At 57.8% G+C, this 55977-nt stretch carries 55 protein-coding genes and 2 pseudogenes (1 of these 57 only partly in view); 34 read left to right on the forward strand and 23 right to left on the reverse strand.

The annotated features are described in order from the left end of the window. Window positions 1–153: 153 nt before the first annotated feature. The 3 genes from C8029_RS11650 to C8029_RS11660 form a co-directional block, all read right to left on the reverse strand. Window positions 154–810 carry an amino acid ABC transporter permease gene (locus tag C8029_RS11650; protein ID WP_152002940.1) on the reverse strand — a complete coding sequence of 219 codons (657 nt, stop codon included), beginning with the start codon at window positions 808–810 and terminating at the stop codon, window positions 154–156. A gap of 42 nt (window positions 811–852) precedes the next feature. Further along, window positions 853–1500 (reverse strand): amino acid ABC transporter permease, encoded by a 648-nt coding sequence (locus C8029_RS11655; RefSeq protein ID WP_009572298.1) that lies wholly within the window; start codon window positions 1498–1500, stop codon window positions 853–855. A gap of 99 nt (window positions 1501–1599) precedes the next feature. Then, window positions 1600–2385 carry a transporter substrate-binding domain-containing protein gene (locus tag C8029_RS11660; RefSeq protein ID WP_152002941.1) on the reverse strand — a complete coding sequence of 262 codons (786 nt, stop codon included), beginning with the start codon at window positions 2383–2385 and terminating at the stop codon, window positions 1600–1602. A gap of 153 nt (window positions 2386–2538) precedes the next feature. On the opposite strand from C8029_RS11660, the gene C8029_RS11665 reads away from it, so the two are divergent. Beyond that, window positions 2539–3495, forward strand: coding sequence for a LysR family transcriptional regulator (locus tag C8029_RS11665; RefSeq protein WP_152002942.1), 957 nt, complete (start codon window positions 2539–2541; stop codon window positions 3493–3495). A 129-nt stretch (window positions 3496–3624) separates the two neighbouring features. Here the strand turns inward: C8029_RS11665 and hemP are convergent, their stop codons facing one another. Beyond that, the gene (gene hemP, locus C8029_RS11670) at window positions 3625–3786 is read right to left on the reverse strand and encodes a hemin uptake protein HemP (protein ID WP_009572301.1); all 162 of its coding nucleotides are present in this window, start codon (window positions 3784–3786) and stop codon (window positions 3625–3627) included. A gap of 386 nt (window positions 3787–4172) precedes the next feature. Here hemP and C8029_RS11675 point away from each other — a divergent pair, with 386 nt between their 5' ends. Genes C8029_RS11675 through C8029_RS11690 form a run of 4 tightly spaced genes read left to right on the forward strand, consistent with a single transcriptional unit; the run spans window position 4173 to window position 10037 of the window. Continuing rightward, window positions 4173–5228 carry an efflux RND transporter periplasmic adaptor subunit gene (locus tag C8029_RS11675; RefSeq protein ID WP_009572302.1) on the forward strand — a complete coding sequence of 352 codons (1056 nt, stop codon included), beginning with the start codon at window positions 4173–4175 and terminating at the stop codon, window positions 5226–5228. Further along, window positions 5225–6298, forward strand: coding sequence for an efflux RND transporter periplasmic adaptor subunit (locus C8029_RS11680; protein WP_009572303.1), 1074 nt, complete (start codon window positions 5225–5227; stop codon window positions 6296–6298). Before C8029_RS11675 ends, C8029_RS11680 begins: the two co-directional genes overlap by 4 nt. Further along, complete coding sequence (locus C8029_RS11685; RefSeq protein WP_152002943.1) at window positions 6295–9342, forward strand: efflux RND transporter permease subunit; 3048 nt, start codon at window positions 6295–6297, stop codon at window positions 9340–9342. The genes C8029_RS11680 and C8029_RS11685 overlap by 4 nt, the downstream gene beginning before the upstream one ends. After that, the gene (locus C8029_RS11690; RefSeq protein WP_009572305.1) at window positions 9339–10037 is read left to right on the forward strand and encodes a TetR/AcrR family transcriptional regulator; all 699 of its coding nucleotides are present in this window, start codon (window positions 9339–9341) and stop codon (window positions 10035–10037) included. Before C8029_RS11685 ends, C8029_RS11690 begins: the two co-directional genes overlap by 4 nt. Here C8029_RS11690 and C8029_RS11695 read toward each other — a convergent pair. From C8029_RS11695 to C8029_RS11715, 5 genes are all read right to left on the reverse strand, one after another. Continuing rightward, window positions 10029–10685 (reverse strand): aspartate/glutamate racemase family protein, encoded by a 657-nt coding sequence (locus C8029_RS11695; protein ID WP_009572306.1) that lies wholly within the window; start codon window positions 10683–10685, stop codon window positions 10029–10031. The genes C8029_RS11690 and C8029_RS11695 overlap by 9 nt on opposite strands. 1 nt (window position 10686) lies before the next feature. Next, complete coding sequence (locus C8029_RS11700) at window positions 10687–11523, reverse strand: ABC transporter permease (protein WP_009572307.1); 837 nt, start codon at window positions 11521–11523, stop codon at window positions 10687–10689. Window positions 11524–11525: 2 nt separating this feature from the next. Then, on the reverse strand, window positions 11526–12380 hold the full coding sequence (locus C8029_RS11705; protein ID WP_009572308.1) for an ABC transporter permease: 855 nt from the start codon (window positions 12378–12380) through the stop codon (window positions 11526–11528). Between the two features lie 115 nt (window positions 12381–12495). After that, window positions 12496–13761: an ABC transporter substrate-binding protein gene (locus tag C8029_RS11710; protein WP_009572309.1), complete on the reverse strand. Its 1266-nt coding sequence runs from the start codon at window positions 13759–13761 to the stop codon at window positions 12496–12498. Between the two features lie 38 nt (window positions 13762–13799). Beyond that, window positions 13800–14774 (reverse strand): ABC transporter ATP-binding protein, encoded by a 975-nt coding sequence (locus tag C8029_RS11715; RefSeq protein ID WP_152002944.1) that lies wholly within the window; start codon window positions 14772–14774, stop codon window positions 13800–13802. A gap of 252 nt (window positions 14775–15026) precedes the next feature. Between C8029_RS11715 and C8029_RS11720 the strand changes: the two genes are divergently transcribed. The 10 genes from C8029_RS11720 to C8029_RS11765 all read left to right on the forward strand — a co-directional run bounded on the left by C8029_RS11720 (window position 15027) and on the right by C8029_RS11765 (window position 24765). Next, the gene (locus tag C8029_RS11720; RefSeq protein WP_009572311.1) at window positions 15027–15713 is read left to right on the forward strand and encodes a GntR family transcriptional regulator; all 687 of its coding nucleotides are present in this window, start codon (window positions 15027–15029) and stop codon (window positions 15711–15713) included. Next, entirely contained in the window at window positions 15710–16543 is an 834-nt protein-coding gene (locus C8029_RS11725) for a GNAT family N-acetyltransferase (protein ID WP_152002945.1), read from the forward strand. Before C8029_RS11720 ends, C8029_RS11725 begins: the two co-directional genes overlap by 4 nt. A gap of 77 nt (window positions 16544–16620) precedes the next feature. Next, on the forward strand, window positions 16621–17307 hold the full coding sequence (locus tag C8029_RS11730; RefSeq protein ID WP_009572313.1) for an HAD family hydrolase: 687 nt from the start codon (window positions 16621–16623) through the stop codon (window positions 17305–17307). Next, the gene (locus C8029_RS11735) at window positions 17294–18265 is read left to right on the forward strand and encodes a sugar-binding transcriptional regulator (protein WP_009572314.1); all 972 of its coding nucleotides are present in this window, start codon (window positions 17294–17296) and stop codon (window positions 18263–18265) included. Before C8029_RS11730 ends, C8029_RS11735 begins: the two co-directional genes overlap by 14 nt. A gap of 110 nt (window positions 18266–18375) precedes the next feature. Beyond that, a complete protein-coding gene (locus C8029_RS11740; RefSeq protein WP_009572315.1) occupies window positions 18376–19686 on the forward strand; it encodes an ABC transporter substrate-binding protein in 1311 nt (436 codons plus the stop codon). An 89-nt stretch (window positions 19687–19775) separates the two neighbouring features. After that, window positions 19776–20648: a carbohydrate ABC transporter permease gene (locus C8029_RS11745; protein WP_009572316.1), complete on the forward strand. Its 873-nt coding sequence runs from the start codon at window positions 19776–19778 to the stop codon at window positions 20646–20648. A gap of 10 nt (window positions 20649–20658) precedes the next feature. Further along, window positions 20659–21489: a carbohydrate ABC transporter permease gene (locus C8029_RS11750; protein WP_009572317.1), complete on the forward strand. Its 831-nt coding sequence runs from the start codon at window positions 20659–20661 to the stop codon at window positions 21487–21489. Window positions 21490–21513: 24 nt separating this feature from the next. Further along, window positions 21514–22518, forward strand: coding sequence for an ABC transporter ATP-binding protein (locus C8029_RS11755; protein WP_009572318.1), 1005 nt, complete (start codon window positions 21514–21516; stop codon window positions 22516–22518). Next, a complete protein-coding gene (locus C8029_RS11760) occupies window positions 22515–23288 on the forward strand; it encodes an L-iditol 2-dehydrogenase (protein WP_009572319.1) in 774 nt (257 codons plus the stop codon). The genes C8029_RS11755 and C8029_RS11760 overlap by 4 nt, the downstream gene beginning before the upstream one ends. A gap of 7 nt (window positions 23289–23295) precedes the next feature. Further along, on the forward strand, window positions 23296–24765 hold the full coding sequence (locus tag C8029_RS11765) for a mannitol dehydrogenase family protein (protein ID WP_009572320.1): 1470 nt from the start codon (window positions 23296–23298) through the stop codon (window positions 24763–24765). Here C8029_RS11765 and C8029_RS11770 read toward each other — a convergent pair. The 3 genes from C8029_RS11770 to C8029_RS11780 are packed head-to-tail and all read right to left on the reverse strand — an operon-like array spanning window position 24750 to window position 26808. After that, window positions 24750–25556, reverse strand: coding sequence for a metal ABC transporter permease (locus C8029_RS11770; protein ID WP_009572321.1), 807 nt, complete (start codon window positions 25554–25556; stop codon window positions 24750–24752). The two genes, C8029_RS11765 and C8029_RS11770, sit on opposite strands and share 16 nt — an antisense overlap. Beyond that, on the reverse strand, window positions 25553–26323 hold the full coding sequence (locus tag C8029_RS11775) for an ATP-binding cassette domain-containing protein (RefSeq protein ID WP_009572322.1): 771 nt from the start codon (window positions 26321–26323) through the stop codon (window positions 25553–25555). The genes C8029_RS11770 and C8029_RS11775 overlap by 4 nt, the downstream gene beginning before the upstream one ends. Beyond that, on the reverse strand, window positions 26320–26808 hold the full coding sequence (locus C8029_RS11780; RefSeq protein WP_009572323.1) for a Fur family transcriptional regulator: 489 nt from the start codon (window positions 26806–26808) through the stop codon (window positions 26320–26322). The genes C8029_RS11775 and C8029_RS11780 overlap by 4 nt, the downstream gene beginning before the upstream one ends. Before the next feature lie 100 nt (window positions 26809–26908). Here C8029_RS11780 and C8029_RS11785 point away from each other — a divergent pair, with 100 nt between their 5' ends. The 8 genes and pseudogenes from C8029_RS11785 to C8029_RS11820 all read left to right on the forward strand — a co-directional run bounded on the left by C8029_RS11785 (window position 26909) and on the right by C8029_RS11820 (window position 34269). Further along, complete coding sequence (locus C8029_RS11785; protein WP_009572324.1) at window positions 26909–27970, forward strand: zinc ABC transporter substrate-binding protein; 1062 nt, start codon at window positions 26909–26911, stop codon at window positions 27968–27970. A gap of 69 nt (window positions 27971–28039) precedes the next feature. Continuing rightward, window positions 28040–28834 (forward strand): S49 family peptidase, encoded by a 795-nt coding sequence (locus tag C8029_RS11790; protein ID WP_009572325.1) that lies wholly within the window; start codon window positions 28040–28042, stop codon window positions 28832–28834. Between the two features lie 168 nt (window positions 28835–29002). Then, window positions 29003–29962: a calcium/sodium antiporter gene (locus C8029_RS11795; RefSeq protein WP_009572327.1), complete on the forward strand. Its 960-nt coding sequence runs from the start codon at window positions 29003–29005 to the stop codon at window positions 29960–29962. Window positions 29963–30014: 52 nt separating this feature from the next. Then, window positions 30015–30803, forward strand: coding sequence for an SDR family oxidoreductase (locus C8029_RS11800; protein WP_286189899.1), 789 nt, complete (start codon window positions 30015–30017; stop codon window positions 30801–30803). A gap of 300 nt (window positions 30804–31103) precedes the next feature. Further along, a pseudogene (uvrC, locus tag C8029_RS11805) lies at window positions 31104–32991 on the forward strand (excinuclease ABC subunit UvrC). Window positions 32992–33009: 18 nt separating this feature from the next. Beyond that, complete coding sequence (pgsA, locus tag C8029_RS11810; RefSeq protein WP_009572330.1) at window positions 33010–33576, forward strand: CDP-diacylglycerol--glycerol-3-phosphate 3-phosphatidyltransferase; 567 nt, start codon at window positions 33010–33012, stop codon at window positions 33574–33576. Further along, a complete protein-coding gene (gene moaD / locus C8029_RS11815) occupies window positions 33566–33817 on the forward strand; it encodes a molybdopterin converting factor subunit 1 (RefSeq protein ID WP_009572331.1) in 252 nt (83 codons plus the stop codon). The genes pgsA and moaD overlap by 11 nt, the downstream gene beginning before the upstream one ends. 14 nt (window positions 33818–33831) lie before the next feature. Next, on the forward strand, window positions 33832–34269 hold the full coding sequence (locus C8029_RS11820) for a molybdenum cofactor biosynthesis protein MoaE (protein WP_040402418.1): 438 nt from the start codon (window positions 33832–33834) through the stop codon (window positions 34267–34269). A gap of 18 nt (window positions 34270–34287) precedes the next feature. On the opposite strand, the gene C8029_RS11825 is transcribed toward C8029_RS11820, so the two are convergent. From C8029_RS11825 to ubiA, 3 genes and pseudogenes are all read right to left on the reverse strand, one after another. After that, window positions 34288–34614: a hypothetical protein gene (locus tag C8029_RS11825; RefSeq protein ID WP_009572333.1), complete on the reverse strand. Its 327-nt coding sequence runs from the start codon at window positions 34612–34614 to the stop codon at window positions 34288–34290. After that, window positions 34611–36557, reverse strand: a complete 1947-nt coding sequence (locus C8029_RS11830; RefSeq protein ID WP_152002947.1) for an OmpA family protein — start codon at window positions 36555–36557, stop codon at window positions 34611–34613. The genes C8029_RS11825 and C8029_RS11830 overlap by 4 nt, the downstream gene beginning before the upstream one ends. Window positions 36558–36621: 64 nt before the next feature. Further along, window positions 36622–37586: pseudogene (gene ubiA / locus C8029_RS11835) on the reverse strand (4-hydroxybenzoate octaprenyltransferase). 11 nt (window positions 37587–37597) lie between these two features. Here ubiA and C8029_RS11840 point away from each other — a divergent pair. The 3 genes from C8029_RS11840 (at window position 37598) to C8029_RS11850 (ending at window position 40304) form a co-directional block, all read left to right on the forward strand. Beyond that, complete coding sequence (locus C8029_RS11840) at window positions 37598–38335, forward strand: 16S rRNA (uracil(1498)-N(3))-methyltransferase (RefSeq protein WP_152002948.1); 738 nt, start codon at window positions 37598–37600, stop codon at window positions 38333–38335. Then, complete coding sequence (locus C8029_RS11845; RefSeq protein ID WP_009572337.1) at window positions 38335–38841, forward strand: hypothetical protein; 507 nt, start codon at window positions 38335–38337, stop codon at window positions 38839–38841. The genes C8029_RS11840 and C8029_RS11845 overlap by 1 nt, the downstream gene beginning before the upstream one ends. Window positions 38842–38933: 92 nt before the next feature. After that, window positions 38934–40304, forward strand: coding sequence for a glutamate--cysteine ligase (locus C8029_RS11850; RefSeq protein WP_152002949.1), 1371 nt, complete (start codon window positions 38934–38936; stop codon window positions 40302–40304). 75 nt (window positions 40305–40379) lie between these two features. Here C8029_RS11850 and C8029_RS11855 read toward each other — a convergent pair whose 3' ends face one another. From C8029_RS11855 to C8029_RS11885, 7 genes are all read right to left on the reverse strand, one after another. Further along, window positions 40380–40805 carry a DUF805 domain-containing protein gene (locus C8029_RS11855; protein WP_152002950.1) on the reverse strand — a complete coding sequence of 142 codons (426 nt, stop codon included), beginning with the start codon at window positions 40803–40805 and terminating at the stop codon, window positions 40380–40382. Window positions 40806–40879: 74 nt separating this feature from the next. Then, a complete protein-coding gene (locus C8029_RS11860; protein ID WP_152002951.1) occupies window positions 40880–41383 on the reverse strand; it encodes a DUF805 domain-containing protein in 504 nt (167 codons plus the stop codon). Between the two features lie 88 nt (window positions 41384–41471). After that, a complete protein-coding gene (gene plsY, locus C8029_RS11865) occupies window positions 41472–42065 on the reverse strand; it encodes a glycerol-3-phosphate 1-O-acyltransferase PlsY (protein ID WP_152002952.1) in 594 nt (197 codons plus the stop codon). A 41-nt stretch (window positions 42066–42106) separates the two neighbouring features. Then, entirely contained in the window at window positions 42107–43372 is a 1266-nt protein-coding gene (pyrC, locus tag C8029_RS11870) for a dihydroorotase (protein WP_152002953.1), read from the reverse strand. After that, the gene (locus tag C8029_RS11875) at window positions 43369–43884 is read right to left on the reverse strand and encodes an aspartate carbamoyltransferase catalytic subunit (RefSeq protein WP_152002954.1); all 516 of its coding nucleotides are present in this window, start codon (window positions 43882–43884) and stop codon (window positions 43369–43371) included. Before C8029_RS11875 ends, pyrC begins: the two co-directional genes overlap by 4 nt. Next, window positions 43881–44402: a hypothetical protein gene (locus tag C8029_RS11880; RefSeq protein ID WP_009572344.1), complete on the reverse strand. Its 522-nt coding sequence runs from the start codon at window positions 44400–44402 to the stop codon at window positions 43881–43883. The genes C8029_RS11875 and C8029_RS11880 overlap by 4 nt, the downstream gene beginning before the upstream one ends. Continuing rightward, complete coding sequence (locus C8029_RS11885; protein ID WP_152002955.1) at window positions 44399–45361, reverse strand: aspartate carbamoyltransferase catalytic subunit; 963 nt, start codon at window positions 45359–45361, stop codon at window positions 44399–44401. The genes C8029_RS11880 and C8029_RS11885 overlap by 4 nt, the downstream gene beginning before the upstream one ends. Window positions 45362–45484: 123 nt before the next feature. Between C8029_RS11885 and C8029_RS11890 the strand changes: the two genes are divergently transcribed. The 5 genes from C8029_RS11890 (at window position 45485) to C8029_RS11910 (ending at window position 52464) form a co-directional block, all read left to right on the forward strand. Continuing rightward, window positions 45485–46285, forward strand: coding sequence for a uracil-DNA glycosylase (locus C8029_RS11890; protein ID WP_152002956.1), 801 nt, complete (start codon window positions 45485–45487; stop codon window positions 46283–46285). Next, window positions 46282–46911 (forward strand): LysE family translocator, encoded by a 630-nt coding sequence (locus C8029_RS11895; protein ID WP_152002957.1) that lies wholly within the window; start codon window positions 46282–46284, stop codon window positions 46909–46911. The genes C8029_RS11890 and C8029_RS11895 overlap by 4 nt, the downstream gene beginning before the upstream one ends. Window positions 46912–46933: 22 nt before the next feature. Beyond that, window positions 46934–47476 (forward strand): molybdenum cofactor biosynthesis protein B, encoded by a 543-nt coding sequence (gene moaB, locus C8029_RS11900; RefSeq protein WP_009572348.1) that lies wholly within the window; start codon window positions 46934–46936, stop codon window positions 47474–47476. Between the two features lie 141 nt (window positions 47477–47617). After that, window positions 47618–49087, forward strand: coding sequence for an efflux RND transporter periplasmic adaptor subunit (locus C8029_RS11905; RefSeq protein WP_152002958.1), 1470 nt, complete (start codon window positions 47618–47620; stop codon window positions 49085–49087). 2 nt (window positions 49088–49089) lie between these two features. Beyond that, on the forward strand, window positions 49090–52464 hold the full coding sequence (locus C8029_RS11910) for an efflux RND transporter permease subunit (RefSeq protein WP_152002959.1): 3375 nt from the start codon (window positions 49090–49092) through the stop codon (window positions 52462–52464). A gap of 4 nt (window positions 52465–52468) precedes the next feature. Here the strand turns inward: C8029_RS11910 and C8029_RS11915 are convergent, their stop codons facing one another. Next, entirely contained in the window at window positions 52469–53335 is an 867-nt protein-coding gene (locus C8029_RS11915; RefSeq protein WP_009572351.1) for a protein-disulfide reductase DsbD domain-containing protein, read from the reverse strand. 123 nt (window positions 53336–53458) lie between these two features. On the opposite strand from C8029_RS11915, the gene C8029_RS11920 reads away from it, so the two are divergent. The 3 genes from C8029_RS11920 to C8029_RS11930 all read left to right on the forward strand — a co-directional run. After that, entirely contained in the window at window positions 53459–54040 is a 582-nt protein-coding gene (locus C8029_RS11920; RefSeq protein ID WP_040402396.1) for a YqgE/AlgH family protein, read from the forward strand. 129 nt (window positions 54041–54169) lie between these two features. Beyond that, complete coding sequence (locus tag C8029_RS11925) at window positions 54170–55879, forward strand: acyl-CoA dehydrogenase family protein (RefSeq protein WP_152002960.1); 1710 nt, start codon at window positions 54170–54172, stop codon at window positions 55877–55879. Then, window positions 55879–55977, forward strand: the start of a protein-coding gene (locus tag C8029_RS11930) for an MBL fold metallo-hydrolase (protein ID WP_009572354.1). It continues 936 nt past the right edge of the window; only the first 99 of its 1035 coding nucleotides appear in the window; the start codon lies at window positions 55879–55881; its stop codon lies off the right edge, out of view. The genes C8029_RS11925 and C8029_RS11930 overlap by 1 nt, the downstream gene beginning before the upstream one ends.

Consider the following 55977-nt stretch of genomic DNA (forward strand, 5'->3'; position numbering starts at 1 on the left):
TTGCCCGACCCGGACGGGCCGATGATGGCAACGATTTCGCCACGATCCACGGTGAGAGAAATATCCTTGAGCACCTCAAGATCGCCATAGGATTTCTGGGCGTGACGGATGTCGACGAATTTATGAGCTTCGGTCATGTCAGGTCCTTAACGCTTAGCGGGAGAGGGAGGTTTTACGTTCGATGCGGCGCATCACCGCTTCCATGCCGAGATTGACGATGTAGTAGAACACGGCGGCGACGGCGTAGAATTCAAACGGACGATAGGTGCGACCAATGGCAAGTTGCGACGACAGCGTCAGCTCGGACACGCCGATCACGGAGACCAGTGCGGAGTCTTTGAGCAGTGCGATCATGTTGTTGCCAATCGGCGGGATCACATCGCGCACCGCTTGGGGGATCACCACCTTGCGCAGGGCTTGTGACCGCGAACAGCCAAGGGTGCGTGCGGCCTCCATTTGACCTTTGTCCACGGCCAAGATCGCGGTTTGAATCAGCTCCGAATTATAGACCGCAAAGTGCAGGCCGAGCCCGATCACCCCGGCGACAAAAGCAGGCAAATCAATGCCCAATTGCACAAGGCCGAAATAGATCAAGAACAACTGCAACAACAACGGCGTGCCCATAAAGAGCCATGCGAAAAACCGGACTGGAAGCCGGAGGAACCATGGCGCGTACAGCGCGATCACGGCAAAGAGGATACCGCCGAAAAAGCTCAGGAGGGCGGCGCAAACGGTGATGGCGATGGTCCACAACACACCGATCAAAATCGTGTCGAGGTAGGCGGGGACAACGGTGAAATCAAGACCCATGGCGCGCGCCTTTCATGCTGGATTTCAGGACAGGACAATGGCTCATGGCAGGCGCACCTTTCGGTCGAGGTAAGAGATGCCTTTGCCGGTCACGGTGATGATGAGGATGTAGAGCACGCCCGCCAAAAAGAACATTTCGAACGGCTTATAGGTTGAGCCGATATAGCGCTGGGCGGTGTAAGTCAGTTCGACCACAGAGATCGCGGCAACAAGGGCGGTGCCTTTGATCTGGGCGTTGATGTTGACCCCCAAGGGCCGGATCATCAGGCGCATGGCTTGTGGCAATGTCACCTTTCGAAACGCCTGAGTGCGCGACAGACCCAATGTGCGCGCCGCCTCGGTTTGACCTCCGTCCACGGACACAATCGCCCCGCGCATGGTTTCGGCCATATAGGCCCCGATATTGAGGCCAAGCCCAATCACCCCCGCCTCGAACGCGTCGAGTTGGATGCCGATTTGCGGACCGCCGAAGTACAACAGGAACAGTTGGATCAGTGCAGGCGTGCCGCGAAAGACGCTGACGTAGACCGCGCCGATGATGCGCAACAGGCGAAAGCGCGACATCCGCGCCGCCGCTGCCAGCGCGCCACAGATCAGACCAAGCAGGACCGTGAGCACGGACAGCTCAATGGTCACCACCGCAGCTTCGAGAAAATAGGGATAAACCTTGAGGATAAGCTCTATGTCCATAGCGACAGAGGTCTCTTTGGGTCAGGGAAAGAAGGGGCACAAACGAGAGGTCAAAGGGGACGCGCAGATCACGCGCCCCCTATCGAGACCCTGTGCGGCTTAGCGGATGTCTTCGCCGATCCACTCTTCGGCAATGGCAACGTAGGTGCCATCGGCCATCATCTCGTCAAGGGCGGCTTGCATTGCGGCCTTCAATTCGGGGTTGCCTTTGCGAATGGCGATGCCGGCACCAAAGGGTTCGGTGTCCGGGTCGTCAAAGCTCGTGTAGGCGTAGCCGTTTTCTTTGAGCGCCAAAATCGCGGCGATGGAGTCGTTGACGATCGCATCAACGCGGCCGTTTTCAAGCTCCATGATCAGCTCCGGCAGACCTTTGTAGGTGCGCACAGTGTAGCCTTTTTCCTTGGCCCATTCCTCGTGGGTCTCGCCCAAAGTCACGCCAACTTTTTTGCCGTCCAGATCGGCGAGGGTTTCGATGCCGCTGCCGGGTTTGGAGAAAATAGCGCGGCCCGTGGTGTAATAGGGGCCAACAAAATCAACCACTTCGGCGCGCTCATCGGTGATGGTCATTGAGCCGACGATGGCGTCATATTTATTGGCCAAAAGCCCACCGATGATGCCGTCCCATGCCGTGGTGACGATTTCGGTCTCAAGACCCATGCGTTTGGCGATCTCGGTCCCGATGGCCGGATCAAAGCCCACAACTTCATTTTTGTCATTCACAAAGTTGAACGGAGGATAAGCGCCGGACATGGCGATCCGCATCACGCCTTTTTCTTTGAGGGTCTCAAGCTCGTCTGCGGCCACAGGGGCGGCAAGGGTCAGCCCGGTCAGTGCGAAAGCCGAAACGGCGACAGCGGTTTTCAAGAAAGTTCTACGTTTGGTCATCGTCTTCTCCAGTTGGATCCGAACCGCCTTTGAGGGTGGACCTCTCGGCGGGGATGGTTTGAATGGTGGTTCTGGCCACCTTGGTGAAAAGGCTTGCATGTGTGAATACATTGCGCAAATAAATAATAAGAATGCTCAACATAGATGTAATTTATGGCTAAACCTTACGAACAGCGCTTTCCTTGGCATCTCGACTGGAACCTGTTGCGCACTTTCATGGTGGTGGTCGAACAACGCGGCATTTCGCGCGCGGCTGATTTTTTGGGCCTGAAGCAACCGACAATCTCCTCCGCTCTCAAGCGTCTCGAAGACACGGCCGGGCATCAGTTGATCGTTAGAAAATCGAATGAATTCAAAGTGACGCGAGCCGGGCAGTTGCTTTATGCCGAATGTTCGTCGATCTTTGGTGCGGTGTCGCAATTGCCGTCTTTGTTGGAAACGGGCACCGAAGACTTGCGTGGCCATATTTCCATTGTCACCACATCCCATGTGATTTCGGATCACTTTGATGAGGTGTTGCACCGCTTTGTCACGCGTCATCCAAAGGTCAGCTTTTCTTTCACAGTCGCGGAAAGCGACGAAATTGTCAGCCGTGTCAGTCAAAATCGCGCCAGCCTTGGGATTTGTTTGCTGCATAAAATTCCGGCAGGTTTGAAAGCGGACGTGTTGTACCGTGAATATTTTGGTCTGTTTTGCGGCCCCAAACATCGGCTGTTTGGGCGTGATATGATTCCCCTGTCCGAACTCGAAGGCGAGAGGTCGGTGTCATTTCAAACGGAAACCGATGGCGGGCCTTTGGAACCCGTGGCAAAGCTGCGGATGCGGGCCAAAATCGCGACGGGGTGGAGCGGGGTGTCTTCGAACTTGCATGAACTCAGGCGCATGATCGTTGCCAATATCGGCATTGGTGCGCTGCCATTACATGTGGCCAAGCGCGATGTCGATCTGGGGCGGTTGCGTCAATTGCCGCCCTATGACACCTTGCCTTTGGTCAGCATCTATCTTTTGACTAACCCGCGCCGCAAGTTGTCCGAAGCCGAGGCCGGGTTTTTGACTATGTGCGACGAGATGCTTTCATCCGTTGATTTGGAATTGCGCACCTATCGATAAAGTGCATCGGGATAAACGTGCTCAAGGCGTTTGTCCCGAAACGCCCACACCCTAAATCAAGTTTCGCGTGTTTCGGATTTAAGTCGTATCTCAACTTAAATCCGAAACACCTTAAAGGCTAAACGACCTTCATTTTGTTAGGATCAATTTTTGCGCGCGCGTGATCCGCAGGGTGTAGATTTGGCCATCAAGGATGATTTGCCGGGTTGAGCCGTCTGAAATCAAACTGCGGGCATCAATTGGGGGAAGCTGGGTCTCCGCAGCTTCCATCTTCGTTACATGTAGGGTCATTGGCTTGCCTTTTGTCATGTCCGTATTCCAGGCCAAGGGCCTGTCGCCCCTCTGTGGGAAGCGGATGGTGTGTCAGTAATTGAAACACCAAGACTGGCTGGGCTTTGCGCCATGGCGTGCCATTGGATGTCGCGGTTCAAGGCGCCGGACGGCGCGATCTCTAGGAAGATAAATTAACCTTAGTCTTTTTGTCAACTTATGGATGCAAAATTTTAGACTCCAACATATGTGCAGAAAAGACACGCGACATACCTTTGGTCTTCAGGGAGACTACACCAATATGGCCGAAAATCAGGGAATCTGTACGAACCGGGAAAGTTAGATTTGACAAAACTGTCAATTCGGCTAAATGAGAGGCTTAGCTTTTCGATATGTCAGGGATATTCATGAAAGTTCCAACGCTCTTGGGTCTGATCTGGCTCATCCTAACCCCGACGCACATTTTGGCCGAAGTGCCTTTGGCGGTCGAAATTATTTCCGCCAAAAGCGCAACAGTCGTTCACGAGATCAAGGTTGTTGGCTCTGTCGAGGCGAAAGACAGCTTTCCGGCCGCCTTTCGCAGAGGCGGTCAGATCGACTATCTGGATGCCGAGGTCGGGCGCCAATTGAGAGCCGGCGAGGTGATTGCACGCATTGATGCGACCAATATTTCCGCTGCACTTGATGCGGCCCGGGCCAATTTGAATGCTGCCGAAGCCGCATGGGTTCAGGCCGAACAAGCCCGCGCCCGAATGGATACGCTTTTGGCGCGCGGCGTGGGCACGCAGGCGCAATATGATGAGGCGCAGCAGGCCTTTCTGGCGGCGCAGGCCAGTCGAGATCAGGCCCGCGCCATGTTGGAAACCGCCGAACAAGCGCTTGACGATACAGAGATTCGTGCCGAAGAGGACGTGACCGTGATCGAAAAATATGTCGATCTGGGCGAGATCGTTTCCGCCGGGGCTCCTGTTGCCACCCTCGCGTTGAAGGGCAAAAAACAAGCGGTGTTTTTGGCCCCGGATGCGGCAGGGCTGTCGAAAATTCTCAACCATGAGGTCGAGCTTGATCCCAGTGGTGCGGATGCGCCGTTCACATCGACGATCACCGAAGTCTTGCCGGTTTTGACCTCCACCGGAACAGTTGAAATTCATGCGGATATTCCCGAAGAGATGTCGACGCAGATCCCGATCGGCACGTCGATCTCAGGCCGCTCCACGATCGAAATCGACCAACGCATTGTTCTGCCATGGAGCGCGTTGACGTCGGATTCCAAAGGCCCGGCCGTCTGGGTGGTCGATCCTGCGACCTCCACCGTGTCACTCAAATCTGTGCGCGTGGGCTCTTATAACGATAAGACCGTTGAACTCACGGAAGGCCTTGTCGAGGGTGATCTTGTGGTCGGGGCCGGATCACAAATGCTGTTCGACGGCCGCCCGGTGGTCGCAGGGGAGACGATGCAATGATCAAACCGATGCGGCTCTTGGCTGTGATGCTTGTTTTTTCGGGTCTGGGACAAATGGGGCTGGCTCAGTCCGATATGGGTGAAACTCCGGCGCTGCGCCCGGTGATTTCCGAATTCGTGTCAACCGACCCGGTGGTCAAACGTCAATACTCCGGGGTGATCCGGGGCCAGGATGTGACCGCTTTGGCGTTCCAAACCAGCGGCCGTTTGGCGACGCTCAATGTGGCCGCCGGGGATCGCGTGACCAAAGGGCAGGTGCTTGCAACCCTTGATCAAATCACATTGGCGCAAGATGTCGCCGTGGCCGAAGCCGCTGTGTCGGGGGTCCAAGCGCAGGCCGAATTTGCGCAGACCCAATATGAACGTGTTTCGGCGCTGGTGGCGCGCAATGTGGCCACCACCGCCCAACTCGAAGCGGCGCGCGCCAATCGCGATGCCACGGCGGCCAAACTCGAAAGCGTGCGTGCCGATCTGGCCCAAACCACGGAGGCGGCCCGCTATGGTAGCCTTGTCGCGCCACGGGATGGGATTGTCCTGTCCACCTCAGTCGATCCCGGCACGCTTGTTAGCCCCGGCGTGAGTGTGATGGAGATTGCCGATCCTTTGGGGCGCGAGGCGATCATTGATGTGCCCGCCTCTGTCGCCGCGATCATGCCGGAAGGCGCGGGATTCGTGGTGCGTCACCGTTCGGGTGGTGTTGCCCCGGTGATGGCGCGGCTGAGTGTGATTGAACCCGTTGCCGACACAAGTCTGGAGACCCGTAGATTGCGGCTTATGCTGATTGCGCCGCCTGAGGATTACCGTATCGGCACCTTGATCACGGCGGCCTATAATCGTGGTGCGGCCCCTGCGATGACCCTGCCCATCAGCGCCATTGCGGGCACGCAAGACAGCCCTGGCGTTTGGCGCGTCACGCCGGATCGTATGGTGACATTTGTGCCGGTGACGCTGGGCGCCATTGTGGGAGACCGGGTGGTGATTTCCGCAGGGCTTTCTGAGAATGATGAAATCGTCGTGCGCGGAGTACACGCACTTGAAGACGGACAAAAAGTTGGGGAGCGGCTCGAATGAAGGGGTTCAACCTATCGGATTGGGCACTGGGGCACCGCTCCTTTATCTGGTTCATGATGATCATTGCTGTGGTCGCCGGATCGCTCAGCTACATGAGGCTTGGGCGCGAAGAGGACCCGTCGTTCACCATCCGCACCATGGTGGTGACTGCGAGTTTGCCGGGGGCCACCGCCGAGGAAACCGTGACGCAGGTGACCGATCGCATTGAACGCAAACTGCAAGAACTCGCGACCCTCGATGGTACGCGCTCGGTGACCTATCCGGGGATCGCATTGGTCTATGTTGATTTGCGCGACAATGTTCCCGCCTCCGAAGTGCGCCCGTCCTGGACGCGTGTACGGCAAATGATGTCGGATATCCGAAGCCAGTTCCCTCAGGAGTTTCAAGGCTTTGCCTATGATGATGACTTTGGGGATGTGTTTGGGACGGTCTATGCCTTTACCTCGGATGGCTATGCGCCCGAGGAGGTCAAAGATTATGTCGAAGACGTCCGCGATGTGGTTCAAAGTCTTGATGATGCTGGCAAAGTCGAAGTGTTTGGCACTCGTGATCAGGTCATCCATATCGAATTTTCTGCCCGTCGTTTGGCCGCTTTCGGCCTCGATGGGCAAACCGTTTTGGGCTCTCTTGCGGCGCAAAACCAGATCGTTCCATCGGGGATGATCAGCACCGACGATGAAAACATTTTGCTGCGGGTTACCGGGCAATTCGACAGTGTAGACGCCCTCGCCAATGCGCCGCTGCGCTCGGGCGATATTTTTTTCACGCTGGCCGATGTGGCCAATGTGACCTCGGGCTACGATGATCCGCCGTCCGAATTGTTTCGTTACAATGGCGCGCCCGCAATCGGTCTGAAAATCGGGATGCGCGAAGGCGGCAATGTGCTCGATTTTGGTGCGGCTTTGGATGAGACCATGGCAGAACTCACCACGACATTGCCAGTGGGTATCAATGTCCACCATGTCGCCGACCAGCCGAAAGTGGTTGAGGAGTCGGTGGGCCATTTCGTGAAGGCGCTGATCGAGGCGGTGGTGATCGTGCTTGCCGTGAGCTTCGTGTCTCTCGGTGTGCGCGCGGGGTTTGTCGTCAGCCTGACGATCCCCTTGGTGTTGGCCCTGACCTTTGTGTTCATGGAGGTTTTGGGCATCACGCTTCAGCGGATTTCGCTGGGCGCTTTGATCATCGCGCTGGGCCTTTTGGTGGATGACGCCATGATCGCGATTGAAACGATGATCTCGCGTCTCGAACTGGGTGAAAGCCGTCACAAGGCGGCTGCCTATGCCTGGACATCGATCGCTTGGCCGATGTTGACGGGCACGTTAATCACCACCGCTGGTTTTATCCCCATCGGTCTCAACAGCAGTAATGCCGGTGAATACACCATCACCTTGTTCTATGTGATTGCCATTTCGTTGGTACTGAGCTGGATTGTCGCCGTGTTGTTTGCGCCAGTGTTGGGGGCAACTTTTTTGCCGAAACAGTGGAAACATGTACACGGCGAACCGGGATGGTTGCGGCGTCGGTTCCATCATTTGCTGCGGCTTGCGATGCGGTTCCGCCTTTTGACGGTGGTCATTACATTTGCGGCTTTCGCACTGGCTGTGGTCGGTATGAGCAAGGTCGAACAACAGTTTTTCCCAAGTTCGGATCGCCCGGAGGTTTTGGTCGATGTGACGCTGCGCCAAAACGCCAGTATTTATGCAACCGATACGGAGATTGCGCAGTTTGAAACATGGCTGAGCGCTCAGGACGAGGTTACATTTTGGACGACCTATATCGGCAACGGTGCGCCTAGGGTTGTGTTGACCTTGGAGGCGCTGACGCCGGGGCCGAACATTGGTCAGCTCTTGATCCTGACGACCGACCTTGAGGCGCGTGATCGCCTTTTGGCGAAAGTACGGGCCTATTCCGAGGCCCGGCTTGGCGTCGAATTCTATCCCAAAACCTTTGAGCTTGGGCCGCCAGTTGGCAAGCCCGTGCAATACCGGATTTCCGGTCCTGATTACGCTGAATTGCGTGACCACGCGCGTGAACTGGCTGCGGTTTTGTCGAAAGAGGAGCGGTTGAGCGCGATTTCACTCGATTGGAATGAGCCCTCTCGGGTGGTCCGTGTCGATCTGGATCAGGCGCGGTTGCGGCAGCTTGGGTTGACCCAATCGGATGTGGCGGGGGTGATGTCGAGCCTGTTTGAAGGCTCCACCGTGACCCAAATCCGCGATGCGCGCACATTGATTGATGTCGAAATTCGCGGCGCCGAGGAAGATCGCAAAACCTTGACTGCTCTGGAAAATCTGCAATTTGCCAATGCGCAAGGCGTGTCCATTCCACTGTCCTCGATTGCGACATTGGATTGGGTGACCGAACAGCCGCTGATCCGACAAGAGGACCGCGCGCCCGTGATCACCGTGAAGGCGGCGATTGCCTCTGATGATTTGCCCGCAACCTTGGTCAATGCGCTCAAACCGGCGATTGCCAGCTTTGAACAAACCCTGCCACGCGGCTATACGGTCGAGGTTGGCGGTACGGTTGAAAGCAGCGCCGAAAGTCAGGGTCCAATTGCCGCCGTCATGCCGATTATGGTGTTAATCATGCTGACGCTGACGATGATTCAGGTCCAAAGTTTCCGACTGATGTTCGTCGTTATCGCGGTCGCGCCATTGGGGCTGATCGGTGTTGTTGCGGCACTTTTGAGCGCCAGTGCGCCAATGGGATTTGTCGCCCTGCTCGGGGTGCTTGCTCTCGTTGGCATTTTGATCCGAAATTCCATCATCCTGATCCAGGCCATCGAAGATTTGCGCCGCGAAGGCAAATCGCGTTGGCACGCCGTGTTTGAGGCCTCTGACAGCCGGGCGCGTCCGATCCTGTTGACCGCAGCGGCGGCCTCTTTGGCCTTGATCCCGATTTCGCGTCAGGTGTTTTGGGGCCCGATGGCTTTCGCGATGATGGGCGGCATTATCGCCGGGACATTGATCACATTGCTCTTCGCGCCGGCGCTCTATTGTCTTGTGTTCCGGGTCAAACCGGAGGCGAAGGAGGCGACGTGACCGAAGAGATCCGTCAAACAGAACCCGTCGATTACCGTACCCGGATCGGACAGGAGCGCCGTCAGCGCACCTATGATCGTCTGGTCGAAGCGGGCACCATGGTCTTTGCCGACCGTGGGGTGAATGGCACGGTGATTGATCATGTCGTGCGCCGCGCGGGTGTGTCGCGCGGCACGTTTTACAACTATTTCGACACGATTGATGATGTCTTGGTTGCGGCCAAACGGGCCCTCGCGCGCGAAATCGTCTCGCTGATCTTCGAGGCGATTGATGAGGATTTGCCCCCGGCGGAACGGCTGGCCTATGGCGTCAAAGCCTTTGTCGAACTGGCCCGCGCGCATCCGCTTTTCCTCGAATTTACCGCGCGGATTGGTCGGCATGCCTATGGGTTTGGTCAGGTCTTGGATGAGGTCGCGCCCTGTTTCGTGCGCGACTCAATCATGGCGGGTGACTTTTGCCCGATGCCGGAAGAGATGGTGACCGACCTCTTGGAGGTCGGCACGCTCGCGCTTTTGCGCCGGATCGTGGCGGGTGAAGACGTCGATGTTCCGGCCTTTGTCGCCGCGATTTTGCGCATGTTGGGGGTCGCGCAGGAAGAGGCCACGCGCATTGCGGCGCTTCCGGTGGTTTGTCCCGTGGTGCCGAGTGAGGCGCTTTTGGCGCAAAGCAACGCCGCGTGGATCAAATCACACTGAGCTTTGATCCACCACCAATGCCTGCGCCAAAAGCGTGGCCGCCCGGACTCCGTCGATCAGAACCACGCCTGAGCGTTTCGTCAATGTGCCGTGATGCGCGGACATGCCCGCGCATCCCAAAATCACCGTCTGCGCCCCGCGCGCGCCCATGGCTTTGATCTCGGTTGTAAGGTGATCCAAGACGGCAGGGCGGCCCTCTTCGACGTCTAAAACCGCAATGCCACTGGCCGAAACCGCGAGGCAGGCGGCCTCAAACCCATGACGGCGGATATTGCCCTCAATCACCGGGACAGAGACGCCAAGGGTCGTCACCACGCCGTAGCTTTGGCCTTTGAGCAGGGCAAAATGATAGGCCGCTTCGCCGATCCCGATCACCGGACAATGCGCCGCCGCGCGCAGGGCCTCCAATCCCGTGTCATCGAAACAGGCGATGACGATGGCTTCAACACCCTCGTCGCGCGCTTTCGGCAACACTGCCATTAGGCCAGGGATCGCCGCCGCACCATCTTCAGGACCTTGAATGGCGGGCGGGCCGTCGGCATTGGTCCAGCCTAAAATCTCCGCCTCAGGCAAAAGCGCGCGCGCGGTCGCCACAACACTCTGCGTCATATGGGCGGAGGAGTTTGGATTGAGAAACAGGATTTTCACCTCAGACCCCTTTGCCCGCATCGGACCCAAGCCGCGCGCGGCGTTTGCCCAAAACCCACACGGTCAAAAGAAACGCGCCGATGATCAAAAGCGAAAACAGCGTGGTCATGGTGCCAAGCGCGTAGATCACCGGCGTGGTCACATTGGTGGTCATGCCGAAGATTTCCAGCGGCAGCGTGTTGTACGATCCTGCCGTCAACAAGGTGCGGGCGAATTCGTCATAGGACAGGGTAAACCCAAACAGGCCTACGCCAATGAGCGAGGGCGCAATGATCGGCAAAACCACATAGCGCACCGTTTGCCACGGCGAGGCGCCTTGGTCGCGCGCCGCCTCCTCAAAGGATTTGTCAAAGCGGTTGAACACGGCAAACATGATCAGCAAACCAAAGGGCAGCGTCCATGTCAGCTGTGAGCCGAAACCCGAGGTGGCCCAATGGATTTTAAACCCAAGCTGGCTAAAGATCAGACCGACGCCAAGCGAGATCAGGATCGACGGGATCACCAGCGAGGCGATGATCAGGTAAAACAAGATGCCCGAACCATAGAACCGTTTGCGAAAGGCAAAGCCGCCCATGACCGACACCACGACGGTCGTCACCATGACCATCAGCCCAAGCGCGAGAGAGCGTCGGAAAGCGCCCCAAATATCGCCCACCGCCTGTTGTTCAAACAGGTCGCGGAACCAATGCAGTGACACGCCGCGCATTGGAAAGGTCAATCCCCCGGTCGGCCCCTGAAACGACAGGATGCCAATGGTCAGGGTCGGACCGTAGAGGAACAGGATGAACAGGGCAAAGACCGCGCTGAGGACGTAGAAGGAACCGGGACGTTTTTCCATGATCAAAGCTCCTTGCGAATATCGACAAAGCGCAACAGGATGCCGATCACGATCAACACGGTGATCAACAGGATCACGGCGGTGGCGGCGGCGGAGGGGTATTGCAACAGGGCGATGTCATTGGAAATCAGCCGTCCGACATTGGCCTTTTGCGACCCTGACATGAAGCGCACGGTGATGAAATCGCCCATCACGAGCGTGAGCACAAAGATCGTGCCAATCATGATTCCCGGCTTGGTCAGCGGTACAATCACATGCCGCAGCGTTTGAAATCCGCTCGCACCATTGTCCCGCGCCGCCTCGATCAAGCTGTGGTCAATCCGTGTCATCGTGTTGAAAATCGGCACGACCATGAACAGGGTGTAGAGATGGACAAAGGCCAGGATCACCGAGAAATCCGAATATAAAAGCCACTCCAGCGGCTGATCAATCACACCCCAGGATTGCAGTGCAGAATTGGCAATGCCGTTGCGGCCAAGGAACGGAATCCAAGAGATCATGCGGATGATATTCGAGGTCCAGAACGGGATCGTGCAGAGCAAAAACAGCGCGATCTGCATGGTCTGGCTGCGGATGTGAAAGGCCAGATAATAGGCGACGGTAAAGCCGATCAAAAGTGTGAGCGCCCATGTGATCGCCGCATATTTCAATGTGGCGTAAAACACTTTGTAGGTGACCGATGAGCCAAACAGGAATTCGTAATTTTCTAAAGAGAAGTCGGGGATGATCGAAAACTCGGTGGCGCGCCAAAAGCTGACCACCACGATGGTGAGGATCGGCAAGATCAGGAATCCAATAAGGACAAGCGTCAGGGGAGAGGCCTGTAGCCATCCTTGGATGTGACGGTTTTTCAACATCTGTCCTCACTTAACACCGGGCCCGGCCCGCGCGTTTCTTTTGTCTGAAAATATCCCGGGGGAGGAAGGTGCGGCCCCGTGGGGCAGCACCGGAGGGGGCAGCGCCCCCCTCATGTTAGGAGGCGATGAATTCGTTCCATTTGCGGACCATGTACTGGTTCTCATCCATGACCGCGTTCCAACAGGCCACTGAGCCCATCCGATCGTAGAAAGATCCGCCATCGCGCGTCTCGCCCGCTTTCGCCAACACGTCGCCAAACGGCGAGGTGATGTCGCCCGTGGCCGGTTTGCCTTCAAACCAATAGCCCCATTCATTTTCGGACATATAGTCTTTCGAGGTTTCCGGCACGGCGGAGTAATAGCCTTGACGCATCAGGAACCCGCCGACCCAGCCATCAAGATACCAGTTGATGTATTCGTACGCCGCATCCAATTCCATGCCCGTCAGGGATTTCGAAAGCCCGATGCCGCCGCCCCAGGAGCGATAGCCCTCTTTCAGCGGCTGGTAGACACAGTCGATGCCGCGCGATTTCACTGCGGTGATCGCCGGCGACCACATGGATTGGATCACAACTTCGCCCGACGCCATCAGGTTCACCGACTCGTCAAAGGTCTTCCAAAATGCGCGGAACTGACCGGCTTTTTTGGCTTCGGTGAAGATCGCAAAGGTCTTGTCGATCTCGTCCTTGGTCATGTTGCCTTTGTCGGCATATTTGATTTCACCCATCGCTTCACAGACCATTGCCATGTCCATGATGCCGATCGAGGAGATGTCGAGAATCGAGGCTTTGCCTTTGAATTCCGGGTTCAAAAGCTCGGCCCATGTGTCGATCGGACGACCGATCAGGTCGGGGCGGATGCCCAGTGTATCGGCATTATAGATTGTTGGAATGAGGGTCATCCAGCCGGTTTCTTCGGTGGCGAAAGCGGTTGCACCGGGACCTTCGACAAAGCCCACGGTGGAGGGCGCGGTGCCTTGGGCGATCACGCTTTCGGGGGTCAGTTTGCCGGATTTGAAAATGCCGACGATCTTGTCGTAATTCTTGATTTTGGAGGTGTCCATGGCCTGAAGATTGCCCGTCGGCCAGACCTTTTTACAAATCCAATATTCAATATCAGCGATGTCAAAGCTGTCCGGTTGGGTCGCGGCGCGTTGGGTCACGGAATCGGAATCCAATGCGGTCATCTCAAGCGTGAAGCCCAGGTCCTCTTTCACTTTTTGCCCAACTTCATTGAGGTTGGACACGCCGGTGCCGAATTGGCGCAGGGTGATATCTTTGATTTCCTGTGCCCAGACCATGGGCGCGGGGAGGGCTGAGGCGGCGGCCGCGGCAGCCCCACTCTTAAGCACCGCGCGGCGCGAATAACGCATTTTAGACATGACAATCTTCCCTTGTTGCAGAGGTTTTGGAGGAGAGGTTAGGCTTGGAGGCGGTGGACCCGCCCCTCGTCCCAGGCAAGCCGCACGGCATCGCCCGGATTTTTCGGCGTTTGAAAAAATTGCTCTTCGGGCACGAGGGCCAGGACCTCTTCGCCCGCGTCGGTCATCGAGGTCATCGCCACATGCGCGCCCTGATATTCGACCGAGGTCACAGTGGCGAGCAGTCCGGCCTCGCCCAATGTCACCTCATCGGCGCGCAGGGCCACCTTGGCGCCATTCAGCGAAATCACATTATGCCCGCCCATGAACCGTGCCACGAATTCTGTGCGCGGCGTGTTCCACACGCTGCGCGCGGGGCCGGCCTGTTCGATCACCGCATTGTTCATCACCACGATCTCATCGGCCAGCGCCAGCGCTTCGTCCTGCCCATGGGTGACGTGCAAAAAGGTGATGCCCAATTCGCGCTGAATGCGTTTCAATTCGGCTCGCACTTTGATGCGCAAAAACGGATCAAGGGCGGAGAGCGGTTCGTCGAGCAACAACACCCGCGGCTTGGTCACCAAAGCCCGCGCCAACGCGACACGTTGCTGTTGTCCGCCCGAAAGCTGCGCCGGAAGGCGATCGGCAAAGGCGGTCATGTGCACCAGATCCAACATTTCATTGGCGGCCTTATGGCGCTCTGGCTTGTCGATGCCCTTCATCCGCAAAGAGAAGGCCACGTTGTCACGGACGTTCAAATGCGGGAACAGCGCGTAGTTTTGAAACATCATTGCGGTGCCGCGTTTGGCCGGGGGGAGATGAGAAATATCGAACCCGTCCAACAGGATAGACCCGTCAGAGACGCTTTCATGCCCCGCGATCATTCGCAGCGTCGTGGATTTACCGCACCCAGATGGCCCCAAAAGACAGACATAGCTGCCATTCTCAAAGACATAATTGATGCGATCAACGGCGACAGTGGTGCCATAGCGCTTTGTCAGAGTGACGAGTTCAAGATCTTTGCCAGAGCGCATGTGCTATCCATCCTTTGAGGTCCGAATGGTGTTTACGCTTGTCCGGTTTTTTGCAGGGCAGAAGATTTTTTCGCAGTTACAGTGGGGGCGCACATCAAATGCCTATGGATTGGGCGCTCTGTACATAAAGGTGCATTAATTATGCGCCAAATTCGTATACAATTTTGTGGACGATATAATTCAATCAACGGGCTTGAGAATCAGGGCGCACGGCGAAAAGCTCCAAACACAAAGACACGAAGGATATTGGTGATGCAGGTTATGGTGGAGCACAGCGGCGGCGGTAGCGGCAAAGTTGCGGACAGTCTGGCGACAGCCATTCATGAACACCGTCTGTCGCCGGGGATGAAGCTGAACGAAGACGAGGTGGGCGAGATTTATGGCGTGAGCCGCACCGTGGTGCGGGCCGCCTTGCAACAGCTTGCCCATGAGCGCCTTGTCGAACTCAAGCGCAATCGCGGTGCCTTTGTCGCTCAGCCTTCAGTGCGCGAGGCGCGCGAGGTGTTTGAGGCCCGCGCGCTTTTGGAACCGCGCACCGCACGTTCCGCCGCAGAACGGGCCAAAGCGACCGATATAAAGGTCCTGCAAAAGCATATAGACGCCGAACATGCCGCATTGCATGCGGGCGACACCGGACGCGCGTTGCATCTTTCGGGGATGTTTCACATCGAAATGGCCCGGATCGCAGATCAAACCACCATTGCGGACTTCATCGCCCAGCTTGTGTCGCGCTCCTCGCTGATCATCGCGCTGTATTGGCAACGCCGCACGGCGCTTTGCGAAAGCCACGCCCATGATGCGTTGATCAAGGCGCTCGGACGCAATGATCCTGACGCGGCCGAGGAATTGATGAAACACCATCTGGTCGATCTGTTGACCTCACTCGATCTGCGCGATCAGCCCTCTGTCGCGAAATCGTTGAAAGATGCGTTGAAATGAACCTGCGACCCGCGACCCCAAGAGATCTGGTACAGGTTTTGCAATGGGCCGCCGCAGAAGGGTGGAACCCCGGACTGGACGACGCATCGGCGTTTTGGGGCGCGGATGGGGACGGGTTTTATGTGGCCGAGGTCGAGGATCAAATCGTCGCGGCGATTTCTGTGGTCAATCATAATGCGGATTTTGCCTTTCTGGGCCTCTATCTGTGCCAACCTGCATTCAGGGGGCGCGGGATTGGTTATGCGCTTTGGACCGAGGCGTTGAAACACGCCGGATCGCGCACGGTTGGACTTGATGGGGTGGCCACGCAAGAGGCCAATTATGCCAAATCCGGCTTTGTCAAAACCGGGTCCACGGCGCGGTTTGAGGGGGAATTGCCTGCTGTGACCTGGGTCGGTCTGCGGCCTGCAGCGCAGGATGATCTTGCCGCGATTGCCACTCTGGATCGGCTGGCCAATGGCTATATGCGCCCGCGTTTCCTGTCTGGATGGCTTCTGGGAACCGAGACACGGCAGAGCTTTGTTTGCGAGACCGACGGTCAGATCGCCGGCTTTGCCACGGCGCGTCTGTGCGGCCACGGATGCAAGATCGGACCGGTGATTGCCCCGGATCAGGCAACGGCTTTGGCATTGATGAGCCGTGCGGCGCAGGCCTTGGGGGCCTCATATGCCATCGTCGATGTTCCTGATCTGCAACAGGACTTTCGGAAGGCACTCATCGCCCAAGGCTTTGAGGTGACGTTTGAGACCGCGCGCATGTATCGCGGCACACCACCCAGTCCCCTTGCGGCACAGACGCTGTATGGTATCGCGACGATGGAACTTGGTTGAAAGTCGGTTTGCAATTGTCTCCCCGCACCTGCCTCGCTACCCTGTGTCGGGCTGAGGGGCTGGAAGAAGGGGGTGACATGTTTGATCTGGTGATCTTTGATTGCGACGGCGTGTTGATTGACAGCGAAGTCATTTCCGCGCGGATGTTGATCTCAGAACTCGAGGGCTATGGCGTGAGCATCGACACCGCCTATGTCGCCCGGCATTTCCTTGGCCGCAGCTATCCCGTGGTGCTGGATCAAATCCAAAAGGAATTTGGCATTGCCTTGCCCTATGGGTTTGAGGCCGAGTACCGTGCCCGGTTGATGGCGGCGTTTGAGGCGGATTTGAAAATCATGCCGGGGGTGCGCGAGGTGATCGAACGGCTGCGCGTGCCCTATGCATTGGCGACCAGTTCAAGCCCGCCGCGGCTGGCACAATCTCTGTCAATGGTGGGGTTGACCGATCTGTTTGAGGGTCGCACTACGACGTCCAAAGAAGTGTCGCGCGGCAAACCCGCTCCGGATATGTTCCTTTTGACGGCTCAGAAAAACGGGGCCGCACCCGAGCGCTGTTTGGTGATCGAGGATTCTTTGGCGGGGGTTCAGGCCGGGCTTGCTGCGGGAATGACCGTGTGGCGGTTTGTCGGCGGAAGTCACCTGATGGGACTGGATCTCGAAGCGTCCGCACCTTCGCAGGCCCATCGTATATTTGCATCCTATGGCGACTTTTTTCATTCTGCCGAAAATCTTATGAAGGACATGTCCGACCATGATGCAGGCTAAACCTAAGGGTAACGTCGACGATACAGACATCTCGCCGCGCGATTTGGCGGCGCGTGCGGCGTGGTTGTCCTTTGTCGGTGGGCTGACCCAAGATCAGATCGCGCAGGAGCTTGGCATTTCGCGGCAAAGGGCGCAGCGGCTTGTGGCGCGGGCTTCCTCGGAGGGGTTGATCCGGGTGCGGATTGAACATCCGATTGCTGAATGCCTCGAATTGGAGAGGGCCTTGAAGGCGCGGTTTGGTCTGACCTCAGCTTGGGTGTCGCCGGGGCTTGGGGCGGGCGTTGATCCGCTTCAGGGCCTCGCCCCTTTCGTTGCCCCGGTGCTGGAGCGGCTGTTTTCCTCTGATGAGCCGAAAGTCTTTGCTTTGGGCACGGGGCGGACGCTCAAAACTGTGGTCGATCAATTGCGCGCGGTCGATGGCTCGCGCCACAAACTTGTGTCTTTGATTGGCAATGTTGCGCCCGACAGTTCGGCTTCGTTTTATGAGGTGATCATGCGGTTTGCCGAAAAGATTCAGGCCCGCCATTACCCAATGTCGGTGCCCGTTGCGGCGCGCGATGATGTTGAACTGAACCTGTATCGCTCTCTGCCACATGTCGCGGCCTCGCGCGAATTGGCGAAATCTGCCGATCTTGCGATCGTCGGGATTGGTCAAATGGGGGATGACGCGCCGCTTTATGTGGATGGGTTTCTGACCGCCGATGAACTGACCGCTTTGCGCGCTTCTGGAGGTGTCGGCGAGATCTGCGGTCACATTTTTGACGCCGAGGGCCGATACCTTGATCACCCCGTCAATGACCGGATGGTGGGGGTGCGTGTGCCCGAAGGAGACATGCCAGTTTATTGCATTGGTGCGGGCGCGAGTAAGCTTGCGGCGCTCAGTGCTGCGCTGCGAGGCGGATTGATCGACGGATTGTTCACCGATGAGTGGACAGCTAAGGCTCTCATATCTCAATAAGAAACACCTTCCAAAGGGCTTTTGTTTAATCGCTCTTGACAGAATCCATGTTTATGAGTGAGCATTGGTCCATGAAATGAGCAAATGCTCAGATCGTAAGGGAGGATACCATGAATACGACATTCCGCACCCTCATGGGGGCGTGTGCTCTTGCTGCATTGTCAGCGGGCGCTTTTGCCGAGACCATCACCGTCGCCACCGTGAACAACGGCGACATGATCCGCATGCAGGGTCTGATGGATGATTTTTACGCCAAACACCCGGATATTGAGGTTGAATGGGTGACCCTTGAGGAAAACGTGCTGCGTCAGCGCGTGACCCAAGATGTTGCCACCAAAGGCGGCCAATTCGACGTGATGACCATCGGCACCTATGAGGTTCCGATCTGGGGCGAACGTGGCTGGCTCGTGTCGCTCAATGATCTGCCGGACAGCTACGACATTGACGACATTTTGCCTGCGATCCGCGATGGTCTGACTGTAGACGACGAACTTTATGCGGCACCGTTCTACGGCGAAAGCTCGATGGTGATGTATCGTACCGACCTGATGGAAAAAGCCGGTCTGACCATGCCCGAAGCCCCGACTTGGGATTTCATCAAAGAGGCTGCGGCCGCGATGACTGACAAAGAGGGTGAAGTTTACGGCATCTGTCTGCGTGGCAAGGCGGGCTGGGGCGAAAACATGGCCTTCCTGACCGCCATGTCCAACTCGTTTGGCGCCAAGTGGTTTGACATGGATTGGAAACCGCAATTCGACTCGGAAGAGTGGAAAACCACGCTCAACTTCTACCTCGATCTGATGAACAACTACGGCCCTCCGGGCGCATCCGGCAACGGGTTTAACGAGAACCTCTCGTTGTTCCAAACCGGCAAATGCGGCATGTGGATCGACGCCACGGTTGCGGCCTCTTTCGTAACCAACCCGAACGACTCCTCGGTTGCGGACAGCGTTGGTTTCGCACTTGCTCCCGACAATGGGCTTGGTAAACGCGGCAACTGGCTTTGGGCGTGGAACCTCGGTATCCCGGCCGGCACCCAAAAAGTCGATGCGGCGAAAGCCTTTGTCGAATGGGCCACCTCGAAAGAGTACACCGCTTTGGTTGCGTCGAAAGAAGGCTGGGCCAACGTTCCTCCGGGCACGCGTCAGTCGCTTTACATGAACGAAGAGTATCAAAAAGTGCCCTTTGCGAAAATGACGCTGGAAAGCATCCTTTCTGCCGATCCGCAGCATCCGACCGTGGATGAGGTGCCTTATGTCGGAGTCCAATTTGTCGCCATCCCCGAATTCCAGGGCCTCGGCACTGCCGTGGGGCAACAGTTCTCCGCCGCATTGGCTGGACAAATGTCAGCGGAACAAGCGCTTGATAACGCTCAAAAACTCACAGAACGCGAAATGATGAAAGCCGGTTACATCAAGTAACCGCGCCCGCTTTACGCTTCTCCCAGTGACGGGCCGGTTCCTCAAATCCCGGCCCGTCCATATCCCTCACGCAGACACCGAGGCACCCCATGGCCACGAAACATTCTCGCGCCAGCGCCCGGATTATGATCTCCCCCGCAGTGATCTTGCTGCTCGGGTGGATGCTGATCCCGCTCTCCATGACGCTCTATTTCTCCTTCCTGCGCTACAACCTGTTGATGCCGGGCATGGAGGAATTCACCGGGCTGACCAATTATAAATACTTCCTCACGGACCCCGCGTTTTTTGCCGCGCTGACCAACACGATCCTTTTGGTGTGTGGCGTGCTTTTGGTCACGGTGATTGGCGGTGTGTTTTTGGCGCTGTTGCTCGATCAGCCGTTTTTCGGTCAGGGCATTGTGCGCATTCTGGTCATCGCGCCGTTTTTCGTGATGCCGACCGTCTCCGCACTGGTGTGGAAAAACATGTTCATGAACCCGGTGAACGGGCTGTTTGCGCATCTGTTCAAATTCTTCGGGCTTGAACCGTTTGATTTCCTCGCACAGGCGCCTTTGGCCTCAATCATCGGCATTGTGTCCTGGCAATGGTTGCCCTTCGCCACGCTCATCCTGTTGACCGCGTTTCAGTCGCTCGACCAAGAGCAATTGGAAGCCTCAGAAATGGATGGCGCGCCGTGGATTAAACGGTTTTGGTTCATCATGCTGCCGCATCTGTCGCGCGCGATCACCGTTGTGATCCTTATTCAAACCATCTTTTTGCTTTCGGTTTTCGCCGAAATCCTTGTGACCACCAACGGCGGTCCGGGCACTGCGTCGACCAACCTCACCTACCTCATTTATATGCAATCTCTGTTGCAATTCGATGTGGGCGGAGGCTCCGCCGGTGGCGTCGTTGCCATCATTCTCGCCAATATTGTTGCGATCTTCCTGATGCGGATGATCGGCAAAAACCTCGACGCGTAAGGAGGCGATCATGGCACGTTCTGTTTCGACCAACCGCAAACTCGTCACCACATTTTTCGCCTGGGTTGTCGGTCTCGCGATCTTCTTTCCGATCCTCTGGACCATCCTGACCTCGTTCAAAACCGAGGCGCAGGCCATCGCAGACCCGCCGATTTTCTTCAATTTCCACTGGACCTTGGAGAATTACGTCACGGTGCAAGAGCGCTCAAACTACTTCCGCCATTTCTGGAATTCGGTGGTCTTGTCCGGTGGCTCAACGCTGTTGGGGCTGATCATCGCCATCCCGGCTGCATGGTCCATGGCCTTTGTGCCATCGCGCCGGACCAAAGATATTTTGATGTGGATGCTCTCCACCAAAATGTTGCCGCCGGTGGGGGTTTTGGTGCCGATGTACCTGATCTTCCGCAACCTCGGCCTGTTGGACACGCAGATTGGTTTGGTCATCGTTTTGACCCTGATTAACCTGCCGATCATCGTCTGGATGCTCTACACCTACTTCAAAGAAATTCCCGGCGAGATTTTGGAAGCCGCACGGATGGACGGGGCCACGTTGCGCTCGGAAATCCTCTATGTGCTCACGCCCATGGCGATTCCCGGCATCGCCTCGACGGTGCTTTTGAACATCATTCTGGCCTGGAATGAGGCGTTTTGGACGCTCAATTTGACGGCTGCCAAAGCCGCGCCTCTGACCGCGTTCATCGCCAGCTATTCAAGCCCTGAAGGCCTTTTTTATGCCAAACTTTCGGCGGCCTCGACGATGGCAATTGCACCGATCCTGATCATGGGCTGGTTCAGCCAAAAACAACTTGTCCGCGGCCTCACCTTTGGTGCCGTGAAGTAAAATATCGACAGAAGGAGCGGACATATGGGACGCATTACACTTGATAAAGTCAGTAAGGCTTTTGGCGATGTCGAAGTCATCCCGCCATTGGATTTAACGATTGAAGACGGCGAGTTCGTGGTCTTTGTCGGGCCCTCTGGCTGTGGCAAATCCACGCTTTTGCGCCTGATCGCCGGGCTCGAAGATGTCTCTGGCGGCGAGATCCGCATCAACGGTCAGGACGCCACCCAAACCCCTCCGGCCAAACGCGGTCTAGCGATGGTGTTTCAAAGCTATGCGCTGTACCCGCATATGTCGGTGCGCAAAAACATCGCCTTTCCGATGCGCATGGCCGGGATGCCGAAAGACGAACAAGACCGCCGGATCGAAGCGGCGGCCAAGGCGCTCAACCTCACCGATTATCTCGACCGTCGTCCGGGGCAATTGTCCGGGGGGCAACGTCAACGGGTCGCCATTGGCCGCGCCATTGTGCGCGAACCGGATGCGTTTTTGTTTGACGAACCGCTGTCCAACTTGGACGCAGCACTTCGGGTCGGGATGCGGTTGGAAATTTCTGAACTGCACAAACGCCTGACCACAACCATGGTCTACGTCACCCATGACCAAGTTGAAGCCATGACCATGGCCGATAAAATTGTCGTGTTGCAAGCGGGGCGGATCGAACAGGTCGGCTCGCCGATGGAGCTGTACCGCAGCCCGCGCAACGTCTTTGTCGCGGGCTTTATCGGCTCGCCCAAGATGAACCTTTTGACGGGCCCCGAGGCAGACAAACACAGCGCCACCACCATCGGCATCCGACCGGAACATATCGCGATTTCATCGGATGCGGGGGCATGGAAAGGCACGGTTGGCGTGTCGGAACATTTGGGGTCGGATACGTTTTTCCACGTCACGGTTGAGGGGTTCCATGATCCGCTGACTGTGCGGGCTTCGGGCGAGGTGGCGCTCTATTATGGCGATACGATCTATCTGACGCCCGACCTCGCGCACCTGCATCGGTTTGACGCACAGGGGCTTCGCATCGCATGAACAGGCTTTCAGGAAAGACCGCGCTGATCACGGGTGCGGCGCGCGGCATCGGCTATGAATTCGCCAAGGCCTATCTGGCGGAGGGTGCGCGGGTCGCCATCGCTGACATCAACATCGCCCGCGCGCGTGAGGCCACCGCAGAGTTGGGGCAGGGGGCCGTGGCGGTTGAAATGGATGTGGCCTCGCAAGATAGCATTGACGCGGCGGTCGTGCAGGCGGCTGAGGCGTTGGGCGGGATCGATATCCTGATCAACAACGCCGCGTTGTTTTCGGCTGCACCTTTGGTCGAGATCACCCGCGACGATTTTCACCGCCTGTTTGACATCAATGTTGGCGGGACGTTGTTCACGATGCAGGCGGTCGCCAAACATATGATCGCGCGCGGTAAAGGCGGCAAGATCATCAACATGGCGTCGCAAGCCGGACGGCGCGGCGAGGCGCTTGTCGCCACCTATTGCGCCACCAAAGCGGCGGTGATTTCGCTGACCCAATCGGCGGGGCTGAACCTGATTTCCCATGGCATCAATGTCAACGCGATCGCCCCCGGCGTGGTCGATGGCGAGCATTGGGACGGGGTTGATGCGTTCTTTGCGAAATATGAGGGCAAGCCTTTGGGTCAAAAGAAAAAAGAGGTCGGTGATGCAGTGCCTTATGGCCGCATGGGCCGGGCCTCTGATTTGACCGGAATGGCGATTTTCCTCGCCACGCATGAGGCCGATTACATTGTCGCCCAGACGTATAACGTCGATGGCGGCCAGTGGATGAGCTGAGGTTCAGATGAAGACACTTTCAAACGCAACGCTCGCCTCTTTGCCAGATGCAATCACGGTTCCGACCTATGATCGCGCGCGCCTTTCGGCCGGTATCGTTCACATCGGTCTGGGCAATTTTCACCGCGCGCATCAATCGTGGTATCTGCATCGTTTGATGCAACAGGGATTGGCGCATTCTTGGGCCATCGTCGGCGCGGGCGTGCGGCCCTATGACGAAGACATGCGGCGTAAATTGGCGGCGCAGGATTACCTGACCACTCTGATCGAACTGGACCCGAACGGATCGTCGGCGGAGGTGGTTGGCGCGATGATCGACTATGTGCCAATTGAAGAGGGCAACGGGGCCTTAATCGAACGCATGGCGCAGCCAGACATTCGCATCGTCGCCCTGACGGTCACAGAGGGCGGGTATTTCATCGACCCGGCAACCAAAGGCTTTGACGCCAGCCATCCCGACATCGTCCATGACGCCGCCCAACCGCGGCAGCCGCGCACGGCCTTTGGGGCGATGGTCGCCGCTTTGAAACGGCGCCGGGATCGTGGGATTGGCCCTTTTACCGGGCAATCCTGTGACAATTTGCAGGGCAATGGTCATGTGCTGCGGCAAACGGTGGTCTCATTGGCGCGCCTGTCTGACCCGGAACTCGCGGACTGGATCAATACGCACTGCACCTTTCCGAATGCCATGGTTGATTGCATCGTGCCCGCGACCGGACCAAAGGAGATCGCACTGGCGCAGGGGTTTGGCGTCGATGATGCCGTGCCGGTCAGCCACGAAAACTTTCGCCAATGGGTGATCGAAGATGCGTTTTGCGCCGGACGCCCGGATTGGGACCGCGCGGGTGCGACGTTTTCCGAGGATGTTCACGCCTATGAGACGATGAAAATCCGCATTCTCAATGGCGGTCATCAGGTGATTTCTGACCCCGGAGAGTTGCTGTCTGTCGAGACGATTTCCGGCTGTATGGCCCATCCGCTGATCTCCGCGCTGTTTGAAAAAGTCGAGCGAGAGGAGATCATGCCGCATGTCCATGCGGTGCCGGAATTCACGCCAGAAGCCTATGTCGATCTGATCAAAGCGCGGTTTTCCAACCCGAAAATCATCGACACAACCCGGCGCGTGGCCTTTGACGGCTCCTCGCGGCATCCGGGCTTTATTGTGCCTTCGATCCGCGATGGTTTGGCCAAAGGCACCCCGGTCACTGGCCTTGCCCTCGTCTCCGCACTCTGGGCGCGCTATTGCCTTGGCACCCGCGAAGACGGGTCGGAGATTGCGCCGAACGATCCGTTTTGGGCCGATCTCACCGCGATGGCAGCCAAGGCAAAATCTGACCCGACGGCTTGGCTGTCGATGCGCCATATTTATGGCGATCTGAGCCAAGAGCCTCGGTTCGCAGACGCTTTCACCCACTGGCTGACACTGATTTATAGCGAGGGTACAGAGGCCGCTTTGGCCGCTTATCTCGCAGACTGACCGCGCAACACGCGGACCAGATTTGCCAATGTAAACAACAGGGCCGCCACGCAAACGATGGTTGGCCCTGTTGGCGTATCAAAGGCAAAAGCGCCCTCTATTCCGCCAAAAATGGCGATACCGCCGATCACCATGGCAATCACCGCCATGCGTTCGGGCGTGCGTGCGAAAGGGCGGGCGGCGGCGGCGGGGATCAACAACATGGCGGCGATCAACAGGGTGCCAACGACCTTGATCGCGACCGCAACCACAAGGGCGAGTGCCAGTGACAGGATCAATTGTTCGCGTTTGGGCGAGACGCCAGAGGCCATCGCCAAATCCGGGTTCAGCGTTGCGGTTAAAAGTGCCGACCAGCGCCAATACAAAAGCCCACTGACCAAAGCGGCCCCGACCCAGATCACCGCCAAATCGCTTCGCCCCACGGCCAAAATATCGCCGAACAGATAGGCCATCAAATCGACCCGCACACCATGGACAAAGGACACGGCAACAAGGCCAAAGGCCAGGGAACTATGCGCCATCACGCCCAAGAGCGTGTCCATGGCAAAGCCGCGGCCATTCAGGCTTGAGACCGCCAGGGCCATGATCAAAGCCACAACCAAAACACCGGCGAAAATCGACACGTTGAACGCCAGCGCCAAGGCAACGCCGAGAATTGCGGCGTGGGCGGTGGCGTCGCCAAAATAGGCCATCCGCCGCCAGACCACGAAACAGCCCAAAGGGGCCGCCGCGATCACAAGGCCGAGGCCCGCAAGGATGGCGCGCACCATAAAATCATCAAGCAGGCTCATGCGCTTTGCTCCTCATCTGTGTGTGCGCCGATCTGAGGGGCGTGATCATGATCATGATCGCAATGCTCATGACTGTGTTCGTGGCGATAGAGCGCCAGCGCGCCATGGGTTCCGTTGCCAAAGAGCGCGCGGTATTCTGGGGCGGAAGCCACATGTTCGGGGGTGCCGTGGCAACAGACGTGGCCATTGAGGCAAATCACCCGATCCGAGGCCGCCATGACGACATGTAACTCGTGGCTGACCATCAAGATGGCACAGCCCTTGTCGCGGCGCACCGCTTCGATCTGGGTGTAGAAATCTGCCGATCCGGGTTGATCCAGTCCCTGCGTGGCCTCATCCAAGATCAGTAGATCTGGATTTGAGAGAAGCGCGCGGGCCAGCAAGACACGTTGAAACTGTCCACCGGAAAGATCCGTCATTTGGTGATGACACAGATGCCCCGCACCTGCGTCGTGAAGCGCAGTATGGGCGTCATCATCGCTGACACGTTTGGGCAGCGACAAAAACCGCCGCACGGTGAGGGGCAAGGTGGGATCAATATGCAGCTTTTGCGGCACATAGCCGATTTTCAGCCCTTTTTGGCGCAAAACCATGCCGTCGGAGGGCTTTATCGCGCCAATGATGGTGCGCAAGAGCGTGGATTTACCCGACCCATTCGGCCCAACGATGGTGACAATCTCACCGGGTTCCAACGCCAGCGATACGTCTTCCAACACTGTCCGCCCGCCAAGGCGCACATTGACGTTCGCAAGGGTGATCAGGCTCATTTATCGGCCTTTTCACGACAGTTTGGACAGGTGCCTTCGGCCTCCAAAACGGCGCGCGCGATCGTAAAACCGGTGGTTTCTGCGATCTGGCTGAGCAGACTGTGGGACGGATCGGTTTCCGCCTCGGCTACGGCGTGACAGGTCGTGCAGATCAAAAAGGCAGGCGTGTGCAATTCGTTGGGGTGGGCGCAGGCGATAAAGGCATTCAGGCGCTCGATTTTATGTGCCAAGCCATGTTTGGTCAAAAAATCCAACGCCCTGTAGGCCACCGGAGGTTGCGCGCCAAAGCCCTCTTCGGAGAGCCGCGCCAACACGTCATAGGCGCCAAGCGCACGATGTTCTTCCAACAAGATGGAAAGCGCGCGTTTGCGCACAGGCGTCAGTTGCAATCCGGCATCGCGGCACATCCGGTCGGCCGCTGTGATGGCATCGCTGATGCAATGGTCGTGATCGTGTTTGGCAAATCCAACGGTGTTCGGGTCCATGGCGCGGTCTTTTCTAAGAATCTGGCTGTGAGGGCTTGATATGTTATAGCATGCTCTTTATCAAGGCGCTTGATGTAATAACATAACGTTTGAGGCTGTCATGACCCTTCGCCCCTCCCTTTTTGCTTTGGCGCTTTGCTCCACCGCTGCCGTGATCACCGCCGCCGCACAGGCCGAGGTTCCCAATGTTGTCACTGACATCGCCCCGATCCAGTCGCTTGCAGCGCTGGTCATGGGCGATCTCGGTGCGCCCGTCGCGTTGATGCGCCAAGGGGCTTCGCCGCATGATTACGCCCTGCGCCCTTCTGATGCAGAGGCGTTGCAATCTGCCGATCTGGTGCTTTGGACCGGGCCGGAGCTAGCGCCCTGGCTGGCAGAAATGGTCGGAAAGGTTGCACCGGAAGCCGTGTCTGTTCCGTTGGCGGAACTTGACGGGGCTGTTGAGCTGCCGTTCCGCGAGGGTGCGACGTTTGAAAAGCATGTACATGGGGAAGAGGGGCATGATGATCATGCGGATGACGATGACCACGATGCACATGATGACCACTCAGACGATGACCATGCGCATGATGATCACGCAGGCGATGACATTGCGCATGATGATCACGCAGGCGACGATCATGCAGATCATGACCACGCGGGCGAAAGCCATGATCCGCACAGCTGGTTGGACCCGATGAATGGTCGAATTTGGTTGGGCGAGATCGCCACGCAACTGGCGGCGCTCGACCCGGACAATGCCGAGACCTATCGCGCCAATGCCACCACGGCTCAGGCGCAGTTGGACGAGATGATCCAAACCATCTCAACCGAGATGGCGCCTTTGCAGGACATGAAGTTCATCGTTTTCCATGATGCCTACCAGTATTTCGAAAACCGATTTGGTCTCTCTGCCGCTGGGGCGATTTCTTTGAGCGATGCCTCGGCACCAAGCCCCGCGCGCATCCGCGAGATTCAGGACGAGATCAAAGCGCAAAACGTCACCTGCGTGTTTTCTGAGCCGCAATTTAGCGCCGCTTTGGTCGAAACCGTATTGGATGGCACTTCGGCCAAATCCGCCGTGATCGACCCGCTTGGCGTTGCAATCACCCCCGGTGCGGAGTTTTACGGCGATTTGATCCAAGGGGTTGCGGCGGCTTTTGCCAGCTGCGCCGCAGAATAGTAAAAAAAGGGCGCGGCGCATGGGGTCGCGCCCTTGTTTGACCGGCCTTGGGGATTTACATCCCAAGGCATGAAAACACACATCCCCTTTCTCAACACCCCTCCACGGGTCAATGTTTTGCGCCTCAATGGCGCAATCATGACCCGTCAGGGCGGATTGAATGACCAAAGCCTCGCCTCCTCCATTGAACGCGCCTTTCGCAAAGGCAAACCTGTGGCTGTGGCGCTGTCGATCAACTCGCCCGGTGGCTCGCCGGTGCAATCTTCCTTGATTGCCGCGCGGATCACGCGGTTGGCAAAGGAAAAGGAGCTGCCCGTTTATGCCTTCGTCGAAGACGTGGCGGCTTCGGGTGGCTATTGGTTGGCTTGTGCGGCCGATAAGATTTTCGTTGATTCAAGTTCGGTTGTCGGCTCCATCGGCGTGATTTCGTCGGGATTTGGGTTTGATCAATTCATCGCCAAACATGGGGTCGAGCGGCGGGTCCATACCTCTGGGCGCTCGAAATCCATGCTGGACCCGTTTCGCCCGGAAAATCCCGAAGATGTGGTGCGGCTCAAAGCCTTGCAAGAAGAGATTCACCACGCTTTTATCGCCCATGTCAGCGCCGCGCGCTCTGAGAGACTGAGCAAAGAGGTCGAGCTGTTTGATGGCTCCTTCTGGACTGGCAAAACAGGTGTGGATTTGGGACTGGCCGATGGGATCGGCCATTTGGTCCCGACGCTCAAAGACATCTACGGCGATAAACTGCGCCTGTCGGTTTTTGGCCCAAAACGTCCGCTGTTGCGCCGGTTTGGAGCCGAATTGTCGGCGGGACTTGTTGCTTCGGTCGAAGAACAGGCGCTTTGGTCACGGTTCGGGCTCTGACATGGTGTTTAAAATCATCACGGTCTTTTTGATCTTCATGATGGTTCTGGCCATTTTCGGGCGCTTGCGTTTCCCCGGACAAGACAAGCTCAAAGATATGAAATGCCCGCGCTGTGGGCGCTATAAAATTGGCAAAGGCGCGTGCGCCTGTGGAAAAGGTGGACGCTGATGGATTTTTTGATGGCCGTAGCCGGGCTGGTGCTGTTGTTGGTGGCGGGCGACCTTTTGGTGCGCGGGGCGGTCAATTTGTCCTTGCGCCTCGGTGTTCCGGCGCTGATCGTGTCTCTGACCGTTGTGGCCTTTGGCACCTCCGCGCCTGAGTTGCTGGTTTCTGTATCCGCCATTGTCGATGGCGTACCCGGACTTGCGCTTGGCAACGTGATTGGGTCGAATACGGCCAATATCCTGTTGGTTTTAGGCATTCCGGCGATGATCACAACGCTGCATGTGATCGACAATTCCACTCGTGCGTCATACCTCCAAATGCTTGCTGCGACGGTGTTGTTCATCCTGCTCGCGCTGCGCGGCGAGTTTGATTGGATTGCCGGTGTGACCCTGTTGGCGGCACTGGCCGCCATGCTTGGCCATGCGGTCTATGAAGCGCGCTGTCACCGGGCTGCGGTCAAAGAGGCGGCGTCTTTGGCCTGTGAGCCCTCAGAGGTCGAAGGCGCTGACCCCGACATGCCATGGTGGAAAGTCATCACCTTTTTGATCCTTGGCTTGATCGGCCTGCCTATTGGTGCGCAGCTTTTGGTGGACGCTTCCACTAATATCGCCCGCGCCTATGGCGTGTCTGAGACGGTGATCGGGCTGACTTTGGTGGCGCTGGGGACCTCCTTGCCGGAGCTTGCGACCACTGTGATGGCGGCGCTGCGCAAACAGGCGGATGTGGCTTTTGGCAACGTCATCGGATCTAACATGTTCAACTTGTTGGGCATTATTGGCATATCAAGCCTTATTGGCAAAATCCCCGTCGATGTCGAAATCATGAAGTTTGACATTTGGGTGATGTTGTCCGTGTCGGTTCTGCTTGGGATTTTCGTGCTGCGCCGGATCGATATCACGCGGATCTGGGGTATTGTTCTTTCCGCCCTATATGTCCTCTACGTTTTGGCGGTGCTGAACTAACGCGTCTCGGGAAACGCCTGACACGAGAGGGCCGCACGCGACAGAGGAGAGGATCATGGCTTTGAGAAAGGCGCTTGTGACGGGTGCGGCTCGACGGCTTGGCCGGGCGATTGCGCTGTCGCTGGGGCAGGCGGGCTATGACGTTGCCGTGCATTACCATCGCTCAAAAGAGGAGGCCGACACGGTAGTTGCCGAATTGCGCACGATGGGTGTGCGGGCCGAGGCGGTTCAGGCCAATCTTTTGTTGGAGAGCGAGGTGGAGGGCCTCATGGCGCGGGCGCGTGAGGTCCTTGGCGGGCCGGTGACGCTTTTGGTCAACAACGCGTCTGTGTTTGAACCCGATGAGATCGACACCGCCACGCGCGACAGTTGGGATCGGCATTTTGAAAGCAATCTGCGCGCGCCGTTTGTGTTGATTCAAGACCTGGCGGCACAGGCGCCTGATCCGGTCATGGATGATGCAGGCCATCCTGTTGCACAGGCGCTTGTGGTCAATATGATCGACCAGCGCGTGCGCAAACTCACGCCGCAATTCATGTCCTACACCCTGGCCAAATCCGCGCTTTGGACCCTGACCCAAACGGCGGCGCAGGGCCTTGCTCCGCGTGTTCGGGTCAATGCTATCGGTCCGGGGCCGACCCTTAAAGGCGCGCGCCAGTCGCCCGAAGGCTTTGCCGCCCAACAGGATGCCACAGTTTTGCGCCGGGGATCTGCACCCGCCGACGTGACCGCAGCGCTCGCGTATTTCATCGCTGCCGAGGCGGTGACAGGACAGTTGATCTGCGTTGATGGCGGGCAACATTTGGCTTGGGAAACGCCAGATGTTTTGGGGCCTGAGTGATCCAAATCAAACAGGTGCGACAAAAGTTTTGCACGGGGCGCAGATTTGTTTCAGCTTTGTTACCAAAATGTAAATAAATTCAATGATTTGCGCGGTGTTTGAAAAAAAATACAACAAAAACAGCGCCTTGATAAATTGACTATTTTTTATGCATTTGGGCGAAGCAGCCCGTTTTCAAAGGAAAACTCCTGTTCACGAAAAGTTATAAGCACAGTTATCCACAGAAATGGTGGATGAGTTTCCTCTTGCTCTCAAAGCGATAAGATTGCAGCCAGAGGTAGGAATCAGACAAAGAGTCACATGAGCGAAAAAGACGACATAACCGCCCTGAGCGACCCCCACAAAGACGTCCCGCGCGGTCATGCCGTGATCGAGGGCTATCTACGGATGTTGGATGGGTCCCCCGGTGTGTACCGGATGCTCGATCCCGATCATCGGGTGCTCTATGTTGGCAAGGCCAAGCACCTGAGAAACCGGGTGTCGAACTATGCGCGGCCAAGCGGCCATTCCGCGCGCATCGCCAAGATGATCTCGGAAACATCGCAAATGATGTTTCTCACCACGCGCACGGAAACCGAAGCGCTGCTGCTTGAGCAAAACCTGATCAAGCAACTCAAACCGCATTACAACGTGCTGTTGCGCGACGACAAATCTTTCCCGAACATCCTCGTGACCAAGAATCACGACTTCCCTCAGATCACCAAACACCGCGGCGCCAAGTCCAGCAAAGGTGCCTATTACGGACCCTTCGCCAATGCGACGGCGGTCAATCGCACGCTCAATCAGTTGCAAAAGGCGTTTTTGTTGCGCACCTGCGCCGACAGTGATTTCGCCAATCGCACCCGGCCGTGCCTGCAGTATCAAATCAAACGCTGCACCGCGCCTTGTGTGGGAAAAATTTCAAAAGAGGATTACGCCACCCTGGTGAATGACGCCGAGCGATTCCTTCAGGGCAAGGATTCGGGGATGCAAAAGCGCCTCGCAGAAGAGATGCAAGCGGCGTCTGACGCGATGGAATTTGAGGTAGCTGCCGGTCTGCGCGACCGCATCCGCGCCATGACCCAAGTCCAGACCGCGCAGGGCATCAATCCACGCACCATCAGCGAGGGCGATGTGATCGGTCTGCATATGGAAAGCGGGCAGGCCTGTGTTCAGGTGTTCTTTATTCGCGCCCATCAAAACTGGGGCAACCGCGATTTTTACCCGAAAACCAATGGGGCGGAGGCCGAAGAGGTGCTCAGCGCCTTCATCGGTCAGTTTTACGATCAAAAGGAACCGCCGCGCCAAATCATCCTGTCGCATGATCTCGAAGAGCGGGAGTTGATCGAAGCGGCGCTGTCGGAAAAGGCCGGGAAAAAGGTCGAAATCCTTGTGCCGCAACGGGGCGAAAAGGCCGAGATTGTCGCGGGGGCTGTGCGCAATGCCCGCGAAAGTCTGGGCCGGAAAATGTCGGAAACGGCGGCGCAGGCCAAACTTTTGGCCGGGGTGCAGGCGGCGTTTGATCTACCGAACCTGCCGCCCGCATCGAGGTCTATGACAACTCCCACATTCAGGGTGCCCATGCGGTGGGGGCGATGATCGTGGCCGGCCCCGAAGGTTTATGAAAAACCAATACCGCAAATTCGACATCAAGGGCGACGAGATCACGCCGGGCGACGATTTTGGCATGATGAAAGAGATGCTGACGCGGCGCTTCAAACGTCTGCTCAAAGACGACCCGGACCGCAGCAAAGGGCTTTGGCCGGACCTGTTGTTGATCGACGGTGGCGCGGGGCAGGTGTCTGCGGTGCGCGAAATCATGGTGGAGCAGGGCGTGACCGACATCCCGATGGTCGGTGTGGCCAAGGGCATTGATCGCGACCAAGGCAAAGAAGAATTCTACCGCACGGGCAAACGCCCCTTTGCGCTGCAACGTAACGATCCTGTGCTGTATTTCATTCAACGCCTGCGCGATGAGGCACACCGTTTTGCCATCGGCACCCACCGCGCCAAACGGTCGAAAGCCATTTCTGCCACGCCGCTCGACGATGTCCCCGGCGTTGGGGCCACACGCAAACGCGCGCTTTTGGCGCATTTCGGCTCGGCCAAGGCAGTGTCATTGGCCAATCTGGCGGACCTCAAAGCCGTCACTGGCATTTCCGAGACCATCGCCCAAACCATCTATGACTTCTTCCATGAACAGCGCTAAGCGGATAAAGAGACATCTATGACCTGGAACATTCCCAATATTCTCACTGTGTTTCGCCTGCTTTGCGCCCCCGGCGTGGCTTTGGTGTTTTTGATCCTGCCGCGTCCACTGGCGGATTGGGCGGCACTGATCCTGTTTGTCTCGGCCTCTACCACCGATTTTCTGGACGGCTATTTGGCGCGCAAATGGGACCAGATGTCAAAGTTCGGTACGATGTTGGACCCGATTGCCGACAAGGCCATGGTGGTCACCGCCCTTGCGGTGTTGACCATGTTGCATGGCATCAACGCGCTGGTTGTCATCCCGGCGGCCTTTATCCTGTTGCGCGAAACCTTCGTGTCGGGATTGCGCGAATTTTTGGGCGACACGGCAGGCACATTGAAAGTCACCAAATTGGCCAAATGGAAAACCACGGCACAGATGGTGGCGATTGCGGCGTTGTTTGGCTATGGTGCTTTGGATTTTCCGCCGCTGTTCACCTTGGGGATTTTGATTCTGTGGGTTGCGGGTGTTTTGACCGTGTTGACGGGATGGGATTACCTGAGCAAAGCCCTGCCATATTTGCGAGATGACCATGACGCTTAATCTGCTCTATTTCGCATGGGTGCGCGAACGCATCGGGGAGCCGCGTGAAACCGTCGAGACCTCTGCTGAGACGGTGATGGACCTTGTGGCCGAGTTGAAAGCCCGTGAGCCGCGCTATGAATTGGCCTTCTCCGATCTCGCCTCCCTAAGGGTGGCGTTGGATCAGGAATTGGCGGAATTTGATGCACCTTTAGCGGGGGTACGCGAAGTGGCGTTCTTCCCGCCGATGACGGGCGGCTGAGCATGGCAGTTCCGGTGCGCATTTCGGTTCAGGCAGAGGATTTCGACCTCGCCACGGAGTTGAGCGGCTTTGGTCATGCGGCCAACACCGGCGCAACCGTGACGTTCACCGGGTTGGTGCGCGATGACACGGGCGCATTACAGCACATGGAAATTGAACATTACCCCGGCATGTGTGAGGACGCGATCCGCAAAATCGCCGACGAGGCTGCTAACCGCTGGGCGCTCACTGATTGTCTGGTGATCCACCGCTTTGGGCGCCTTGTGCCAGGAGAGCAGATCATGATGGTCGCCACTGCGGCCCGGCACCGATCAGAGGCCTTTGCCGCCGCTGAATTTTTGATGGATTATCTCAAATCCCGCGCACCGTTTTGGAAAAAAGAAGTCACCCGCGAAGGGGCCGAATGGGTCGCCGCCAAAGACAGTGACGAAGACGCGCTGAGCCGTTGGTAGGCGCATCACAGATGAGGGTCAGCCTGCGCTGTGCTTTTCGATATAGGCGCGCAGCTCTTCGGCCTCTTGCCGCGCCTCGCGCAGCCCGTCCATCGCGGCGCGCAACTCTGCATCTGTTTGGCTTTGCTGATTGATCAACTCGGATTCACGTTGCTGGTAATAGGTGATCGCCTGGTCGCGGACCTCTTCGGCTTCGTGAAGTTGCTGCGCCATTGTGTCGAGATCGCTCATTTCGCCTTGGCCAACGCGTACAAAACGGTGGACCAGCCAATGCGCAAACCATCCCATCAAAAAGGCGATAAAAAGCACGATCGCCGTGGCGATGATCAATTCAATTCTGTTCATTCGGTTGTTCCGTCCGTTGTCTCGCCCGTTTTATCGACCTGGGCCTCACCCGCAGTCTCGTCTGCGGGGGCGTCAGGGGCCGCCTCGGGAGTCACATCCGTGCCGTCGGTCTGTGCGTCTGTCGGCGTTTGCGCGCCCCCGTCGATGAGTTTGAACTCAATGCGCCGGTTCGCCTCCCGGCCTTCTTCGGTCTCATTGTCGCCAATCGGATTGGCCTCGCCATAGCCTTTGGCGGTAAAGCTCACACCGGCCACACGCCGCATCAAAAGCCCGTCCAAAACGGCGTTTGCGCGCTGGGCCGACAGGTTGAGGTTCATTTCCTCACGGCCCTGACTGTCACTGTACGCGCCGATTTCCATTTCGACGTTTTCGCAGTCTTTCAGCGTCTCGGCGATGCGATCCACTGTCTCATTGGCGGCGGCGTTCAATTCCGTGGACCCGGGATCAAACACGATCTTTGAGGCCGCCAAAATTTGGTTCGCCTGTGCGACGCATTCCGCAGGTGTCGGCAGGTTCAGGACTGGATCGAGTTTGCGGATATAGTCGACAGAGATGTTGAAATTCTGTCCCTCACCCAGTTTCTCAGACAACAGCCCGGCAATGGCGGCTTTGGCATTGGGGTCGCCGGTTTGACCACGCACATCAACGGTATTGGCGGTCATGGTCACGGCGCCTTGGTTGAGTTGCGAGAGCGCTTCGATGGCGGCCATCGCGCGCACGGACCAGCCCTCGGGCAGGCTGTCATCCACGCGCATCGCCGAATAGACGGATTGTGCACCAAAGGCCGCGCGGGCCAAGGCTTCGGTGGCCAATTTGCTGCGTTCATCCGCGATCCGTCCGCGCAATTGGGTCTGGCCTTCGGGCGAACGGGTTACGGTGAATTCCGGGCGGGCGTTTTCTGCCTCGGCCACGTCTGGTTCTGGCAAAATGCTGTGCAGGGTGAAGGTCGGTGGCAGGTCCGCTTCCAATTCGCCAACCACTTTGTCAAACAGCGCTTCTGAGGTGCCTTGACTCGCGATCAGGCTGACATCGCCGTCCGAAAAGGTCACCGACCCACTACCCAATTCTTGCAGCGCGCGCATCCCGGTTTCGACCGCCTGTGCCCATTGCGCCGAAGGGGCACCAAGCCCGATGGTGCAATTTGGATTGGCAATGCCTGCAGCACGCGCCGCGGCAGTGATCCGGGCAAGGCCTTGCGGGGTTTCGGCGGCGCAAGCGTCAAACCGCGGGCCTGTCTCATCAATCAAAAACCGTACGGTGAACGGCGTGATCACCGGGCGCGGCGCCGATATTTCGATCGTCACGGGGATGGTCTTTGGGCGTTCCTCTTTGAGGGTTTTCTCAAATGACGCCTTTTGCGTTTTGCTGTCGGCAAGGGCCGTGACAGTGATTTTATCTGCGGCCAGAGAAATTTTGGACCGTGGCAAAAGGCCGATGGCCTCCAGGCCAAATTCCATCGCTACGTCCCAATGTTCGGGGCTTGGATAATCCGCCTTTTCGAGGAAATCAGCGATTGACCCTGTGCCACCGGCCTTTTTCAACAGGTCGATGAACTTCGGATGATCCCAAGACGACGGCACCAGCCCGATCAGAGAAATCCCATCGTCATTGCGCAGGATTTCGATAGAAAATCGCGGGGCAGGGATGGCCTCTTTTTGGACCACGCTCATCACATTCATCACCCGCGCCGGATCGACCACATGGCCTGCGGCCCGCTGTGCGGCCAATTGAGTTTGCTCGTCGGGCGCGATGCCTGTCAGGACGATTTGCAACCCATCGCCTTGCACATCCACCCATTCATAACCACGCAGGTTCATTTGATTTTCAACCGCATGGGCCGACATCGTTTCAATCGTACGGGCCCCAACGGCAGCGGCGGCCAGACTTAGGACGGCTCCGGTGAGAATGGCGGCGAGGATGGGTAAAAACTGTGTAATCCGCATGGGCTGCGCTGGCCTATATATTCAATTTGGCCTTTGTCTTAGGGGCATATGGCCTTTGCTGCAATCAAAGGAACACAGATACGGCAAGAAACAGCGCAGCCAAAAGCCCTGTATCGCGGTTGGCGCGGAACAGTTTGAGGCACATGTCTGGGTTTTCGGTGTCAAGTTTGGTCATCTGCCACGTCATATGAAGCCCCATCGCCCAAGGTGCGCCCAAGGCGACGACAAGCGCCAAAATCGAGCGGTCCACAAGCGCCTCAACCACGCCCGCCCCCATCAACACAACGGTGATGACCAAAAACCGTCTGAGCCACCGCGCCGTATCGTCGCCAAACAGGAGTGCAGTGGATTTGATGCCGATCATCGCATCGTCGTCTTTGTCTTGGTGAGCATAGATCGTATCGTAGAAAATCGTCCAGGCGATGCCGGCGAAATAGAAAAAGAACGGGGCGGTGCTCAGGCGACCGGATACGGCAGCATAGGCCAAAATTGCGCCCCAGTTGAAAGCGAGGCCCAAAAACACCTGTGGCCACCATGTAAACCGCTTGGCGAAAGGGTAAATCATCACCGGGACAAGCGAGAGTAGTCCCAGAAGGATCGCCAGCTTGCCAAAGCTCAACAGAATCACAAGGGCGATCAGAGTCTGGAGGACCATCCAGATCGCCGCCTGTTTGACGGTGACTTGACCCGAAGGGATCGGGCGGCTTTTGGTGCGTTCAACTTTGCCGTCAAAATTACGGTCTGAGATGTCGTTCCAGGTGCATCCCGCGCCACGCATCAACCACGCGCCCAAAGCACAGCCGATCATGATCACAGCGTGCGCAGCCCAAATGTCCCGGTTTCCGCCGCCGCCAATAACGCGCCCCACCAACAGGGGAGCAGGAGCAACCAAGTGCCAACAGGCCGATCCGCCCTTGAGAGGCGCAAATAAGGCCGGGTCCATGCGGGCGCATGACTATCGACCCAATTGCCTTTGACAGCGTCAAAAACCTGTCCACTCGTCTCTGGTGCTTTCGGTGTGTCGATCATATGTTTGCTCCATGAGCGAAGAACAGTTTCAGGCGAAGATCCGCCTCTATGTAGATCACCCTCTGGCCGAGGGGCAATCCATTCCTCTGGAGAGGGATCAGGCGCATTACCTTTTTGGGGTGATGCGACAGCCAGAGGGGGCGTATGTCGCGCTGTTCAATTCGCGCGATGGCGAATATGTGGCCGAGATCACGCAGGCGGGCAAACGCGGTGGGGAACTGACCTGTCGGATACAGAGCAAACCTTTGCAACTGCCGCCCGATCTGTGGCTTTTGTTCGCGCCGATCAAAAAGGCACGCACCGATTTTATCGTGGAAAAAGCCGCCGAGATGGGCACGCAGCGCATTGTGCCTGTGCAGACCGAGTTTACCAATTCGGAACGCATTCGTCAGGATCGGTTGCAAGCCCATGCCATTGAGGCGGCTGAGCAATGTGGTGGGACCTATGTGCCCGAAGTGGCCGATCTGGTGAAGCTCGACCGGCTGCTCGCGGAGTGGGATGAGACCCGTCAGATTATGTTTTGTGACGAAAGCCTCGTGGGCGCGGCCGAAGCTCTTGGCGATGTCAAAGGCGGCAAATGGGCGATTTTGATCGGCCCTGAGGGCGGGTTTTCCGAGGTCGAGCGCAAACGCCTTCACGCGCTGCCCTTCACCCATGCCGTCTCGCTTGGTCCGCGCATCCTGCGCGCAGACACCGCCGCCGTCGCCGCCTTGACGATCTGGCAAACCCATCTTGGGGATTGGTCCTGATGCGACCCGAGGTCAAAGCGATGCTGTGGCGCTGGCGCGAGGTTGCCGTAGCGCTCGTGGTTGTGGCGCTTTTGGGCTGGTGGGCGGTGTCCTCTTTTGGCGTGATGCGCTGGATCGCCTTGGGCTTTACCGGACTGGCCATTGTTTTCGCGGTTGCCGCCGTGCAGCGCGCGCGCTTTGCCCATAAGGGCGATGGCTATGGCTCGGTCGAGGTGGACGAGGGCGTGGTCAGCTATTTCACCCCCTACACCGGCGGTCAGGTCGAGATTGACGCGATGACCTGCGTGACCTTGCTTCCTGCTGTCAAAGGCCCGGCGCATTGGCAATTTGACGCACCCGGTCAGCCGCCACTTTTGATCCCTCTGGATGCGTTTGGGGCGGATCGGTTGTTTGACGTATTTGTCACGCTGGATGGGATTGAGACTGAAAAAATGCTGCGACAAATCAAACAGACGCCCGATCATCCAGTTGTGATCTGGCGGAAACGCACAGCGCTTCTGCGCTGAGATGCGAACCGAATGATGGCCTTCGCATTGACTTCATGATCCTCTTGACCCAAGTCTACCGCACTGAATTCAACGCTCCGGAGTAGCCCCATATGTCCATTCCCCAATCCGGCGGAGGCTTGATCGAAAGCTATGACGATCTGGTCAACTTTTTTGCAGAAGGCTGTAAACCTCGCGAAAATTGGAAAATCGGCACCGAGCATGAAAAGTTCGGCTATTGCAAAGACACGCTGAACCCTCTGCCTTACGCGGGCGACCGCTCGATCAAAGCGCTGCTTGAGGGTTTGCAGGATCGGTTCGGTTGGGACCCGGTGTTTGAAGGCGAGCACCTGATTGGTCTGACGCTCAATGGCGCAAATGTGTCGCTTGAGCCGGGCGGGCAGTTGGAATTGTCCGGCGCGCCTTTGGACACCATCCACCAGACCTGCGACGAGGTGAACGAACATCTGCGCGAAGTGCAATCTGTCTCCGACGAGATGGGCGCGCGCTTTATCGGTCTGGGCATGGCGCCGCATTGGACCCATGACCAGATGCCGTTGATGCCCAAGGGCCGCTATAAATTGATGGACGCCTATATGGGCAAGGTCGGGACCACCGGCACCCAGATGATGCGCCGCACTTGCACGGTTCAGGTGAACCTCGATTTCTCCTCCGAAGCCGATATGGTGCAAAAGTTCCGCACCGCTTTGGCGTTGCAACCTGTTGCCACCGCATTGTTCGCCAATTCGCCATTTATGGAGGGCAAACTCAACGGTCATAAATCGTGGCGTTCTTACATTTGGCGTCACCTTGACCCGTCGCGCACCGGCATGTTGCCGTTTGTGTTTGAGGATGGGATGAGTTTTGAGCGCTACACCGAGTATGCCCTCGATGTGCCGATGTATTTCGTCTACCGCGATGGCAAATATATCGACGCGCTGGGCATGTCGTTCCGCGATTTCTTGAAGGGCAAATTGCCCGCTCTGCCAGGTGAAAAGCCAACACTCTCTGATTGGGCGGATCACCTCACCACGCTGTTCCCCGAAGCGCGGATCAAGCAATATATGGAAATGCGTGGTGCCGATGGCGGGCCTTGGCGGCGTCTTTGCGCGCTTCCTGCCTTCTGGGTCGGCTTGATGTATGACCAAAACGCGCTGGATGCGACGACCGACCTGATCAAAGGCTGGACGCCGGAGTTTCGTGAGAACCTGCGCGTGGCCTCCTCTGTTGAGGGGCTGCAAGCTCAGGTGGATGGGGTCAAAATGATCGACCTCGCGCGCGAATGCGTGTCGATTGCCGAAGCGGGCCTGAAGGCGCGCGCCTGCCCCGGCGCCGGTGGATTGGTGCCGGATGAAACTCATTTCCTGAACGCGCTCAAAGAGAGCATCGAGACCGGACATGCCCCGGCCGACGAACTTATCGAGAAGTTCGAAGGCGAGTGGAATGGCGATGTAACCAAAGTGTTTGATGAATATTCCTACTGAGACCTCTGAGGTTTCAAACATGAAAAAGGCGGCAAACCAGATGGGTCTGCCGCCTTTTTTCTTGCCATGGATGGCTTATTCGCCGCGATTGACCGGCGGGATTGCACTGTCTGTGTAGCTCAACGGAGCCTCTTCGCCCGTGATCGGGTCGGGGCCAAACCGGTTCGGACCGGATGTGCCTTTGGACACAGCCCAAATCACCAAGATTAGCCAGCCGATCAACGGGATAAGGATCAAAAACACCCACCAGCCGGACCGATTGACGTCATGCAAACGGCGCACCCACACGGCCAAGCCGGGCAGCAAAGTGGCGAGCGAGAACAGTCCAGAGGTCGGTCCGGTGAGTTCTGGCACGCCGAAAAAGATCATGTCAACGCCGCCAAGAATGATGCTGGCGATGATGGTGAACAAGACCCACCACCAATACTCTGCCCGGCGCGCACGGCCTTGCAATGTGATGTATTTCGAGAAACAGGTTTTGATTGCAGTTAAAAAAGTCATGTCATTTTTCCAATAGGGCCTGACGTGACTTTTTCTGATCTGACTTGGCCCAACAAGGGGAAAAATGGGCCTGATTACCCGGTTTTGCCCAAAACGCGCGTTTTGTAATACTCTTGGATTTCCCGGCGGCGGGCGTCTTCAAATTCCTCTGAATTGGCCCCGCCCACATCCGGCACACGCATCAACGCGGCATAGGCCGAGGTCGAAGAGGGGCTATTGCCCCACCGTTGATTGCCGCCATTCGGCGGCGGTCCCCACCTGTTTTCACGGGTCTCAGAGGGCAAGATGTAAAAAATGAGAAGGACAAGCGACCCAATGGGGAGGAAGCTCAGCAAAAGCCACCACCCGGACTTTCCGGTGTCGTGCAATCGGCGGAATTGGAGTGAGAGGTTGGGGATGATGTTGAGGACAAAGAACCAAACGAGCAATGTGCCGCCTTTGTACAGGTCAATACACAAAAGCCCGAAAACAATCGCGTAATACAATGCAAACCACCAAAATTCAGACCGCGATGCGCGCCCTGAAAAGGTGAAGGCTCTGAAATAGCCGTTCTCAACGGCTTTCAATGGTCCAGCCATACTCGTATTCCCAACCCAATGTTGTCATGGTTATGCTGACGTCAAATCGGGACAGGAATGGGGCGCAAAGCGCTCTATTTTACGGAAATCAGCCCTTTTTGCCGATCTTTGTTTCCGTGCCCGCTTTCAGGCGAGCGATGTTGTCGCGATGTTTGTAGAAAATCAACGCGGTGAGCACCAAAACAAGGATCGCGCCATGCAGGTGGTAAAACGCCGCCGTGTAAATCGGGGCCATCAATGCGGCGACCAAGGCCGAAAGGCTGGAGTAGCGCGTCACAACGGCGACCAAAAGCCATGTTGCACAGGCCAAAAGCCCGACAGTGAGTGAGAGCGCCAAGAGGGTTCCAAGGAAAGTGGCAACGCCTTTGCCGCCTTTGAAGCGCAGATAGATCGGGTAGAGATGACCCAACATGGCGCAAAGTCCGGCGATCCCGGCGGCTTGTTCGCCGACCAAAACCCGCGCCAAAATCACCGCCAAAGCACCTTTGCCGCTGTCGCCCAAAAGTGTGAGGAAGGCGGCCAATTTGTTGCCGGTGCGCAAAACATTGGTGGCGCCAATGTTGCCCGACCCGATCTGACGCAAATCGCCAAGTCCAAACAGGCGCGCCATGACGATGCCAAAAGGGATCGACCCCAAAAGATAAGCGACCAGCGCGGTGACAATCAGCATCAATAGCGTCATCGGTGTTCTCCGTGGAAAATGAGGGGTCGATTGAAGGTGTCTCAGCCTTCGAACACCCGCAGGCCATCGACCCAAGTGCCGATGACTTTGCCCTGCATTCGCGCGCCGTCAAAGGGGGTATTTTTCGATTTCGAGCGCAGTTTAAACCGATCCAGCACAAAAGGCGCATCCGCATCAAACAACACCAGATCCGCAGGCGCACCTTCCGAGAGCCGACCCGAGGCCAGCCCCATGCGATGGGCGGGGTTCAGCGCCATCGCCCGGAACAATTGCGGCAGGCCGAGTTGTCCCGAGTGATAGAGACGAAGCGCGGCAGGCAGCATCGTTTCAAGTGCGACAGCACCCGATGCCGCCTCTTCAAAGGGCAAGCGTTTGCTTTCCTCATCCTGCGGTGTGTGCATCGACGAGATCACATCAATCAGCCCGGAGGCGACGCCCTCAACCATCGCCAAACGATCGTCTTCGGATCTGAGCGGCGGTTTGACTTTGAAAAAGGTGCGGTAGTCGCCAACATCGAGATCATTGAGCGTCAGGTGGTGGATCGACACGCCTGCGGTGACATCAAATCCGTTTTGCTTTGCGCGTTCCAAGGCGGGCAGGGCGCGTGCCGTGGTCAATTGATCAAAATGATAGCGCACGCCAGTCATCTCGATCAGCGCCAAATCCCGGTCCAATCCCATCCGTTCGGCCATGGGCGACACCGCGGGCAGGCCGCGCAGGGTGGCAAATTTGCCCGAGGTCACAGCGGCGCCTTTCGAGAGGCCGGGGTCTTGTGGGTGGCCAATGACCAGAGCACCACAAGAGCGCGCATAGGTCAGTGCGCGCTGCAACACTTTGTTGTCTTCAACCACATGGTCGCAATCGGTAAAGGCCACGGCACCCGCATCCAACATAAAACCAATTTCAACCATCTCGTGGCCCGCGCGCCCCTTGGTCAGCGCGGCCATATGTTTGACCTTCACAATGGCGTCTTCTGCCGCCCGGCGTTGAACAAATTCCAACACTTCGGGGGTATCAATCGCGCTTTGGGTGTCGGAGCGGGTGATCATTGTGGTCACACCGCCCGCCGCCGCCGCACGTCCGGCGGAGGCAAAACTTTCTTTGTGGCGCTCGCCCGGTTCCGATACTTTCACCCCAAGGTCCACGATCCCCGGCGCAAGGCATTTGCCGCCGCAATCAATGCTTTCGCCCCGTGGCGGTGTGCCCGTGCCGGTTTCGGCAATCACATTGCCTTCCATGCGAAGCCAGCCCAGATCGTCGGTCAGGGTTTCGGGATTGATCAGACGCGCATTGGTGAAAATCGTCATGCTTTGCCTCTCTGAATGTCGCGGATCAGCCCAAACACATTTCGGGCGTTTTGAATTTTGGTAAACATGGGCGCGCCATCAAAGCGGGAGCCCACAAGCGGTGTGGCTTTGTCTTGAAACCGCAATGTGCCGGGCTCCTTGCCGTCGAATTCGATCCCTAGCGCGGGCGTCAGGTCCAGCGCATTGAGGGTGGGTCCGACAAAGGGCAGGTGCGTGGCAAAAAACGCCCGGCGATTTGTGAGTGAATACCATGTGCGCGAGGCCACAAACGGCATGACAAAAATTGGCCCGATCGCCACGGCCAGCCCGGCAAACAGATGGATCAGCCCAAAGAGCCAAATGGTTCCCGCCCGCATCGCCATCGACATCCAAAACACCGCAAATCCCGCGAACATCATGCCGAACAAAAAGACCGGAATCTGTCGCCGCGACAGGCGGAGCGGCACAGACGGCTGTCCCTGCCACAGCACAAGTTCGCCCGGCGCAAGGATATCCTGCCAGCCATTCGTCATCTGCCGACCCAGACAAAGGCGGCGACAAACACCGCCAAAAACAGCAAAACAACGGTCGCGACCATGCCCGACATGCGCGCGGATGACATGGGGGCTTTGCCTTCGGGCAATTGGCCAAGGGCGCTTTCGGATGTGATGTCTTCGGGCAAGGTCAGATCCGTGGTCAAGCCATAGCGCCCGATCAGACGGAACGGCGCGTCGGGGTCAAACCGGCGCTCGGCCTCGGCCAGGCCTTGGGAAAACACCACCAAGACCGGGCCGGTGAGCGCGTTCAACATCGCCGCATCATTGCCCACGGCCATGCCATTGGCCTCGCTGAGGTAACGCGCAAATCCGTAGTCTTCGAGGTGTGAAAGATCAAACCGCTCCATCGCCTCAACTTTTGGCGCGCTCCATAGCCCCAAAGCCTCCGCCAAGGCCTCGGGCGAGAGCGCATCCAGTTCGTCGAGCGGTCCGTCAAAGGCAAAGACCCAAACACGCCGTGTTTCACCGCCGGGGATCTCAAAGGGATCGCTCACACCATCACCCCTTGGCCCGAGGTTTCGCGTGAGGCGCGCAGGTTTTGCGCCAAAAGGTCCATCGCCGCCATGCGCACGGCGACGCCCATTTCGACCTGTTCCTGGATCACCGAGCGGTTGATGTCGTCGGCAATGGTGCCGTCAATCTCGACGCCGCGGTTCATCGGTCCGGGATGCATGACAATCGCGTCGGGTTTGGCATGAGCCAGCTTTTCGGCGTCCAAGCCGTAGCGATAGAAATATTCGCGCTCGGACGGGATAAACCCGCCATCCATCCGCTCTTTTTGCAACCGCAACATCATCACCACATCGACATCTTGCAAGCCTTCGCGCATGTCGTCGTAAATTTCGCAGCCAAATTCGCGAAACTGTTCGGGCACCAAGGTCGGCGGGCCGACCAAACGCACACGGTTTTCCATTTTACCCAAAAGGATCAGGTTAGACCGGGCCACGCGGCTATGGGCAATATCGCCGCAAATCGCGATGTTCAGGCGGTGCAACCGGCCTTTGGCGCGGCGAATGGTCAGCGCATCCAATAGCGCCTGTGTCGGGTGCTCATGCCGCCCGTCACCGGCGTTCAGAACCGCGCAATTGACCTTTTGCGCCAAAAGATCGACAGCGCCAGAATGCGGGTGGCGCACCACCAACAGGTCCGGGTGCATGGCATTGAGCGTCAGCGCCGTATCAATCAGCGTCTCACCCTTTTTGATCGAACTGGCCTGCATCGCCATGTTCATCACATCCGCGCCAAGTCGCTTGCCCGCCAATTCAAACGAGGCCTGCGTGCGGGTCGAATTTTCAAAAAACATGTTGATCTGGGTGAGGCCTTTGAGCGCGTCGGAGTGCTTATTGGCCTGACGGTTCAGATCGACATAGCGATCCGCCACATCGAGAACGGTTTTGATCTCTTCGGGATGAAGCGGCTCGATCCCCAAAAGGTGTTTTTGCCGGAATGCCATGATGCCCTCTCTCAAACGATCGTGCCTTTGCAGTGCTTATAGAAAAGGGGGCGCGGGCGGGCAATGGCTGCTGTGGCCCTGTCACCGATTTACCTTGGCGTTCGCGCATTGTAGCGTGGGCGAATGGAGACTCAGATCGACTATTGGCAAGCACATGCTCTTTTGGAGTGGCAGATCGAACTCGGCGCAACCGAGGCGATCGCGGAGACACCTGTCAATCGCTATGAGGTCGCAGCCGCTGCGCCCACACCTGCGCCTGACGCGCCCGCTGCGGCTCGCCGCCCCGCCCCGCCCGTTGTGGCGGCGGCCAAGGAGGTTGATCCGGTTGAGGCGGCGATGGCGCTGGCCAAATCTGCCACTTCATTGGAGGCACTGCGCGACGCAATGGCCAGTTTTGATCTGTGCGATCTCAAACGCGGCGCGCGCAATTTGGTGTTTTCTGACGGCACTCCCAAGGCGCGGGTGATGATCATCGGCGAGGCGCCGGGACGCGAAGAGGATCAACAGGGCAAACCCTTTGTTGGTCGTTCGGGTCAGCTTTTGGACAAAATGTTTGCCGCCATCGGCCTGGACCGAACCTCACCTGACAGCGAACATGCGCTCTATATCACCAATCCGATCCCGTGGCGCCCGCCGGAAAACCGCGATCCGACGCCTGCGGAAATCGCCATGCTGAAACCGTTTTTAATCCGCCATATCGAATTGGCCGATCCGGATGTGATCGTGCTGATGGGCAATTGGGCCTGCACAGCTCTGTTGGGTCGCGCCGGGATCACCCGGCTGCGCGGCACTTGGCAGACCGTTTTGGGCAAACCCGCCATGCCAATGACCCACCCGGCCTATTTGCTACGCACCCCCGTGGCCAAGCGCGAGGCGTGGGCCGATCTTTTGGACATCCAAGCGCGGCTCCGGACCCTCACATGATTGTCGATCTGCTGACACTCGCGGCGTTTGTGCCTGCGGCTTTGGCGCTCAATCTGACCCCCGGCGCGGATATGATGTTTTGTCTCGCCCAAGGCCTGCGTGGCGACCGGCGCGCGGCCGTGGCCGCCAGTGCCGGGATTTCTGCCGGTGGCATGATCCATGTGACCTTGGCGGGTCTTGGCCTTGGCGCGCTGGTTGCGGCGAACCCGGCGATTTTTGGGGTCATCCGCTGGATTGGGGTCGCATATCTGCTCTGGCTTGCGCTCAAAACGGTGCTGACCCCGCTGCCTGCGATGCGCTCCAACATCACTCTCAAAAGCCGTGCGCGTGCCTTTCGTGACGGGATGATCGTCAATGTTTCGAACCCCAAGGTCATCCTGTTTATTCTCGCCTTTGTTCCTCAATTCGTCGATCCCGCACGCGGGTCCGTATTGGGTCAATTCCTCATTTTTGGCGCTGTGATTGGCCTCGGGGGCTTTGTGATCAATGGCGTTGTCGGCTGGTTCGCGGTCGGGCTGGGCGGCGTTTTGGCACGGAGCCGCGTGATGGAGCGTGTGTTACGCTATGTCTCTGCCAGTATCTTTGGCGGTCTCGCCTTTAAACTGGGTCTCGATTTTACCCGTTAGATTTCACCATGGAGCGCCGCGCATGAGCCGTATTGACGACAGCCTTGACTTTATCCCCATTCGCATCGCGGTTTTGACCGTCTCAGACACGCGCGGGATTGAGGAGGATCGGTCCGGTGCCGCTTTGGTGGAGATGATCACCGAGGCCGGGCATATTTTGGCGGACCGCCAAATTGTCACCGATGATCGACCTTTGATCCGCGATCAGCTTCAGGCCTGGATCGACAGTCCCGAGGTCGATGTGGTGATTTCGACCGGCGGAACGGGGCTGACCGGGCGTGACGTCACGGTTGAGGCCCATCGCGATGTCTATGAAAAGGAAATCGACGCCTTCGGGACAGTCTTTACCATCGTGTCGATGCAAAAAATCGGCACCTCCGCCGTGCAATCGCGCGCCACGGGCGGGGTTGCGGGCGGCACCTATTTGTTTGCGCTGCCGGGTTCGACAGGGGCCTGTAAAGACGCGTGGAACGAGATCCTGAAATGGCAGCTCGATTATCGCCACAAGCCCTGCAATTTCGTGCAAATCCTGCCGCGTTTGGACGAGCACCTGCGCCGTAAGTGACCCCTGACGGAAACGTGAGCACTGAGCGCGACGGGTTTTTATCGTTTGTGCGTATGATACTCTGTCGTGGACTGTGCCGGGCCAAGCCCTAACTCTATTCAAAATCCGCCTCTCGGGGGCATGAACCAAAGGTTTTACGGAATGCGCTTTTTCCGCCGCTCTTTGATCGGTCTTTTCCTTGTCTCTCTGACGCTCGCCTTGCTGGCGGGCGCGGGCTATCGGTTTTATGCGGCCTTTCAGGCGCGTCTCGCGGCGGAAAGCGTGCCGCCACAGGCGCGCGAGCGGCAGTTTTCGGTTAATGTGATGGAGGTGGTGCCAACCACGGTCACGCCGGTCTTGGTCAGCTATGGTCAAATTGCGGCACGGCAAACCCTGGAGTTGCGTGCGCCAGTGTCAGGGCGGATTGTCGCCTTGGCCGATGGGTTTCAAGAGGGCGGTGCGGTCAAGGCAGGTGATGTGATCTTGCGGATTGATCCGGCGGATGCCGAGGCCGCGGTGCGTGTGGCCGAAGCCGATCTTGTCGAGGCCGAAGCGGGCCTGCGCGAGGCCGAGCGGTCGCAGCTTTTGGCGGTGGATGATTTGGCCGCCGCCGAGGCGCAGCGGGATTTGCGATTGGCCGCGCTTGAACGACAAAAGAATCTTTTGGATCGTGGAGTTGGTAGCCCGAGCGGCGTCGAAGATGCGGCTTTGGCCCATGCCTCTGCGGGTCAGTCGGTTTTGTCCAAACGTCAATCTTTGGCCGATGCCGAGGCCAGCGTGGACCGGGCGCACACCGCCGTTCTGCGTGCCCAAATTGATCTGGACGAAACCCGCCGCCGTTTGGATGACACCACAGTCATCGCCGCGTTTGACGGGGTTTTGAGCGACGTCTCCGGCGCCTTGGGCACGTTGTTGAGCAGCAATGAGCAATTCGCCACGCTGATCGCGCCAGACGCGCTCGAAGTCGCATTTCGCATCTCCACCGAGCAATATGCCCGCCTTGTGCAAGACCGCGGCGCGCTGCCCGATATGGCCGTGACTGCGACGCTCGATGTGTCGGGGCTTGATCTGGTCGCCATGGGCACGGTGACGCGCGAAAGCGCCGCTGTGGCCGAAGGGCAAACCGGGCGGATGCTTTACGCGCGTTTGGACAGTGCCCCCGGATTTCGACCCGGCGATTTCGTGACGGTTCAGGTGCAAGAACCGGAGCTGGCCGATGTTGCTCTCCTCCCCGCACGTGCGGTTGCGGCCAATGGCACGGTGCTTGCCGTTACGGATCAAGGCCGTCTCGAAGAGGTGTCCGCCCCCATTTTGCGCCGTCAGGGTGATGATGTAATCGTCGATGCGCGCGGGGTTACCGGGCGTCAGGTCGTTTTGGAGCGCTCGCCACTTTTGGGCGCGGGCATCCGCGTCAAAGTCAACGGCGCGCAACGCGGTGACGCGCAAGCTCCAGAGGGAGAGGATGCCACGATGGTTAAACTCACCCCGGAACACCGCGAAAAACTTTTGGCCTTTGTCGCCAGCAACACGCGGATGCCCGAAGACGTCCGTGCCCGGATCACCGAACAACTGGCCGCCGATGTAGTGCCGACTGAGCTGATCACCCGCCTCGAAGACCGGATGGGGAGCTAAATATGAACGCCACATTGGGCAAAGCCAAAGGCATCCTGTCGTATTTCACCCGTCACGGCACGGCCGCGAACCTTGTTTTGGTGATCTTGATCGTGGCGGGTCTGGCCGCGCTGCCGCGGATGCGAGCGCAGTATTTTCCTGACGTCGTGGTCGATACGGTGCGGGTTTCTGTTGCGTGGAAAGGGGCGGGGGCGGAAGACGTCGACAATGCCATCGTCCAGCTTTTGGAACCCACGCTTTTGGCCGTCGAAGGCGTGACTGAAAGCAGCGCGAGTTCAACCGAAGGCCGCGCGTCGATCAGCCTAGATTTCGAACCCGGCTGGGACATGCAACGCGCCGCCGACGATGTGAAGGCCGCGATTGATGCCGAGACCGATTTGCCGGAGGGCGCGGACGATCCAGTCATTCGTTGGGGCGGGTGGACGGATTCGGTCACCGATGTGGTGATCACCGGGCCTGTCGGGCTTGATCAACTGGCGCGGTTTGCCGATGAATTGGTGGCGCGGCTGTTTGCCCGCGGTGTGACGAAAACCAGCATTGCGGGAGTCGCCGCCTCCGAAATGATTGTCGAAGTGCCGACCCTCAATCTCATCCAGCACGACATTTCCATGGCCGAGATCGCCAGTGCGATTGCGGCCGAGACCGACACAAGCCCGGCGGGCAATGTCGGCACTGGTGGTGCGCGGGTGCGCGCGGGGGTTGAGAAACGTGAGGCGGCGGATATTTCCGCCATCGTGTTGCGCCGCAATGAGGATGGGTCGGAATTGACCATCGGCGATGTGGCGACGGTTCGGGTCAATGGCGTTGACCGCAATGAGGCGTTTTTTGTTGGCGACAATTCCTCGGTCTCGGTGCAAGTCGCGCGCTCGGATCAAGGGGATTCGATTGAGATTCAGCGGATCGTCGAAGAGGTCAGCGCCGAGATGGGACTGACCCTGCCCGACGGGGTGACACTCGATCTGTTTCGGACCCGCGCCGAGGCGATCCAGGCAAGGCTCGATCTGTTGCTGTCCAATGGCGCGATGGGGCTTGGGCTTGTCGTGATCTTGTTGTTCCTGTTCTTGAACGCGCGCACGGCAATCTGGGTGGCAGCGGGCATTCCAGTTGCGATGTTGTCAGCGATTGCGATGATGTATTTGGCCGGGCTGACGCTCAACATGATCTCGCTGTTTGCGCTGATCATCACCTTGGGTATCGTTGTCGATGATGCGATTGTCGTTGGTGAACATGCGGATTTTCGCGTCAGACGGTTGAAAGAAGGGCCGGTTGAGGCGGCGGAAAATGCCGCGCGGCGGATGTTCGCGCCAGTGTTTTCCTCAACCATCACCACGGTGATCGCCTTTTTTGGCCTGACGGTGATTTCGGGTCGCTTTGGCGATATGATCTCTGATATTCCCTTTACGGTGATAGTGGTTTTGATGGCCTCGCTTTTGGAATGTTTCATCATTCTGCCCAATCACCTCAGCCATTCCATCGCCTCCACCGCAAAGTCGCATTGGTATGACTGGCCCTCACGTCAGGTCGACAAGGGGTTTCATGTCTTTCGCGAACGCCTGTTCCGACCCTTGGTCGGCTGGTCGGTCAAACTGCGCTATCCGTTGCTCGCCGGGATCGTGCTTTTGCTGGCGATGCAGGTGTCTTTGGTGATCACCGGACAGGTGCAATGGCGGTTTTTCAATTCGCCGGAACAGCCGTTGATCTCTGGCAATTTCGCCATGGTGCCAGCGGCGGAGCGCGCTGACACATTTGCCATGATGCGCGAATTACAACGCGCCACCGAGGCCGTAGGCAGGCGCTATGAAGAGCAATATGGCACCAATCCCGTCGCCTATGCCGTGGCGCAAATCGGGTCGAATGCCGGGCGGGGCCTGTCTGGGACGGACACCAAAGAGGACTACCAACTTGGCGGATTGTCGATCGAATTGATCGACGCGGACCTGCGGCCCTATTCGTCTTATGCCTTTGTTGAGGACCTGCAAGCCGAGGTGGTGAACCATCCTTTGGCGGAAACCGTGTCGTTTCGGCGTGGCCATTTTGGCCCCGGCGGTGATGCGATTGATGTCGATCTTTATGGTGCGGAGTCGGCGACACTCAAGGCGGCGGCAGAGGCGCTCAAAACCCGGCTGGCACAGTTCCCGGAAGTTTCGGCGTTGGAAGACAGCCTCGCCTATGACAAAGAAGAGTTGATCTTGGAGTTGACGCCACAGGGCGAGGCGCTCGGGTTTTCCATCGACACATTGGGCACGACCTTGACCCATCGCTTGGGCGGGATCGAGGCCGCGACCTATCCCGAAGGCGTGCGCACCGCGACGGTGCGGGTCGAATTGCCCGAAGGCGAACTGACCGCCGATTTCATGGACCGTACCCAAATGCGCGCCAGTTCGGGCGTTTATGTGCCGCTGTCTGATATCGTCTCGGTGACGCGCCAGACCGGGTTTTCCACGGTACAACGCGAAAACGGTCTGCGCCTTGTCTCGGTCTCAGGTGATTTGAGCGAAGACAACCCGGCCCGCGCTTCAGACATCCAAGCAGCGATCACAGACGAGATCTTGCCCGCCTTGGACGAAGAATTCGGCATCACCCATCGGGTCTCTGGCCTCTCAGAGCAAGAGAACCAATTCCTCTCCGATGCGATGTTGGGTCTGGGCGGCGTGTTGATCGGGATTTACCTGACGCTGGCGTGGATTTTCTCAAGCTGGACGCGGCCTGTTGTGGTCATGTCGGTTATTCCCTTTGGCCTCATCGGTGCCATTCATGGCCATGCGATTTGGGGCATTCCCCTGTCGATGTTCTCCGTTGTCGGCCTGATCGGCATGACCGGGATCATCATCAACGATTCGATTGTTTTGGTCTCGACCGTGGATGAATATGCCAAAGAACGCGGGCTGTTTCCGGCGATCATTGATGCCGCAACCGACCGTTTGCGCCCCGTGATGTTGACGACGCTGACCACGGTTTTGGGTCTTGCGCCGCTCTTGTACGAACGCTCCGCCGATGCGCAGTTTCTCAAACCGACGGTGGTCACCCTGTCCTATGGGCTTGGGTTTGGCATGGTGGTTGTGTTGATGCTGGTGCCTGCGATTCTTGCGATGCAACTGGATGTGGCGCGTCAGATGGCGGCCCTGCGCCGCGCTGTGCGCCATCCGCGCCGGGCCGGGCTTGTGGGCTCTGCGATCTTGGCTGCGGGGGCTTTCGCGGCTTTGTGGTTCGCGCTGACGCTGGGGCAAGTGATGGTCTTTGGTGCGCTGTCACCGCTCTTGGGCGGTGGCGGGATTGGCGCGGCTTTGGCGCTGTTCCTTGGCGGATTATGTGTGAGCTTTGCGCTGTTGTATGTCGGTATCGCAGGGCGGATGGCGCGTCGGCACAAAGCGAGCTGATTGCTTATGATCCGCCGGTACAGCCCTGTGCCTCATAGGCCTGCCCGCCGCCGATGACGGTGATGGTCAAGGCCGAGCGATCCACCATAAACGGTTGCGCGTCAGATGGGACCAGATCGCTTTGCACCGAAACCGAACTACCGGTGCGGGTGACCATCGCCTCCGACACCCACATATAGCGGTCCGGGTGTTCAACAATCGCCACTTCGCGCGGACCCAAATGCGGTACATTGAGCGTTGCGGTCAGGCGCATCCCGTCGGACAGGGGGGTCGCGCTACAGCGCGCGCCCGTGATCTTTTGCGGTTGATCGGTCAGTGCTTTGCGGATCTGGCCGCTGTCCGCAATAGAACCTGTCCGGGCATTTTGCGCGAATGTTGCGCCGATTGCGGCCTGTAAGGGCATACAAATATCGTTGCACACGCCAAGGTCCATCACCCCATCCAGAGCAATGTCTCCCGCCGCGTTTGGCGTGATCTCGATCGGCAAAACCACCTCGCGCTCATAGCCCAGATACCACATGCCATTCTGGGAAAAGAGTTCGGGCACCGGCCAGTGCACGGTGACGGCAGAGACATTTTCAGACCCGCTCCAATCAAACTGTGGCGGAATGCCCGCCTCGCCGGGCGCGCGCCAATAGGTGTGCCAGCCGGGGGCCAATGTGATGCGAATGGCGGCCATCTGATGGCCATTGTCCATCTGCCATCCGGGCAGAACCTCGATCCGCGCCATATCTGCCGGGCTTTCGGCCAAGGCAGCAGGTGCAAATCCAAGACTGGCAAAACCAAGACTGGCCAAACCAAAACAGGCGGCGACGAATGTGTTTGAGATCGGGTGTGTCATGGCACCCATATAGACACGGGATGCGGTCACACAAACTCACATTTGAGAGACAGCGCCGCTCGCGCGGCTTTGTGTTGCGGCGCAACCGCGATTTTGGCGAGGAATGCCTCGCGCCCACTTGCGTTCAGGGCTGGCTTCAGGTGAGGTGGGGGTATGGTACACCCCGCTCCCATAGAGACCTCAGAGTTGACTGGAAAGCTTTTGATCGCGATGCCGGGAATCGGCGATCCGCGCTTTGAAAATGCCGTGGTGTTTCTTTGTGCTCATTCGTCTGACGGCGCGATGGGGTTGATTATCAACAAAACCTCAACCGAGATCGCCGTCTCCGATGTGTTTGAGCAACTCGACATTCGTGCCACACCTGAGATGCAACCGATCCCGGTCTATTTTGGTGGCCCGGTTGAACTGGGCCGTGGCTTTGTGTTGCACAGTACGGATTATGCCGCCGATCATGCCTCGATGCATGTGGGAGAACAGTTTTCCATGACGGCCTCACGCGAGATTTTGCGCGATATGGCGCGCGGTGCCGGGCCGGATGAGCGCTTGCTGTGTCTGGGATATGCGGGTTGGGGGCCGGGCCAGTTGGAGGAGGAGATTGTCAAAAACGGCTGGCTGGCCTGTGATGCGAACCCGGAGATTGTGTTTTCGACGCCGGATTGGGCCAAATGGCAGGCGGCGCTGAAGTCACTTGGCGTGAGCCCGGCGGTTTTGTCTTCAAATGCGGGCCGCGCGTGACGCAGCGTTTGGGTTGGGTGCCCGCACCCGCTTCGTTACGCTTCTCGTCAATCGTCGGGGTGTCCCGACCCAGGCTTGACAAAAATCTGCTGCAACATGTCGATGTTTTGCGAGCAGAAGGAGACCCACATGACCTATCGCGCCCCGGTTTCTGAGTATCAGTTTATCTTTGATCACATCGTTGATTTTGCGACTGTTCTGGAAACGGACACCTTTGCCGAGATTGATGCCGACACGGTTCAGGCCATTCTGAATGAGGCGGCCAATCTCACCAGCGATGTGATCGCACCGCTGGATCGGGGCGGGGATGTGACGCCCGCCACTTTGGTGGATGGCGTGGTTAAAACCTCTCCGGGGTTTGGCGATGCCTTGACGCAAGTGGCCGAAGGCGGGTGGATCGGCATGTTGGCGGACCCGGAAAATGGCGGGATGGGTCTTCCGCTTACGGTGGCGACGGCCGTGAATGAAATGATGTCGGGCGCTTGCCTGTCTTTGTCGCTTTATCCGCTGATGACACAGGGGCAAATCGAGGCCTTGGAGCATCACGCCAGCGACGAGATCAAAGCGCTTTACCTGCCGAAGCTGATTTCGGGCGAATGGTGCGGCACGATGAACCTCACCGAATCCGGGGCGGGCTCTGACGTGGGCGCGCTGCGGACCAAGGCGACGCGCAATGACGACGGGTCTTACGCCATCACCGGGCAGAAGATTTTTATCACTTGGGGCGACAATGATTTTTCCGAAAACGTCTGTCACCTTGTCTTGGCGCGTTTGCCGGATGGGGTCGAAGGGACCAAGGGCATTTCGCTGTTCATGGTGCCAAAGATCATCCCGAATGCGGATGGCTCGTTGGGAGAGGCCAATAGCCTCAAGGTCGTGAGCCTTGAGCATAAGCTCGGCATTCACGGGTCTCCCACCTGTGTGATGGCCTATGAAGGGGCCAAGGGCTGGCTTGTCGGGCGCGAGCACGAAGGCATGAAATGCATGTTCACCATGATGAACAACGCCCGCTTGGGCGTGGGGGTTCAGGGGGTTGGTATCGCCGAGGCCGCAACGCAAAAGGCGCTGGCCTATGCCGAAGATCGGGTGCAAGGCGCATCTCCGATTGGTCGGGAGGACGGCAGCATTCTGGATCATGCCGATGTGCGTCGGATGGTGGCGACGATGCGGGCTGAGACCTTTGTGGCGCGGTGTCTTTCGTTGGCCTGTGGTGTGGCGCTTGATCTTGGGCGTACGGAGCCGGACCAACAGGCGCGCGGGGCGTTTTTGATCCCGATCACCAAGGCATTTTCCACCGACATTGGTCATGAGGTCGCCCAAACCGGCGTTCAGGTCCATGGCGGCATGGGCTACATCGAAGAAACCGGTGCGGCGCAATATGCCCGTGATGCCCGCATTACCTCGATCTATGAAGGCACGAACGGCATTCAGGCGATGGACCTTGTGGGGCGTAAATTGATGGATGGCGGCGATGCGGCCTTTGCCATTTTGGACGAGATCGAAGCCTTTGCCGAAGAGGCGCGGGCGGTGTTGCCGCGTCGCGCGATTGCGGTGTGGAATGCGGCGGAGACCCTGCGCGAAGGGGTTGAGACCATGTTGGCGTTGCCGATGAATGACCGTTTTGCCGGCGCTGTGCCGTTTTTGCGGGCCTTTGCACGGGTGCTGGGCGGGCATTATCACCTCAAAGCGGCGATTGCCGAGGGCGGTGAGGGCAAGCATTCACGGCTTGCGGCCTTCTATATTAAACGTCTATTGCCCGAACACACCGCTCTTTTGGCGCAGGCGCGCCTTGGCGCGGCGGATGTCTATGCTTTGAGTTCTGAGGATCTGACCGCCTGATGACTGCTCCCATCCGCACGCCGTTTGATCCGCCCGAAATGGGCGAGGTCGTTGAGATTGCGCAAGGTGTGCTTTGGACCCGGATGCCTTTGCCGATC

It is taken from the genome of Roseobacter sp. TSBP12 (genome assembly GCF_009129705.1).
GTDB lineage: Bacteria > Pseudomonadota > Alphaproteobacteria > Rhodobacterales > Rhodobacteraceae > Celeribacter > Celeribacter baekdonensis_A.

Excerpts from the sequence above, each read along its gene's own strand:
- C8029_RS11650 (WP_152002940.1), bottom strand. The coding sequence starts at position 810 with ATGGGTCTTGATTTCACCGTTGTCCCCGCCTACCTCGACACGATTTTG.
- C8029_RS11655 (WP_009572298.1), bottom strand. The coding sequence starts at position 1,500 with ATGGACATAGAGCTTATCCTCAAGGTTTATCCCTATTTTCTCGAAGCT.
- C8029_RS11660 (WP_152002941.1), bottom strand. The coding sequence starts at position 2,385 with ATGACCAAACGTAGAACTTTCTTGAAAACCGCTGTCGCCGTTTCGGCT.
- C8029_RS11665 (WP_152002942.1), top strand. The coding sequence starts at position 2,539 with ATGGCTAAACCTTACGAACAGCGCTTTCCTTGGCATCTCGACTGGAAC.
- hemP (WP_009572301.1), bottom strand. The coding sequence starts at position 3,786 with ATGACCCTACATGTAACGAAGATGGAAGCTGCGGAGACCCAGCTTCCC.
- C8029_RS11675 (WP_009572302.1), top strand. The coding sequence starts at position 4,173 with ATGAAAGTTCCAACGCTCTTGGGTCTGATCTGGCTCATCCTAACCCCG.
- C8029_RS11680 (WP_009572303.1), top strand. The coding sequence starts at position 5,225 with ATGATCAAACCGATGCGGCTCTTGGCTGTGATGCTTGTTTTTTCGGGT.
- C8029_RS11685 (WP_152002943.1), top strand. The coding sequence starts at position 6,295 with ATGAAGGGGTTCAACCTATCGGATTGGGCACTGGGGCACCGCTCCTTT.
- C8029_RS11700 (WP_009572307.1), bottom strand. The coding sequence starts at position 11,523 with ATGGAAAAACGTCCCGGTTCCTTCTACGTCCTCAGCGCGGTCTTTGCC.
- C8029_RS11705 (WP_009572308.1), bottom strand. The coding sequence starts at position 12,380 with ATGTTGAAAAACCGTCACATCCAAGGATGGCTACAGGCCTCTCCCCTG.
- C8029_RS11710 (WP_009572309.1), bottom strand. The coding sequence starts at position 13,761 with ATGTCTAAAATGCGTTATTCGCGCCGCGCGGTGCTTAAGAGTGGGGCT.
- C8029_RS11715 (WP_152002944.1), bottom strand. The coding sequence starts at position 14,774 with ATGCGCTCTGGCAAAGATCTTGAACTCGTCACTCTGACAAAGCGCTAT.
- C8029_RS11720 (WP_009572311.1), top strand. The coding sequence starts at position 15,027 with ATGCAGGTTATGGTGGAGCACAGCGGCGGCGGTAGCGGCAAAGTTGCG.
- C8029_RS11725 (WP_152002945.1), top strand. The coding sequence starts at position 15,710 with ATGAACCTGCGACCCGCGACCCCAAGAGATCTGGTACAGGTTTTGCAA.
- C8029_RS11730 (WP_009572313.1), top strand. The coding sequence starts at position 16,621 with ATGTTTGATCTGGTGATCTTTGATTGCGACGGCGTGTTGATTGACAGC.
- C8029_RS11735 (WP_009572314.1), top strand. The coding sequence starts at position 17,294 with ATGATGCAGGCTAAACCTAAGGGTAACGTCGACGATACAGACATCTCG.
- C8029_RS11740 (WP_009572315.1), top strand. The coding sequence starts at position 18,376 with ATGAATACGACATTCCGCACCCTCATGGGGGCGTGTGCTCTTGCTGCA.
- C8029_RS11745 (WP_009572316.1), top strand. The coding sequence starts at position 19,776 with ATGGCCACGAAACATTCTCGCGCCAGCGCCCGGATTATGATCTCCCCC.
- C8029_RS11750 (WP_009572317.1), top strand. The coding sequence starts at position 20,659 with ATGGCACGTTCTGTTTCGACCAACCGCAAACTCGTCACCACATTTTTC.
- C8029_RS11755 (WP_009572318.1), top strand. The coding sequence starts at position 21,514 with ATGGGACGCATTACACTTGATAAAGTCAGTAAGGCTTTTGGCGATGTC.
- C8029_RS11760 (WP_009572319.1), top strand. The coding sequence starts at position 22,515 with ATGAACAGGCTTTCAGGAAAGACCGCGCTGATCACGGGTGCGGCGCGC.
- C8029_RS11765 (WP_009572320.1), top strand. The coding sequence starts at position 23,296 with ATGAAGACACTTTCAAACGCAACGCTCGCCTCTTTGCCAGATGCAATC.
- C8029_RS11770 (WP_009572321.1), bottom strand. The coding sequence starts at position 25,556 with ATGAGCCTGCTTGATGATTTTATGGTGCGCGCCATCCTTGCGGGCCTC.
- C8029_RS11775 (WP_009572322.1), bottom strand. The coding sequence starts at position 26,323 with ATGAGCCTGATCACCCTTGCGAACGTCAATGTGCGCCTTGGCGGGCGG.
- C8029_RS11780 (WP_009572323.1), bottom strand. The coding sequence starts at position 26,808 with ATGGACCCGAACACCGTTGGATTTGCCAAACACGATCACGACCATTGC.
- C8029_RS11785 (WP_009572324.1), top strand. The coding sequence starts at position 26,909 with ATGACCCTTCGCCCCTCCCTTTTTGCTTTGGCGCTTTGCTCCACCGCT.
- C8029_RS11790 (WP_009572325.1), top strand. The coding sequence starts at position 28,040 with ATGAAAACACACATCCCCTTTCTCAACACCCCTCCACGGGTCAATGTT.
- C8029_RS11795 (WP_009572327.1), top strand. The coding sequence starts at position 29,003 with ATGGATTTTTTGATGGCCGTAGCCGGGCTGGTGCTGTTGTTGGTGGCG.
- pgsA (WP_009572330.1), top strand. The coding sequence starts at position 33,010 with ATGACCTGGAACATTCCCAATATTCTCACTGTGTTTCGCCTGCTTTGC.
- moaD (WP_009572331.1), top strand. The coding sequence starts at position 33,566 with ATGACGCTTAATCTGCTCTATTTCGCATGGGTGCGCGAACGCATCGGG.
- C8029_RS11825 (WP_009572333.1), bottom strand. The coding sequence starts at position 34,614 with ATGAACAGAATTGAATTGATCATCGCCACGGCGATCGTGCTTTTTATC.
- C8029_RS11830 (WP_152002947.1), bottom strand. The coding sequence starts at position 36,557 with ATGCGGATTACACAGTTTTTACCCATCCTCGCCGCCATTCTCACCGGA.
- C8029_RS11840 (WP_152002948.1), top strand. The coding sequence starts at position 37,598 with ATGAGCGAAGAACAGTTTCAGGCGAAGATCCGCCTCTATGTAGATCAC.
- C8029_RS11845 (WP_009572337.1), top strand. The coding sequence starts at position 38,335 with ATGCGACCCGAGGTCAAAGCGATGCTGTGGCGCTGGCGCGAGGTTGCC.
- C8029_RS11850 (WP_152002949.1), top strand. The coding sequence starts at position 38,934 with ATGTCCATTCCCCAATCCGGCGGAGGCTTGATCGAAAGCTATGACGAT.
- C8029_RS11855 (WP_152002950.1), bottom strand. The coding sequence starts at position 40,805 with ATGACTTTTTTAACTGCAATCAAAACCTGTTTCTCGAAATACATCACA.
- C8029_RS11860 (WP_152002951.1), bottom strand. The coding sequence starts at position 41,383 with ATGGCTGGACCATTGAAAGCCGTTGAGAACGGCTATTTCAGAGCCTTC.
- plsY (WP_152002952.1), bottom strand. The coding sequence starts at position 42,065 with ATGACGCTATTGATGCTGATTGTCACCGCGCTGGTCGCTTATCTTTTG.
- pyrC (WP_152002953.1), bottom strand. The coding sequence starts at position 43,372 with ATGACGATTTTCACCAATGCGCGTCTGATCAATCCCGAAACCCTGACC.
- C8029_RS11875 (WP_152002954.1), bottom strand. The coding sequence starts at position 43,884 with ATGACGAATGGCTGGCAGGATATCCTTGCGCCGGGCGAACTTGTGCTG.
- C8029_RS11885 (WP_152002955.1), bottom strand. The coding sequence starts at position 45,361 with ATGGCATTCCGGCAAAAACACCTTTTGGGGATCGAGCCGCTTCATCCC.
- C8029_RS11890 (WP_152002956.1), top strand. The coding sequence starts at position 45,485 with ATGGAGACTCAGATCGACTATTGGCAAGCACATGCTCTTTTGGAGTGG.
- C8029_RS11895 (WP_152002957.1), top strand. The coding sequence starts at position 46,282 with ATGATTGTCGATCTGCTGACACTCGCGGCGTTTGTGCCTGCGGCTTTG.
- moaB (WP_009572348.1), top strand. The coding sequence starts at position 46,934 with ATGAGCCGTATTGACGACAGCCTTGACTTTATCCCCATTCGCATCGCG.
- C8029_RS11905 (WP_152002958.1), top strand. The coding sequence starts at position 47,618 with ATGCGCTTTTTCCGCCGCTCTTTGATCGGTCTTTTCCTTGTCTCTCTG.
- C8029_RS11910 (WP_152002959.1), top strand. The coding sequence starts at position 49,090 with ATGAACGCCACATTGGGCAAAGCCAAAGGCATCCTGTCGTATTTCACC.
- C8029_RS11920 (WP_040402396.1), top strand. The coding sequence starts at position 53,459 with ATGGTACACCCCGCTCCCATAGAGACCTCAGAGTTGACTGGAAAGCTT.
- C8029_RS11925 (WP_152002960.1), top strand. The coding sequence starts at position 54,170 with ATGACCTATCGCGCCCCGGTTTCTGAGTATCAGTTTATCTTTGATCAC.